The 57671-nt window shown below is 33.7% G+C and carries 51 protein-coding genes, 3 tRNA genes and 1 pseudogene (2 of these 55 cut by a window edge); 29 read left to right on the top strand and 26 right to left on the bottom strand.

The window, feature by feature from the left end:
- Positions 1-501: the 3' portion of an IS110 family transposase gene (locus ACQH1V_RS00515; RefSeq protein ID WP_425360470.1), read on the top strand. Its footprint begins 546 nt before the window's first position; 501 of the gene's 1047 nt are visible here — the last part of the coding sequence; its start codon lies off the left edge, out of view; the stop codon is at positions 499-501.
- 411 nt (positions 502-912) lie between these two features.
- Here ACQH1V_RS00515 and ACQH1V_RS00510 read toward each other — a convergent pair whose 3' ends face one another.
- From ACQH1V_RS00510 to rimP, 8 genes are all read right to left on the bottom strand, one after another.
- Positions 913-1473 (bottom strand): hypothetical protein, encoded by a 561-nt coding sequence (locus tag ACQH1V_RS00510; RefSeq protein WP_425360469.1) that lies wholly within the window; start codon positions 1471-1473, stop codon positions 913-915.
- A 263-nt stretch (positions 1474-1736) separates the two neighbouring features.
- Positions 1737-2276, bottom strand: a complete 540-nt coding sequence (locus tag ACQH1V_RS00505) for a hypothetical protein (protein ID WP_425360468.1) — start codon at positions 2274-2276, stop codon at positions 1737-1739.
- Between the two features lie 141 nt (positions 2277-2417).
- Positions 2418-2801, bottom strand: a complete 384-nt coding sequence (gene rbfA, locus ACQH1V_RS00500) for a 30S ribosome-binding factor RbfA (RefSeq protein ID WP_341748746.1) — start codon at positions 2799-2801, stop codon at positions 2418-2420.
- Positions 2802-5327 (bottom strand): translation initiation factor IF-2, encoded by a 2526-nt coding sequence (gene infB, locus ACQH1V_RS00495; protein WP_425360467.1) that lies wholly within the window; start codon positions 5325-5327, stop codon positions 2802-2804. It abuts the gene before it with no gap.
- Positions 5328-5398: 71 nt separating this feature from the next.
- Positions 5399-5491, bottom strand: a complete 93-nt coding sequence (locus ACQH1V_RS00490) for a palindromic element RPE2 domain-containing protein (protein ID WP_410520897.1) — start codon at positions 5489-5491, stop codon at positions 5399-5401.
- 50 nt (positions 5492-5541) lie between these two features.
- Positions 5542-5694 carry a hypothetical protein gene (locus ACQH1V_RS00485; protein WP_425360466.1) on the bottom strand — a complete coding sequence of 51 codons (153 nt, stop codon included), beginning with the start codon at positions 5692-5694 and terminating at the stop codon, positions 5542-5544.
- 517 nt (positions 5695-6211) lie between these two features.
- Positions 6212-7714 (bottom strand): transcription termination factor NusA, encoded by a 1503-nt coding sequence (gene nusA, locus ACQH1V_RS00480; protein WP_425360465.1) that lies wholly within the window; start codon positions 7712-7714, stop codon positions 6212-6214.
- A gap of 14 nt (positions 7715-7728) precedes the next feature.
- The gene (gene rimP, locus ACQH1V_RS00475; RefSeq protein WP_094648682.1) at positions 7729-8220 is read right to left on the bottom strand and encodes a ribosome maturation factor RimP; all 492 of its coding nucleotides are present in this window, start codon (positions 8218-8220) and stop codon (positions 7729-7731) included.
- A gap of 881 nt (positions 8221-9101) precedes the next feature.
- Here rimP and ACQH1V_RS00470 point away from each other — a divergent pair.
- The 6 genes from ACQH1V_RS00470 (at position 9102) to ACQH1V_RS00445 (ending at position 14662) form a co-directional block, all read left to right on the top strand.
- A complete protein-coding gene (locus ACQH1V_RS00470; protein WP_425360464.1) occupies positions 9102-10415 on the top strand; it encodes a porin in 1314 nt (437 codons plus the stop codon).
- Between the two features lie 398 nt (positions 10416-10813).
- A complete protein-coding gene (locus tag ACQH1V_RS00465) occupies positions 10814-10981 on the top strand; it encodes a palindromic element RPE2 domain-containing protein (RefSeq protein ID WP_425360463.1) in 168 nt (55 codons plus the stop codon).
- 290 nt (positions 10982-11271) lie between these two features.
- Positions 11272-11898, top strand: coding sequence for a BON domain-containing protein (locus ACQH1V_RS00460; RefSeq protein ID WP_425360462.1), 627 nt, complete (start codon positions 11272-11274; stop codon positions 11896-11898).
- A 28-nt stretch (positions 11899-11926) separates the two neighbouring features.
- Positions 11927-12523: a septal ring lytic transglycosylase RlpA family protein gene (locus ACQH1V_RS00455; protein ID WP_425360461.1), complete on the top strand. Its 597-nt coding sequence runs from the start codon at positions 11927-11929 to the stop codon at positions 12521-12523.
- Positions 12524-12693: 170 nt separating this feature from the next.
- Positions 12694-13680 (top strand): pyruvate dehydrogenase (acetyl-transferring) E1 component subunit alpha, encoded by a 987-nt coding sequence (gene pdhA / locus ACQH1V_RS00450; RefSeq protein WP_425360460.1) that lies wholly within the window; start codon positions 12694-12696, stop codon positions 13678-13680.
- A 4-nt stretch (positions 13681-13684) separates the two neighbouring features.
- Positions 13685-14662: a pyruvate dehydrogenase complex E1 component subunit beta gene (locus ACQH1V_RS00445; RefSeq protein ID WP_094648688.1), complete on the top strand. Its 978-nt coding sequence runs from the start codon at positions 13685-13687 to the stop codon at positions 14660-14662.
- A gap of 396 nt (positions 14663-15058) precedes the next feature.
- Here the strand turns inward: ACQH1V_RS00445 and ACQH1V_RS00440 are convergent, their stop codons facing one another.
- Both ACQH1V_RS00440 and ACQH1V_RS00435 read right to left on the bottom strand, forming a co-directional pair.
- The gene (locus ACQH1V_RS00440) at positions 15059-15409 is read right to left on the bottom strand and encodes an HIT domain-containing protein (protein ID WP_425360459.1); all 351 of its coding nucleotides are present in this window, start codon (positions 15407-15409) and stop codon (positions 15059-15061) included.
- Positions 15410-15435: 26 nt separating this feature from the next.
- Entirely contained in the window at positions 15436-15783 is a 348-nt protein-coding gene (locus ACQH1V_RS00435) for a DUF2628 domain-containing protein (RefSeq protein ID WP_341748752.1), read from the bottom strand.
- A gap of 104 nt (positions 15784-15887) precedes the next feature.
- On the opposite strand from ACQH1V_RS00435, the gene hslV reads away from it, so the two are divergent.
- The 3 genes from hslV to ACQH1V_RS00420 all read left to right on the top strand — a co-directional run bounded on the left by hslV (position 15888) and on the right by ACQH1V_RS00420 (position 19372).
- Entirely contained in the window at positions 15888-16433 is a 546-nt protein-coding gene (gene hslV, locus ACQH1V_RS00430; protein WP_094648690.1) for an ATP-dependent protease subunit HslV, read from the top strand.
- 107 nt (positions 16434-16540) lie between these two features.
- Complete coding sequence (gene hslU, locus ACQH1V_RS00425) at positions 16541-17851, top strand: ATP-dependent protease ATPase subunit HslU (protein ID WP_425360916.1); 1311 nt, start codon at positions 16541-16543, stop codon at positions 17849-17851.
- A complete protein-coding gene (locus tag ACQH1V_RS00420) occupies positions 17852-19372 on the top strand; it encodes a YifB family Mg chelatase-like AAA ATPase (RefSeq protein ID WP_425360458.1) in 1521 nt (506 codons plus the stop codon).
- Between the two features lie 93 nt (positions 19373-19465).
- Here the strand turns inward: ACQH1V_RS00420 and ACQH1V_RS00415 are convergent, their stop codons facing one another.
- Positions 19466-21013, bottom strand: coding sequence for a phosphomannomutase/phosphoglucomutase (locus tag ACQH1V_RS00415; RefSeq protein ID WP_425360457.1), 1548 nt, complete (start codon positions 21011-21013; stop codon positions 19466-19468).
- Between the two features lie 198 nt (positions 21014-21211).
- Between ACQH1V_RS00415 and tsaB the strand changes: the two genes are divergently transcribed.
- Positions 21212-21904 (top strand): tRNA (adenosine(37)-N6)-threonylcarbamoyltransferase complex dimerization subunit type 1 TsaB, encoded by a 693-nt coding sequence (tsaB, locus tag ACQH1V_RS00410; RefSeq protein WP_425360456.1) that lies wholly within the window; start codon positions 21212-21214, stop codon positions 21902-21904.
- A gap of 306 nt (positions 21905-22210) precedes the next feature.
- On the opposite strand, the gene ACQH1V_RS00405 is transcribed toward tsaB, so the two are convergent.
- Positions 22211-24025 (bottom strand): AAA family ATPase, encoded by a 1815-nt coding sequence (locus ACQH1V_RS00405; RefSeq protein ID WP_425360455.1) that lies wholly within the window; start codon positions 24023-24025, stop codon positions 22211-22213.
- A 792-nt stretch (positions 24026-24817) separates the two neighbouring features.
- On the opposite strand from ACQH1V_RS00405, the gene ACQH1V_RS00400 reads away from it, so the two are divergent.
- Together ACQH1V_RS00400 and ACQH1V_RS00395 are read left to right on the top strand one after the other, a co-directional pair.
- Positions 24818-26569 carry a hypothetical protein gene (locus tag ACQH1V_RS00400; RefSeq protein ID WP_425360454.1) on the top strand — a complete coding sequence of 584 codons (1752 nt, stop codon included), beginning with the start codon at positions 24818-24820 and terminating at the stop codon, positions 26567-26569.
- Positions 26570-26644: 75 nt separating this feature from the next.
- A complete protein-coding gene (locus tag ACQH1V_RS00395; protein ID WP_425360453.1) occupies positions 26645-27805 on the top strand; it encodes a tetratricopeptide repeat protein in 1161 nt (386 codons plus the stop codon).
- Positions 27806-27810: 5 nt separating this feature from the next.
- On the opposite strand, the gene ACQH1V_RS00390 is transcribed toward ACQH1V_RS00395, so the two are convergent.
- From ACQH1V_RS00390 to ACQH1V_RS00380, 3 genes are read right to left on the bottom strand one after another with little or no spacing between them, the layout of a single operon-like run.
- A complete protein-coding gene (locus tag ACQH1V_RS00390) occupies positions 27811-28164 on the bottom strand; it encodes a transposase (protein ID WP_425360915.1) in 354 nt (117 codons plus the stop codon).
- Positions 28164-28370: a hypothetical protein gene (locus tag ACQH1V_RS00385; RefSeq protein ID WP_425360452.1), complete on the bottom strand. Its 207-nt coding sequence runs from the start codon at positions 28368-28370 to the stop codon at positions 28164-28166. Before ACQH1V_RS00385 ends, ACQH1V_RS00390 begins: the two co-directional genes overlap by 1 nt.
- On the bottom strand, positions 28364-28867 hold the full coding sequence (locus ACQH1V_RS00380; protein ID WP_425360451.1) for a helix-turn-helix domain-containing protein: 504 nt from the start codon (positions 28865-28867) through the stop codon (positions 28364-28366). The genes ACQH1V_RS00385 and ACQH1V_RS00380 overlap by 7 nt, the downstream gene beginning before the upstream one ends.
- Before the next feature lie 219 nt (positions 28868-29086).
- Between ACQH1V_RS00380 and ACQH1V_RS00375 the strand changes: the two genes are divergently transcribed.
- The 4 genes and pseudogenes from ACQH1V_RS00375 to ACQH1V_RS00360 form a co-directional block, all read left to right on the top strand.
- Positions 29087-30520, top strand: a complete 1434-nt coding sequence (locus ACQH1V_RS00375; protein WP_425360450.1) for a sigma-54-dependent transcriptional regulator — start codon at positions 29087-29089, stop codon at positions 30518-30520.
- A complete protein-coding gene (locus ACQH1V_RS00370) occupies positions 30489-31085 on the top strand; it encodes a biotin transporter BioY (RefSeq protein ID WP_425360449.1) in 597 nt (198 codons plus the stop codon). The genes ACQH1V_RS00375 and ACQH1V_RS00370 overlap by 32 nt, the downstream gene beginning before the upstream one ends.
- 116 nt (positions 31086-31201) lie before the next feature.
- A complete protein-coding gene (locus tag ACQH1V_RS00365; RefSeq protein ID WP_425360448.1) occupies positions 31202-33001 on the top strand; it encodes a pentapeptide repeat-containing protein in 1800 nt (599 codons plus the stop codon).
- A gap of 320 nt (positions 33002-33321) precedes the next feature.
- Positions 33322-33507 (top strand): annotated as a pseudogene (locus ACQH1V_RS00360) (IS1634 family transposase); the annotation flags it as partial.
- Between the two features lie 193 nt (positions 33508-33700).
- Here the strand turns inward: ACQH1V_RS00360 and ACQH1V_RS00355 are convergent.
- Together ACQH1V_RS00355 and ACQH1V_RS00350 are read right to left on the bottom strand one after the other, a co-directional pair.
- Positions 33701-34972: an IS256 family transposase gene (locus tag ACQH1V_RS00355; RefSeq protein ID WP_425360447.1), complete on the bottom strand. Its 1272-nt coding sequence runs from the start codon at positions 34970-34972 to the stop codon at positions 33701-33703.
- A 267-nt stretch (positions 34973-35239) separates the two neighbouring features.
- Positions 35240-37819, bottom strand: coding sequence for an N-6 DNA methylase (locus tag ACQH1V_RS00350; RefSeq protein ID WP_425360446.1), 2580 nt, complete (start codon positions 37817-37819; stop codon positions 35240-35242).
- A 196-nt stretch (positions 37820-38015) separates the two neighbouring features.
- Between ACQH1V_RS00350 and ACQH1V_RS00345 the strand changes: the two genes are divergently transcribed.
- Both ACQH1V_RS00345 and ACQH1V_RS00340 read left to right on the top strand, forming a co-directional pair.
- Positions 38016-39872 carry an AAA family ATPase gene (locus ACQH1V_RS00345; protein WP_425360445.1) on the top strand — a complete coding sequence of 619 codons (1857 nt, stop codon included), beginning with the start codon at positions 38016-38018 and terminating at the stop codon, positions 39870-39872.
- Between the two features lie 504 nt (positions 39873-40376).
- Positions 40377-41612 (top strand): hypothetical protein, encoded by a 1236-nt coding sequence (locus ACQH1V_RS00340; protein WP_425360444.1) that lies wholly within the window; start codon positions 40377-40379, stop codon positions 41610-41612.
- Positions 41613-41977: 365 nt separating this feature from the next.
- On the opposite strand, the gene ACQH1V_RS00335 is transcribed toward ACQH1V_RS00340, so the two are convergent.
- The 6 genes from ACQH1V_RS00335 to ACQH1V_RS00310 form a co-directional block, all read right to left on the bottom strand.
- A complete protein-coding gene (locus ACQH1V_RS00335; protein ID WP_341748759.1) occupies positions 41978-42118 on the bottom strand; it encodes a hypothetical protein in 141 nt (46 codons plus the stop codon).
- A 156-nt stretch (positions 42119-42274) separates the two neighbouring features.
- Positions 42275-42351, bottom strand: a tRNA-Arg gene (locus tag ACQH1V_RS00330).
- A 41-nt stretch (positions 42352-42392) separates the two neighbouring features.
- On the bottom strand, positions 42393-43253 hold the full coding sequence (locus ACQH1V_RS00325; protein WP_425360443.1) for a M23 family metallopeptidase: 861 nt from the start codon (positions 43251-43253) through the stop codon (positions 42393-42395).
- 8 nt (positions 43254-43261) lie between these two features.
- Entirely contained in the window at positions 43262-44566 is a 1305-nt protein-coding gene (locus tag ACQH1V_RS00320; protein WP_425360442.1) for an APC family permease, read from the bottom strand.
- A gap of 146 nt (positions 44567-44712) precedes the next feature.
- Positions 44713-44787, bottom strand: a tRNA-Glu gene (locus ACQH1V_RS00315).
- A gap of 116 nt (positions 44788-44903) precedes the next feature.
- On the bottom strand, positions 44904-45365 hold the full coding sequence (locus ACQH1V_RS00310) for an outer membrane protein assembly factor BamE (protein ID WP_094649450.1): 462 nt from the start codon (positions 45363-45365) through the stop codon (positions 44904-44906).
- Positions 45366-45471: 106 nt separating this feature from the next.
- Here ACQH1V_RS00310 and rpmF point away from each other — a divergent pair, with 106 nt between their 5' ends.
- From rpmF to ACQH1V_RS00275, 7 genes are all read left to right on the top strand, one after another.
- Complete coding sequence (rpmF, locus tag ACQH1V_RS00305; protein ID WP_094649449.1) at positions 45472-45672, top strand: 50S ribosomal protein L32; 201 nt, start codon at positions 45472-45474, stop codon at positions 45670-45672.
- 6 nt (positions 45673-45678) lie between these two features.
- Entirely contained in the window at positions 45679-46632 is a 954-nt protein-coding gene (locus ACQH1V_RS00300; RefSeq protein WP_094649448.1) for a beta-ketoacyl-ACP synthase III, read from the top strand.
- Positions 46633-47180: 548 nt separating this feature from the next.
- A complete protein-coding gene (locus tag ACQH1V_RS00295) occupies positions 47181-48203 on the top strand; it encodes an IS110 family transposase (protein ID WP_425360441.1) in 1023 nt (340 codons plus the stop codon).
- Positions 48204-48245: 42 nt separating this feature from the next.
- Entirely contained in the window at positions 48246-48788 is a 543-nt protein-coding gene (locus tag ACQH1V_RS00290) for a helix-turn-helix domain-containing protein (RefSeq protein ID WP_425360100.1), read from the top strand.
- The gene (locus ACQH1V_RS00285; protein ID WP_425360101.1) at positions 48740-49297 is read left to right on the top strand and encodes an IS630 family transposase; all 558 of its coding nucleotides are present in this window, start codon (positions 48740-48742) and stop codon (positions 49295-49297) included. The genes ACQH1V_RS00290 and ACQH1V_RS00285 overlap by 49 nt, the downstream gene beginning before the upstream one ends.
- A gap of 548 nt (positions 49298-49845) precedes the next feature.
- The gene (gene metK, locus ACQH1V_RS00280; RefSeq protein WP_204839956.1) at positions 49846-51006 is read left to right on the top strand and encodes a methionine adenosyltransferase; all 1161 of its coding nucleotides are present in this window, start codon (positions 49846-49848) and stop codon (positions 51004-51006) included.
- A 49-nt stretch (positions 51007-51055) separates the two neighbouring features.
- Positions 51056-52843 (top strand): AAA family ATPase, encoded by a 1788-nt coding sequence (locus tag ACQH1V_RS00275; RefSeq protein WP_425360440.1) that lies wholly within the window; start codon positions 51056-51058, stop codon positions 52841-52843.
- A gap of 23 nt (positions 52844-52866) precedes the next feature.
- On the opposite strand, the gene ACQH1V_RS00270 is transcribed toward ACQH1V_RS00275, so the two are convergent.
- Both ACQH1V_RS00270 and ACQH1V_RS00265 read right to left on the bottom strand, forming a co-directional pair.
- Positions 52867-53817, bottom strand: a complete 951-nt coding sequence (locus ACQH1V_RS00270; RefSeq protein ID WP_425360439.1) for a hypothetical protein — start codon at positions 53815-53817, stop codon at positions 52867-52869.
- Between the two features lie 230 nt (positions 53818-54047).
- The gene (locus tag ACQH1V_RS00265; RefSeq protein ID WP_425360914.1) at positions 54048-54110 is read right to left on the bottom strand and encodes a hypothetical protein; all 63 of its coding nucleotides are present in this window, start codon (positions 54108-54110) and stop codon (positions 54048-54050) included.
- Positions 54111-54364: 254 nt separating this feature from the next.
- Here ACQH1V_RS00265 and ACQH1V_RS00260 point away from each other — a divergent pair.
- Both ACQH1V_RS00260 and ACQH1V_RS00255 read left to right on the top strand, forming a co-directional pair.
- A tRNA-Asp gene (locus ACQH1V_RS00260) sits at positions 54365-54441 on the top strand.
- Between the two features lie 139 nt (positions 54442-54580).
- Entirely contained in the window at positions 54581-56239 is a 1659-nt protein-coding gene (locus tag ACQH1V_RS00255) for a hypothetical protein (protein ID WP_425360438.1), read from the top strand.
- Here the strand turns inward: ACQH1V_RS00255 and ACQH1V_RS00250 are convergent, their stop codons facing one another.
- A complete protein-coding gene (locus ACQH1V_RS00250) occupies positions 56240-57034 on the bottom strand; it encodes a DNA adenine methylase (RefSeq protein WP_425360913.1) in 795 nt (264 codons plus the stop codon). It abuts the gene before it with no gap.
- 330 nt (positions 57035-57364) lie between these two features.
- Between ACQH1V_RS00250 and ACQH1V_RS00245 the strand changes: the two genes are divergently transcribed.
- Positions 57365-57671, top strand: the 5' portion of a protein-coding gene (locus ACQH1V_RS00245) for a histidine kinase dimerization/phospho-acceptor domain-containing protein (RefSeq protein ID WP_425360437.1). 182 nt of this gene lie beyond the right edge of the window; only the first 307 of its 489 coding nucleotides appear in the window; it begins with the start codon at positions 57365-57367; its stop codon lies beyond the right edge, outside the window.

The following is a 57671-nucleotide window of genomic DNA, read 5'->3' as shown; positions in this document are numbered from 1 at the left end:
TCTGGGATAAGGTCAATTTTACTTTTAGAATGTAAAGAAATTGAGGATTTATGTAACAAAGAAAAAACTTTAGAAAAGCTGATTATCAGCAATAATAAGCAAAGTGAGAAAGCTACTAGGTTGCAGACAATTTTTGGCATTGGAGCAATCAATGCTAGTTGTTTGAGTGTAGCCCCAATAGAAAGTTATCCAACCCCGAGGGATTTTGCTGCTTCGCTTGGTTTGGTACCAAAGCAACATAGCTCAGGAGATAAGATAGTTTTAGGAGGGATTACCAAACAAGGAGATAGATATGCCAGAACTATGTTGATTCAAGCCGCAAGGACAATAGCAATAAGAGCAAAAAGTGATAAGGAATCAAAAGATAAACTAGTGCAGTGGGCAGTGAAGAAATTTGCTGAAAATAAATCATATAATATTATATGTGTTGGTTTAGCAAATAAGTTAGCAAGGATTGCTTATGCAGTAGTCACCAATGGTAGCGAATATGTTGCAAATTAGTTTAGTTGGAAAAAAAGAAGAAACTATGTCAACTAAATAAAAATTGGTAATTGATAAATATTGTGAGTAAAGAATAGTAACAATAAAGAGAACGAAAGTTAAAGAGTTAATGAATAAGTATTCTGAATAAAATCCGTAATTATGTCGAGGCTCTAGAAGCCGTGGGAATGAGAGGTCACTCAAGGATATTTATAAGAATGCAGAAACCATTATGGCACTCGATGCCGAATATATGACCGCTTCCTTTGTGGCTCTATTTTTTTATTTTCTTTGTTGACAAATTCACTCGTCCATATATGACAAATTTGGCATTTAAAGATAGATGTTGTAACTCGGATACATTCAAGTTTCCTTCAAGCAACCTACTATTTATAAGCTCTACAAAAAACTTGATTATCGAGTTATATTAATTTAAACCCATTTTGCGTAAGCTAAAGTACCAATTCCTCCAGATTCACCACTACCAATACCAGAAACATAAAAAGTTCCAGTACCAGCAAACCACGTATCAGCAGCATTACTATGATAAAGATTAACATGGGCGGCACCAAATGGAGCAGCAAAAAAACCACATTCAAACCGAATAGCATTATGTTGATTCAGTAAAGACGTAATATCAATACTAGAGTTTAACCAAGCTTGACCACCAGCGGTACCAACATTGAGTCCACCTCCTGGTGCCGTATAATTCAAATAGTCACCGTCACTGTTCTGATAATCATAAAAAGATAAACTAACAGAAGTGTATCCAGCCCCAGCCAAGATAAAATGAACGTGATAAGAAAAATTAGCATCCCCTTTAACTAACTTTAAATCATCATCATAACCAGGATATTTTGGATAATCCAACTGAGCTAAGCTCTTTTTGTCACTATTAGCAGGATTGGAATAAAGAAGTTTAGCATTTCTGTGGGCATTAAGCCGTGCAATAGCTTGCATTTGGGCTGTTGTCCAGTTTGTATCTTTTGACATAATTGCTCCTAATAAAAAGCGTTGAGTAAAATTTTAAGACATATCTCTATTAAAGTAAATCATATTAATTTTTATATAGTCATGAACTCTCCCTAGTTGATAATCAAAAACTTGTCCATGTCTTTGAGGTTTTTTATATTTTCTATTGGCATAAATCAAATAATCCATAAGATTTTTAACAATACTATTATCATCCTCTAGGGAAAACTATATACTAAAGGCAGCGAAACTGCGTAGAATAACCAACTCCTGCAAATTCACCATCAAGCGTAAGATAGAGTACCAACTCCTCCAATTTCACCCCAACCAGTAGTAGTAACAAAAAAAGTTCCAGTACCAGCAAACCACGTATCAGCAGCATCAGTATGATAAAGATTAACATGGGCAGCACCAGCTCCAAGACCACCAAAACCACATTCAAACCGAATAGCATTAGATTGATCCACTAAAGATGTAATATCAATATCAGAGTTTAACCAAGTGTGACCAGCAGCACCACCAACTATATTACCTCCACCTCCTCCAGCATAGCTGAAAGCCTTACCATTAGCAGTGAAAGTTAAGTGAATTCCAGCGGCCCAAAAGCCACCTGCGACAAAATCAATGGAATAAGAAAAACTAGCATCCCCTTTAACTAACTTTAAATCATCATCATAACCAGGATATTTTGGATAATCCAACTGAGCTAAGCTCTTTTTGTCACTATTAGCAGGATTGGAATAAAGAAGTTTAGCATTTCTGTGGGCATTAAGCCGTGCAATAGCTTGCATTTGGGCTGTTGTCCAGTTTGTATTTTTTGACATAATTGCTCCTAATAAAAAGCGTTGAGTAAATAAATTTAAGATATATTCATATTAAAGTCAATCATTCTTTAAAAAAAGTTAATAATTGTTATTAAATCAGTAATTATTGCTTTGCGATCGGTAAGGTTTGAGTTCATTTTCCTAATCAGTTCGATTAATCTCAGCTTGCTTCAATAATTTATCAACTTTATCAGCATTATCAAATCCGTGATCATAATGAAAACGAATTTCTGGTGAATATTTTAAATTAATTTTAGCAGTTATAAAATTTCTTATAGCATATTTCGAATTATTTAAAGATTCAGTAAGTTGTATTTTATTAAAAACCGTATTGAACGGTAAAAAGTAACAATCTGCTACTTTTAAATCAGCCGTAACTAAGACTTTGGTAATAGTTACTGGACAATTAATCAACCGTTCATCTAACATTTTACCACGTCTTAGTACTTCCACTAATGCTGCATTTATTAATGATGCAACTTTTTTTTGTCTTGAAGATTTTTCTCTATCAGAAACTTTTTGCATTTACAATAATTGTTTTTTTTCTTCAATAATTTCAAAAACTTCTACAATATCAAATTGTTCGATATTTTCATAATTTTCAAAAGCGATACCACATTCAAAGCCCTCATGAACTTCTTTGACATCATCTTTAAAACGTTTGAGAGTTTTAAGTTTTCCCTCGTGAATAACGATATTGTCTCGTAATAAGCGAGCCCTAGCACCTCTTTTAATAGTACCTTTAGTAACATAACTCCCAGCAATTTTTCCAACTTTCGAGACAGTGAATATTTGCCTGATCTCGACTGTACCAATATATTGCTCACGAATAATTGGTGAAAGCATACCGCTGAGTATTGATTTAACATCGTCTAGTAAATTATAAATAAGAGAGTAGTATCTAATATCCACTTTTTCTTTTTCAGCCATAGCAAAAGCGTTATTATTAGCTCTAACATTAAAGCCAATAATAATAGCATTGGATGCTTTAGCTAAGGTAACATCTGACTCCAATATTCCACCTACTGCATGGTGTAAAATTCTTACACGAACTTCATCATTTGGTAGCTTTAATAGGCTAGTAACAATTGCTTCAATCGAACCTTGTACATCACCTTTAACAATTATTGGTAACTCTTTTATCATACCAGCACTGCCAGAAGCTTTTAGGAACAATTCTTCTAAGCTTGATCTTTGAGTAACAGAAATTTTCTTTTCTTTTGCCAATCGTTCACGATATTCTATAATATCCCGAGCCTGTTTTTCATTCTGTACTACATTAAACTGATCTCCTGCACGCGGAGCTTCATTTAAACCATAAATCTCTACTGGTAAACTTGGTTCTGCCTCGGTAATATCCACTCCCTTATCATTATTCATTCTCTTAATTTTACCGTATTTTGTTCCGGCAACTACTATATCTCCATTTCTTAGAGTACCACGTTGTACCAATATAGTAGCCACAGCTCCTTTACCTTTATCAACTTTTGCTTCTATAACTACACCAGCAGTGAGTCCGCTAAAGTTAGCCTTAAGATCCTGCATTTCTGCCACTAATAATATAGCATCTTCTAACTTATCTAAATTAGTTTTCTTCAAAGCAGAAACCGGTACAATTATAATATCGCCACCTAATTCTTCACTAACTAAATCGTACATTAACAGATCATTTTTAATTCGGTCAAGATTAATATCCGGCTTATCGATCTTATTTATTGCAACAATTATCGGGACATTTGCTGCTTTAGCATGATTAATTGCTTCAATCGTTTGCGGCTTGATTCCATCATCTGCTGCAACTACTATAACTACTATATCAGTTACCTTAGCACCTCTAGTCCTCATCTCTGAAAACGCTTCATGCCCTGGAGTATCAATGAAAGTAATAGCCCTACCATCAGGCAATGTTATCCGATAAGCACCAATATGTTGGGTGATGCCACCTGCCTCTTGACTTGCCAAATCAGTTGATTTTAAAGCGTCAAGTAACGAAGTTTTACCGTGATCGACATGTCCCATAATCGTTACAATAGGAGCTCTATGTTTTAAATCTTCTTCTTTATCAGCTTCACTAATCAATATATTCTCAACATCAGATTCTTGTACCCTTTTTACTGTATGCCCTAAGGTCGTAGCAATAAGTTCAGCTGTATCTGTATCGATTGTTTGGCTGGTCGTAGCAATGATGCCAAGCTTCATCAATTCTTTTATAACATCGGTTGCCCGCTCAGACATTCTATTGGCTAGATCTCCGACAGAAATGGCTTCAGGAATGATAACTTCTCTATACACTTTGTCGGGTGTTTGTTGATAAGCTTTACGTTTTTCTTTTTCCCTTGCTCTTCTTATTGAGGCAAGGCTTCTAGTCTTACCGGCATTATCACTTCCGTCTGCATCAAGCATATTGAAAATATCTGCCTTTTTTAATTTTTTAGGCTCCTCAATTTTAACCTTTGGTACTACTATTTTATTATCGCCAGCTTTATCTGTTGAAGAAATATCTTCAAGTGCAACACCAAAATGGCTCTGAGAACCAATCACTGGTGATCTAACAAATGGCTTAGATGGGTTTTTATCTTGTACAGATGGAGTTGCTAACGTAGGAAGTACCTCAGAATCCTTTTCAATATTTTGTGACTCATTTTGCGGAGTTTGGGAATGAATATTTTCTGGCTGGATATTTTCTATAGTATCTTCTAAATCGTCTTGTGACTTAGATTGATTGATACTTGCCAGTTTACTAAGAGTACTAATCTTAGTATCAATAATCTTAGATTTTGCATCTTCTGCTGCTTTTTTTAAAATAGTTAGCCGTCTATTAAATTCCTCCCCAGCAGCAGATTCTCCACTCTGAGCAGTAGAACTATTAGACCAAAGTTTGTTAAAAGATAAAGCACCAGTTGCAGTGCTACTCTTCCTGACTTCTACAATGGTTTTTGCAGAACTAACAAAGCCCCTAGTAACATTAGTAGGTTGAGAGGGCTTGTTAAGTGAGAGTTTTGAACCACCAAGTGTTAATTTCTTTGGTTTAGGTTCTTGGTCATACGTCATAAATATTAAACCTTTAAATAGCAATTATATATGCTAAAGTTTTGTAAATAGTTTTGCTATCTGAATAATCATCAGATATAGTCAATTGAGGAGAAGTTGGTAACGTCGTCGCTCAATGCTCGCCTATTACTTATAGGCGTCGCTCCATCGTTCCTGCTACCCAATTCCCCTGAATTGACTATATACCTTAATTCTGAATTAGCTAATCTTGTTGCTAATGCTTTACTGGTAGTATTTTAATTATATCAATAAAATCCTTAACACTAATACTTAATATTAAATTATTTGCAAAATTATTCATAATATAGTCAATTGAGGAGAAGTTGGTGACGTCGTCGCTCAATGCTCGCCTATTACTTATAGGCATCGCTCCATCGTTCCTAGCGCCAAATTCTCCTGAATTAACTATAGCAAAAATGTGTCGTTCTTACTTCGTACAGAACTTTATATCCGCCTACGCGGGAATGACAATTTATGGATTGCTTCATCGACCTATGGTCTCCTCGCAATGACGACTAAAGCTTACGCACTTCTCACAATTACATCTTTTGGGTAAAAGCACCTCTGTCATTGCGAGCCACCGTAGGTGGCGTGGCAATCCATTTCTAATCACTTTTCTGGATTACTTTGTCGACCTAAGATATTCTCGCAATAACGGTTTCTCAATTAGACCTCTTGCATAACCTAATCTAATTGGTAATTTTGTTGTCAAAACTCGTCTCCGTTCCTCGCGTACATCTTAGTACGCTGCGGTACTCGACTTCGTTTTTCCTAAAAATTCCTCAATTATCTTTAGGTTATGCAAGAGGTCTATTATTGTTTTCTTAAATTGACTCTTATGCGGTCTTACTCGCAATAACGCTGTTGGATATAATTTCCCAACTTCAAACAACTTGCTCATTATCAGCAATACGAGCCGTACGAATTAGTAATTCGATATCGTTATCTGCCATATTAGAATTAGGAACTAATGATTTAAACTCATTAACTGTTAATTCTCCCAAATCTTCTATAGTTTTTATACCATATTCAGCTAATTTTAATATAAATTCCGGTTGTAAATCCAATATATCAATTAATTCTTGTTCAACACCTAGATTCTCAAGCTTAATAATAATTTTTTCATTCTTAGCATTTACATAATTTATTGATCGTTCAATGATCTCAGCTGCTAATTCTTCTTCAAATCCTTCAATATTCATTAAAGTTTCAATTTTACTAGAAGCTAACTGTTCTAAAGAAGTAAAACCTTGAGCAGATAATAGTTGGGCTATAACTTCTTCAACATCCAATGATTCCATAAATAACTCGGTAGCAGAACGAAACTCATCACTTCTTCGTTTAGATTCTTGATCTTCGGTCATTATATTAATATTCCAGCCAGTAAGCTTAGATGCTAGACGAACATTTTGACCTCTTCTACCGATTGCCAGACTCAAATTATCTTGAGATACGACTACGTCAACCATATTCTTATCTTCATCGATGACGATTTTTGCAATTTCTGCAGGAGCCAGTGCATTCATAATAAATTGGGCAATATTCTTGCTCCATAATATTACATCTACCTTTTCACCATTAAGCTCATTAGTAATAGCCCTAATCCTATTACCTTTAATTCCTACACATGAACCTATAGGATCAATGCTGGAGTCAGAAGCGAAGACTGCAACTTTTGCCTTTGACCCAGGATCACGGGCTATAGCTCGCAACTCAATTACATTATCATAAATCTCTTGAATCTCTAATTCAAGTAATTTTATTAGCATTTGGTCATCGCTTCTAGATAGAAAAATTAGCGGACCTTTAGACACTAATCTTACATCTTGTACATAAGCTTTAATACGGTCATTAACCTTAAAATTTTCTCCTCTAATTAGCTGATCCTTTTTAATTATTGCCTCAGCACGACCAAGGTCAACTATAATATTATTAAACTCTATTCTCTTAACAATGCCGTTTAAAATCTCACCTTTCTTATCTTTGAAATCTTCATATTGTTTTTCTCTTTCCGTTTCACTAACACGTTGTATTATTATCTGCTTAGCTGTTTGAGCTGCAACACGTCCAAGATCAATAGGTGGTAAGAGTTCATAAATCTCATCGCCAATTTTAGCATCATCTTTCTTTTCGATAGCATCATTTAAAGAAATTTGAGTAAAATGATCCTCTACATTATCTACTACATTCAGGACTCTAAAAAGACTAATATTACCATTCTTTCGGTTAATTTCAGCTTTTATATTATGTTCATTGCCATATTTTTTACGTCCTGCAGCCTGTACAGCCTGTTCCATTGCCGAAAGTAAAGCTTCTTTAGGAAGGTTCTTTTCTCTAGCTACAGATTCTATAATCTGTAAAATTTCTATGTTACCAATATTGACCATAATGTCACTGCCTTTTAAGATTTTTTATTCATTAAATTTTTGAACATTTCATCTGTTAATACCAAAGAAGCCTTTTTTATCATATCAAATGAAAATACTATATCTTTACCGTTACTATTCAGATAAACTTTATTATTTTCAGCTTTAATTATCTTTCCCTGATATCGAGTTTGACCATTTAGTAATTCTTTTAATTTTATGGTAGCTTCTCTACCGATAAATCTAGTATAATCTTCAAATTTTATTAATGGGCGTTCGATACCTGCTGAACAAATTTCTAAAAAATATTTATCACTAATTATATCTTCAACATCTAAGAGTGCCGAGATATTTCTACTAACATTACGACAATCTATTATATTTACCTTATTGCCATCTAATCTATCTATTAATACTTCAAGTACTTTATGGCTTGAACCCTTTAAAGTTACTTTTACTAAATCAAAACCAAGGTCTTTTAAGTTATCCTGGATAGCATTAATAATTTGTTGCTCTATAGTTTTCATTACAAAATAAAAATATTTAAAGGCGTTAATAAAAAAGGTGGGTTAACCCCACCTTTGCTCTTCACAACAATCAACTTATTCATATAAATACAATATTTTTGTGATATTAGCAACAATTAAAAACTCACCTTACGTATGGCATTTAAAAGTCATATAGAAAATAGCTTAGCGTCATTGCGAGAAGCTACTTTAAGTAGCGACGAAGCAATCTAAAAAAACTATTAAATGGATTGCTTCGGAGGTTTACACCATAACTGTTGAAAGTTAGAAGAGGAAGCGGTTTTTAGATAGGTTTTCTGTCATTGCGAGACCACGTAGTGGTCGTGGCAATCCATCTTTGGTTACTTTTATGGATTGCTTCGTCGACCTGCGGTCTTTCTCGCTAATAGACGTTGACCACATACGACTTTTAAACTATCCGGTCTAAAACCGCTTCCTCTTCTAACTTTCAACAGTTGTAAGGTTTACACCTCCTCGCAATGACAGCACGATGGATGCTTATTCGGCATTAATTCAGGTTAATTGACTATATGCGTAAAGTGAGTTAAAAATTATCATTAGACCTCTTGCATAACCTAAAGATAATTGAGGAATTTTTAGGAAAAACGAAGTCGGGTACCGCAACGTACTAAGATGTACGTGAGGAACGGAGACGAGTTTTGACAACAAAATTACCAATTAGATTAGGTTATGCAAGAGGTCTAATGATAATGGTAATTTTGCCATGATAAGCTAGTATATTTAGGTAGCGATTGCAATTATTTGCAAGTTATTAGTTACATAAGGATTTATCTTATGCTATAATTCAATAATAAGAAAATAGGTCTGTACTTTAAGTATAACGACAAATGCAAATATAGAATTGAAATTTAGGTGTTACAATGAAGAAATTAATAATGTTACTGTGTTTTTCTTGTTTTTCAAGCATAGCATTTGCTAGTGGTTGCACTACTCCAGCTGATGCTGCTGCTTCAGATACGGAAATAAAATTAGAAGGTTTTTTTGGTTTCCAATCTGGTTATAGAAATCAAGGAAAATTGTCAGGAACAAGTAAAAATATTACTGATAATAGGAAAAATCTTGCATTTTATACGGAAGCTGCTTTTATGGCTACTGCCAAACAAGAATTGAATGATGTGACAGTTGGAGCCAAAATAGTTTTACTAACAACCACTAAACCAAAACTTTCTGCAGCTTATAATGGTTCTCATATTTTCTTAGAAACAGACTATGGTAAAGTAGAGTTAGGGACTCCTCATGATGCTAGTTCTAACATGGGTGTTGGTCCAGGTTCAATTGTGGCGGGGGCTGGTGGTTGGTCTAAGTTTGCCGTATTAAATGATGACAATATGAAGTATCAAGGTCAGCTACCAGATTTTATTACTTTTCCTGATACTTTTCAGATAAGTTCATACTCCAATAGTTTTGATGATATAAGCAAAGGAACTGAGGCATCTAGAAAAATTTCTTACTATACCCCGGAAATGAAAGGTTTTCAATTTGGTATTTCTTATATTCCTGATTCAGCAAATACTGGTGGTAATCGTAGTCTAAAAAACTTAGACGATAAGGGTTTGAGTAAATTAGGGGTTGGGGTAACTAAAGTAGATTTACAAGGCGTAAATGGTGCCAAAGGCAATCAGATAATTGTAAATCAGAATGTCAAAGATGCGATCTCTGCTGGGATATCCTATAAATATGAAATTATAGATGATGTATCAGTACAGGTGGCTGTTACAGGAGAGTATGCTAAACCAGCCGATAAGATTATAGTGTTAGATCCAGATAGCAATGTATTATCTAGAAATAAGCTATCAAATCTAACTGCTTACAATTTAGGGGCAGTCTTTACTTATGGTAATATTTCTTGTGCAGCTTCTTATGGTAGTTTAGGTAAAAGTTTGACTTCAAAAATTTATCATAAAGTTGGTCGTAACACACAATATTATAATGGAGCAATTGCTTATGGGCAGGGTCCTATGAAAACAAGTGTTTCTTATTTTAGATCGTTGAAATATAAAAATACTGTCGATTCAGTAAGTGTTGGTACTCAATATTTAGTAACACCAGGGTTATTGCCTTATGCTGAAATATCTTATTTCCAAGCTAAAGGTCGACCAGTTTATTTTGTTGAAGCTCCTAAGAAAAAGACTAGAGGTACTGTTGCTCTTATTGGTGCAAGGCTTAAATTCTAGTTTTGTCCTTAAGATCATTAACATATACTTGCAGTAAAACTGCAAGTATATGTCACCATCCTCTTTGCTTAAGATATATATTGAATAGCTATCTGACAGTCAAAAATTAACTAACAAAATGAGACAAGGAAGATTTTTATAAAATCTTCAATCTTAAATGCTCAAATTCTACAGAAATATATCTAAAATAAGCAAATAATGTTGTGCCTAAAAATCTGTAACCCTTATAAATTAAGGCTTACAGGACTCTTTGTTAATAAAAACTGCGGAAATCGGAATGAAGCAATCCAATAAGTGTGGATTGCCGCGACCACTATGTGGTCTCGCAATGACAGATAACGTCACTGCGAGGAGACCGTAAGGTCGACGAAGCAATCCAGAAAAGTGATTAGAAAGGATTGCCACGCTACCTATGGTGGCTTGCTAATATAGTCAATTCAGGGGAATTGGGTAGCAGGAACGATGGAGCGACGCCTATAAATAATAGGCGAGCATTGAGCTACGACGTCACCAACTTCCCATCAATTGACTATAGACGACTTTTCTACTTTATTTCCTTAAACTAACGCTTATGTGTCTATGTGGGCATGGCAATTAGAATTTCGGGCAAAAATTAGTTGTGCTTACTATTATATTTACTATAATAAATTCTTTAGAAAGCTTTGTAGCTAATCCGAATAAGTTTTAGATATCCCATCATTGCGAGGAGGCGTGAGCCGACGAAGCAATCCAAACATTGATTAAAAATGGATTGCCACGATCACTACGTGGTCTTGCAATGACGAAGATGTTATCTAGAACATTAAAGGGTTAGATTTATCTTAAAGGGCAGATATTACGTAAATTAAGGAGGGTTATGTATAGAATTAACTTTATTATTATAATCTTATCTTTCATACTTACAGGTTGTCTTCCAGCTATTTTTACTGCAGCCACTAGTTCTACTATCGCTGCTGCAAAAGATCAGTCCATTACTGAAACAATTGATGACGTAAAAATATCGGCAAAGATCAAAGCTTCTTTTATAAAAAATAGTTTCAGGGAATTATATACTAAGATTAAGGTTGAGGTAGAACAGGGTAGGGTGCTACTGACTGGAATCATAGATAAAAAAGAAGATGCATTAAAAGCTGTAGAACTTGTCTGGGATATAACAGGAGTTAGTGAAGTTATTAATGAACTGATAATAGATAAAAAAAGTGATCATTTTGACTTAGTGCAATACACTAAAGATGCTATGATTACTAGTCAGATTAAAGCTCGGCTTTTTATTAAGAGAGATATAAAGTGGGTAAATTACACCATTATTACAGTTAATAATATAGTATATATATTTGGTATAGCAAGGTCTGAAGAAGAGCTAGAAATGGTCACTTCTATTGCTTCTCAGATTAATGGAGTGGAAAGAGTAATCTGTCACGTTAAAATGAAGGAAACTAAAAAGATTAATAATGAACATGATATAAATGAAAATGAAGTTTAGATATATTCTTTTGTTGATAGTTTGTTGTATGGGGCTTAGTTCTTGTTCTACTTCATCAAAGACTAGCGTATATAAAAAATTATCTCAGGAAGATCCTAAAAATACTCATTACAAGGGACATTATAAGATAGGCAAAAAATATACTATCAAAGGTAAAACTTATCAGCCTAAGGAAGATGTTAATTGTGATCAAATAGGTATGGCATCTTGGTATGGTTTCAAGGATAATACTCATGGGAAAAAAACAGCCAATGGTGATATCTATAATAAACATATGCTAAGTGCAGCTCATCGTAGTTTACCGATGCCTAGTTTGGTCAAAGTTACTAACTTAAGTAATAATAAGTCCCTGATTGTGATGGTTAATGATCGTGGACCTTTTAAAAAGAACCGTATTATAGATGTTTCAGAAAAATCTGCTGAGATTTTAGGATTTAAAAGACGTGGTATAACAAAGGTTAGAGTGCAATATATGCCTAAAGATACTAAAGAATTTTTGCATAATATTGCTTTAAGACCTAAGGAAAATTGTATCGCCCAAAGAAAAGTAGCCAATCCTAAATGTAGCGTTAATTGTCATATAAAATTAGTAAATCTAAAACATAAATTGACAGTTAATCCTTGATTTACTGTCATTCCTGTGTAGGATGTCATTCCTACTTGACTTAGTGTTACCCCTGCGAAAGCAGGGGTCTAAGATTCCCGCCTACGTGGGAATGACAAAAAAGTTAGGATAACGTTTTTTAGGGGATGGCATAAAGTTTGTAAATAGTTGAGAATATAGAGGAGTCATAGATGATTGTTCCTGGGAAATATAAACTAAATAGTACTCAATATCTCGAATCTTATAAAAAGATATTGTTGCTTAGAAGATTTGAAGAAAAATGTGGACAATTATACGGTATGGGTCTAATAGGTGGGTTTTGTCACTTATATATTGGACAAGAAGCGATAATTACTGGTATAGATTTAGTAAAACAGGCTGGTGATAATACTATTACCAGTTATAGGGATCATGCTCATATTATTTCAGCCGGGACTGAAGCAAAATATGTGTTAGCAGAGCTAATGGGTAAGGAAACTGGTTGCTCGAAAGGCAAGGGTGGTTCAATGCATATGTTTGACGTACAAAACAAATTTTACGGTGGACATGGCATTGTAGGAGCCCAGGTGCCGATAGGTACTGGTCTGGCTTTTGCTGAAAAATATCGAAATACTGATAATGTGTGTTTTACCTTTTTAGGAGATGGGGCAGTTAATCAGGGGCAAGTATATGAAGCTTTTAATATAGCGGCATTATGGCATTTACCGATAATTTATATTATTGAAAATAATCAATATTCAATGGGTACCTCAGTAGCCCGTTCGACCTTTATGACTGACCTTTACAAAAAAGGGGAGTCGTGTGGTATTACCGGCTTTAAAGTAAATGCTATGTCATTAGAATTGGTTTATGATTATGCTCGGCAAGCTGCAGAGTTTACAAGAAATGGTGGCGGACCAATAATATTAGAAATGGATTGTTATCGTTATCGAGGACACTCAATGTCTGATCCAGCTAAATATCGTAGTAAGGAAGAAGTTGATATCTATAAAGAACAAGACCCCTTATCGCGAGTGAAGGATATAATCCTGGATAACAAATATGCTAGTGAGCAGCAGTTGAAAGAAATTGACAAAGAGGTCAAAGATATTATTGCAGAAGCAGTTGAGTTTTCAGAAAGCTCAGCCTTACCGGATGAGAAAGAACTATATACTAATATTTATGTTGTGAATGAGTAGGAAGATGTTACAAATAACAGTACGGGAAGCTTTGCGTCAGGCAATGCAGGAAGAAATGTTGAAGGATGATAGCATCTTTATTATGGGAGAGGAAGTTGCCGAGTATCAAGGAGCATATAAGGTAACCCAAGGATTGTTAGAGCAATTCGGGGCAAAAAGAGTAATTGATACACCAATAACAGAACATGGCTTTGCTGGGGTGGCTATTGGTGCAGCTTTTTCGGGGTTGCGTCCAATTGTTGAATTTATGACATTTAATTTTGCTATGCAAGCAATGGATCAAATAGTTAATTCTGCAGCTAAGACTCATTATATGTCTGGTGGAATTATTAAATGTCCAATAGTATTTCGTGGACCAAATGGAGCAGCAAGTCGAGTTGCTGCACAACATAGTCAAAATTATACAGCTTGTTATAGTCATATTCCGGGGTTAAAAGTAGTAGCTCCCTATAGTGCAGAAGATCACAAAGGGTTGTTAATGACGGCTATTCGTGATGATGGTCCAGTGATTTTTCTAGAGAATGAAATTCTCTATGGGCATAGTTTTGAAGTTCCAGAAATAATCGAGCCTATTCCTTTTGGGCAAGCTAAGAAACTTATTGAAGGTGATGATGCTACCATAGTAACATTTTCCTTGCAAGTTAAGTTGGCTTTAGATGCGGCAAATAGTTTGCAGGATAATGGCATTAACTGTGAGGTGATTGACCTTAGAACGATCAAGCCTTTGGATATAGAAACTATATTACAATCAGTCAAAAAGACTAACCGATTGGTTATTATAGAAGAAGGTTGGTTTTTTGCCGGGGTTGGGGCAACTATAGCTAGCATGGTGATGAGTCAGGCATTTGATTATCTAGATGCTCCCATAGAAATTATCTCGGGTAAGGATGTTCCTCTACCATATGCTGTTAATTTAGAGAAATTAGCCTTACCAACTATCGAAGATGTTATTAGTGCTGTGAAGAAAGTGTGTTATAGTTAAGAGGAGTAATTATAGCACCATTTGTTGCTTTTCTGGATTGCTTCGTTGGCTTCCGCCCCCTCGCAATGACGTTTGGGTTGTATATACGTCATTGCGAGACCATGTAATGGTCGAAGCAATCTTATTTTTAATTATTTTCCTGGATTGCTTCGTCGGCTTATGCCTTCTTCTAATAGACAGCATGATGGGTGCTTACTCGGCTATAGATATAGCTTTTACTCGATAATCAAGTTTTTTTGTAGATTTGAATAAAATATAGAATAATGGTTGTCATCCTTACGAAGGCAGGGATCTAAAAATGCCATGAGATATTATAGATTCCGCACCGAAGCGGGAATGACAATTTACTTCTACTATTTATAAGCTCTGCAAAAAACTTGATTATCGAGTTTTAAGCTATATCAACTTAGAAATAGTTTTTCCACCAATAATATGGAAGTGAAAATGAAACACACTTTGTCCGGATATCACACCTTTATTGGTAATTAAACGGTAGCCATCTTGCTCTAAACCTACTAGAGATGCAATATAAGATAGTTTGGTAAAATAATCTTTAATTTCATCACCAGAAGCTTTGAGGATAAAGTCGCTATAGTCAATATACTCTTTTTTCGGTATAACTATTACATGTACCGGAGCTACAGGATTTATATCTTTAAACGCTATTAGATTCTCATCTTCATATATTATTTCTGCTGGCAGATACTTGCCAATAATTTTTGCAAAAACATTATTTTTGTCATACATATTCATTATACTCTAATTCTTATTACCTACATTAAGTGTTTTAAAAATTTTAATTCAGCTTCTATCTCAGATTTTGCTAATATTATTTCTGTTAGTCGGTATTTTTTTTGTTTCAAATCATATTCTCTCATGTCAGCAGCAAAAAAACCAAATATTAACATAATAGCTATTCGACTGGCAAAGGTAAGATAAGTAAAACCTAAGCTTGATATAGCTACACTTATTATTAAAGTAATTATTAGTGCTAACCACATTCTGTGATATAATGCCCAAAATATATTAAAAAATGCAGCAAATAACGAAAAACCCTGTTTGATAATAATAAAATCATTATCTTTTTTTTGAGGATTAACATATATTGAATAAATATTCATAGGAGAGTCTTGTAATTATGATACTGAATGATTACTTAAACATCATAATAATAAACAAACAACTAAACATCAATAGCTAAACATCAATATTTAGAAGATTATTTATGTCAGACAACTCATTACACGGGACTACTATACTGTGCTTAAGAAAAGGCGGAGAAGTCGTGATTACCGCTGATGGTCAGGTTTCCCTTGGTAATACAATTTTAAAATCGACAGCCAAAAAATTAAGAACTATGTTCAATAATAGTATTATTGCAGGCTTTGCTGGCTCTACTGCCGATGCTTTAACTTTATTTGAAAAACTAGAATTAAAGCTAGAAAAACATTCATACCAGTTACTGAGAAGTGCAGTAGAATTGGCAAAAGAGTGGCGTAGCGATAAATATTTACGTAAACTTGAAGCAATGATGATTGTTGCAGATAAAAAAAATATATTAATTCTAACTGGTAATGGTGATGTAGTTGAACCTGACGGGGATGCTGCTGCCATTGGTTCTGGTGGATTATATGCCCTGGCAAGTGCTAGGGGATTAATGTCTTTTGATAATAACCTAACTGCAGAAGAGATTGCTTTAAAATCAATGCATATTGCAGCTGACATTTGTGTTTTCTCTAATCATAACATTATTTTAGAAAAAGTTATATGAGTACTAGTATTAAGAAAAAATCCGCGGGAACTCCTGCTAAATCTGTTAAAACTTCGGTTAAACCTGTAAGAACTCCACCTAAATCAGTGGAAATTCCTGCTAAATCTATGGGATTAACTCCTTCTAAAATCGTAGCTGAGCTTGATAGATTCATTGTTGGACAATATAAGGCCAAAAAAGCTGTGGCGATCGCTTTACGCAATCGCTGTAGGCGTAGAAATGTAGCCGAGCCACTTCGTCAAGAAATCGTTCCAAAAAATATTTTAATGATTGGACCAACTGGCGTAGGTAAGACTGAAATCGCTAGAAGGCTTGCTAAGCTTAGCGGCTCACCTTTTCTTAAAATAGAAGCCACTAAATTTACTGAAGTAGGATATGTTGGACGAGACGTTGAGTCAATAATACGAGATTTAGTGGAGATAGCTGTTAATACCCAAAAAGCTAATGCTAAAAAAGAAGTTATTGCTAATGCAACTTTAAAAACTGTAGAAAGAGTATTGGACGCTTTAGTAGGCAAATCGGCATCAGTTGAGACTAGAGAGAAATTTCGTCTTAAGCTTGAAAAAGGTGAACTCGATGATAATGAAATTGAGATCAATATAGCAGATTCAGGTAGCATATTTGGTAGTAATTTTGAAATTCCTGGTATGCCAGGAGCGGCTATGGGTGTGTTAAATGTTTCTGATATGATCAGCAAAGTCATCGGTACTAGTAAAACAAAAAACAAAAAAATGCTAGTTAAAGATGCTATGTTAACTATCTTGGCTGAAGAGTCAGATAAATTGATTGATCAAGAAAAAATTACTCAAGATGCATTAGTGCTAGTACAAAATGATGGTATAGTATTTTTGGATGAGATTGATAAAATCACTTCAAGACCTGAGGGAAAAAGCTCAGAGATTAGTAGAGAAGGAGTACAGAGGGATTTATTACCTATTATTGAGGGTACAACAGTTAATACTAAGTATGGTCCTGTAGAAACTGCTCATATATTATTTATAGCATCAGGGGCTTTTCATTTATCAAAACCATCTGATTTATTGCCCGAGTTGCAAGGAAGGCTACCTATTAGAGTAGAGTTAAACTCACTCACTAAGGAAGATATGGTGAAAATCTTGGTTGAACCAGAATCAAGTTTAATAAAACAATATTCAGCCTTAATTGGCACCGAAGGGGTAGAATTACAATTTACTGATAAGGCAATAGATAAGATTGCTACTTATGCAGCAAAAGTTAACTTAGAAATTGAAGATATTGGAGCAAGAAGATTGCATACTATTTTAGAAAATTTATTGGAGGATATAAGTTTTAATGCAAGTGACATGAAAGAAAAAAAGGTAGTTATGGAGGAGCATTTTGTCGACCAGCAATTATCAAAAATTATCAAAAATCTGGATTTAGTAAAATTTATTTTGTAAATGATAGTTCATCTTGGCAGTTTAACCTTTAGTGGTATAGACATTATTGATGTCGATGTGCAAGTACAGATATCGCCAGGTATACCTAATTTTACTATAGTAGGGCTAGCGGATAAAACCATTGGTGAGTCTAAAGAAAGGGTTAGGGCAGCTCTGTCTTCCATAGGTCTTGCCCTACCTGCCAAGAAAATACTTATAAATTTAGCTCCAGCCGATTTGGTTAAAGAGGGTAGTCATTTTGACCTTGCTATTGCTTGTGCTATACTTAGCAGTATGAAAATTTTACCAGCTGGAGAAATGCAAGAATATCTAGTAATAGGGGAATTATCTCTAGATGGTTCTATATTACCTGTCAGTGGAGCTTTGCCTGCTGCTATTGGTGCTGCAGCTAGAAATAAAGGGCTAATTTGTTCAAAACAGAATGGTCAGGAAGCTGCCTGGTCTGGCAATAATAATATTTTGGTAGCAAGTAATTTAATAGAGTTAGTTAATCATTTTAAAGGTCTGCAAATATTATCATCACCAGAATTGGAAATTGACACTAGCATCATAAATTACCCTGACTTTAAAGAGATCAAAGGGCAGAAAACAGCCAAGCGAGCTTTAGAAATAGCAGCTTCAGGTAGCCATAATCTATTAATGTTTGGTCCACCTGGTACTGGGAAATCGATGCTGGCACAATGTATACCTGGGATATTACCCAAAATGCGACCCGAAGAAATATTAGAGTGCAGTACTATAGCAAGTGTTGCTGGCAAGTTAGCAAATGGCAAACTATCAAGGGTTAGACCCTTTCGTGCTCCTCACCATTCCTGCTCGATAGCAGCAATGGTCGGTGGTGGTGTGGGTAAAAGAGTAAAGCCAGGTGAGATTTCATTAGCCCATAATGGGGTATTATTTTTAGACGAATTACCAGACTTTCCACCTAATGTTATCGAATCTCTAAGGCAACCAATTGAAACTGGGGAAATACTAATTGCTAGATCAAATTCGCATATTAAATATCCAGCTAACTTTCAGCTAATAGCCGCAATGAATCCTTGTAAATGCGGTTATTTAAGCGATCCGCATAAAGCATGTTCAAGGGCTCCAAAATGTGGTAGTGATTATCAGATGCGTATTTCTGGTCCAATCATGGATCGATTTGATCTACATATAAATGTAGGCTCTATCGATTCATATAATTATAATTTAATAGGAGATGATACAGAAGAAGGGTCTGAACAAATAGCCAATAGGGTCGAAATAGCTCGCAATATTCAACAAACTAGATATGAAGGATATAATATCAAAACAAATAACCGTTTGGATGGGCAACTGCTTATTGAATATGCACTACCAGTTGATGATGGAAAAGATTTACTTAACGAAGCCGCTACAAAATTTCGTATATCAATGCGGGCATATAATAGAATCTTACGAGTTGCAAGAACTATAGCTGACCTAGAAGGTTCTCGCAATGTCTATAAGATACATATTGCCGAAGCACTAAACTATAGAAAAATGGATAATAACCTATAGTTAACTCGAGAGGGGCAGGTGTCATCTCTGCTAGAATTAGTGTCACCCCTGTGAAGGTAGAGGTCTAGATTCCCGCCTACGCTGGTGGGTTAATTATATGTTCAAACCATATTTAGCTAGTAAAGAGGAAAGTTCAGATTTTATACTATTCATTCCTTCCAAACTATCTGATTCATATCTAGCAATAATTTTGGCTTCAGTGTTAGAGGCTCGGAGTAACCACCATGCATTAGAGTCAATTGATGAGTCAATCCTTATACCATCAATGTCATTGAAAGCGATATTTTGGCTAATTAAATCATCTTTTATTTGCTGAATAATATCAAATTTGAGATCATCTGGTACCGGGATGCTAATTTCAGGAGTGCTGTAACATTTAGGTAGCTCATCTATCATATCGTCCAAGGTTTTTTCTGATCTTGATAATAAATCAAGAAACCGTAGAGCAGCGTAAATTGCATCATCGTATCCATAATATTTATCAGCAAAAAATATGTGACCACTAGTTTCGCCGCCCAGTAATGCCTTAGTTGTTTGCATCTTGTCTTTAATAAAGGAATGACCTGTTTTCCACATTATCGGTCTTCCACCATATGACTTAATCTGATTAAATATGGCGCTACTTGATTTAATATCCATGATAATAGTTGCTTGTGGATTTTGGTCAATTATATCTTTTGCTAATATACAAAGAATCTGGTCGCCTAAAATTATTCGTCCTTTCTTACTTATAATGGCTATACGATCGGCATCTCCATCAAATGCAATACCAATATCGCAATCTTGGGTTTTCACTACTTCTATTAGTTGTTCTAGATTTTTAGCAATAGTGGGATCTGGGTGGTGATTAGGAAAATTACCATCAATTTCCGAATTGATAACGATATTTTTGTTGGGTAACCTTAATGCTAATAGATCAGTAATATTTCCAGCCGCACCGTTAGCTGGATCCCATGCTACTTTTATTTTAGGTTCTATAGTTATTTCTTGTAAAATCCGATCTATGTATTGAGCTGTGATATTTAACTTTTGCACATTAGCTGGGGCTATAAACTTATCAGCCATACTATAGCTAATCCGATTAGCATTTAGCCATAGTAAACTGGCGTCATTGCGAGGAGGCGTAAGCCGACGAAGCAATCCATTTTTAATCGTTCTTTTGGATTGCTTCGTCGCTACTACAGTAGCTTCTCGCAATGACGGCGTAATGTTAATTGAGTTAGCTATAGACCAATCAGTATTTAGAATGCTATTTAGTAAATGTTGTATTTGTTGGTCAAAAAAAGACTTGCCTTGCGATAACATCTTAAAACCATTATCATCTTTGGGATTATGTGAACCTGTGATCATTATACTAGCTTGTGGTTTAAATATCTTATCAGCAAAATATAGCATAGGAGAGGGGGCGACTCCTATTGAGATAGCCTGTCCACCAGCTGAGATAATGCCATTAACCAAAGCATGGTAAAGGGCAGGGGAGCTTAATCTACCATCTCGCCCTATCAATATTTTGTTCCCTTGTTTAGATATATTTAGTTTGGTAAAACAAAATCCAATTTTATAAGCAATAGTTGTATTAATATCCAGCAGACTGCTTCCACGAATATCGTACAATCTAAAAATTGTTCTATTTATTTCCATTGTCATTACTATTTTAGTATAATAGACCTCTTGCATAACCTAAAGATAATTGAGGAATTTTTAGGAAAAACGAAGTCGAGTACCGCAGCGTACTAAGATGTACGTGAGGAACGGAGACGAGTTTTGACAACAAAATTACCAATTAGATTAGGTTATGCAATAGGTCTAATTAAGTGATTTAAAGAGTTGATAGTATAAATGAAAATTTTAGCATTGGATACGGTAAATAATAGTGCATCTGTTGCGATTTCTGAAGATAAAGTTATTTTGGCCTATATCGAGGATTTAAGACCCTCTATGCAGGCTGAAACAATAGTACCAATGATTGAAGAAGCTCTGAGAATAGCAAAGCTTTCTTACCATGACTTAAATTACCTAGCCGTTACAAATGGTCCAGGTAGTTTTACCGGTATTAGGGTAGGGTTGTCAGTAGCAAAAGGCATTTTGCTAAGTACCAATATCATAGGTACTACTATATCTAATTTTGAGTATTCCTGGCGGAGAGCCACTAGGCAAGTAAATAACCATAATAAAAAGGTTAATTTTAAGTTTTTTATTTTTCTTAATGCATATAGAGAGCAATTATATAGCCAGGTTTTTGATCAAGATGGACAGTCATCTATTCCTTTATTGATAAATTATGACCAAGTTGGGCAGTTATTAAATACAGAAGATAATATTATTAAAGTCTGTGCTGGTAGTGGGTTAGAGATGATATACGACAAGATTAAGGATTTAGAAAATGTAATAATCTTACCGCGTTTCACTAAAATTAAGGCATGGCATATATGTCAATATATAGCTGATAAAATAGCTGAAAAATGTAATTTTTCTAACTCTATCGAGCCATTATATATTAGAATGGCTGATGTGAAGATTAAACAGAGTTAGCTATAGCTTTAGCCTCAGCGTCATTGCGAGGAGACCGTAGGTCGACGAAGCAATATAGTCTTGATGTATCTATACTAATTCTCATGGATTGCTTTGTCGCTGCTAAAGTAGCTCTAAGCCATGACTCTTAGCAGTCAGCTTTTTTACTGATCATAAGGAAATAAATAAAAAATTGTAGAGTACTATTCTCTAGTAAAATTACAAAATCCCTGAAAGAGTAATAAGTAACTGGCGGGGCGTAGTGAACAATTTCCGAACCCAACCAGATACCAAATTGCTTATTATACAAGTGCTTACGCTCTATTATTAGAGCTTCGTTACTTCATATTCTAACTCCATATTTTTTCCACAAAATGCCATCGAAATTTTGAGTATTTGTTTTACATGCTGATATTCTTTTATCCTAGTATCATATTTCTTATCTATAATTTGTTGTAAGCCAGATTTAGCTATATCTGCTAAATCTTCTGAGGATTTAGCGATTTTATACTCGATAATCATCGCTTTATCACCTTTGCCCACTTTCGGGATCATCATCATATCTGGACGACCATCGCCTGATTCTTGTTCACTTGATATTATATAACGAAAAGATAGAGTATTGATCAGTCCTAACATAAAGCCACTATAAAACAATTCTGCCTTCTTCTCGCCAGTTTGATGAAAACTAGTAGAGTTAAGTAGTAACTCTTGCATATTCTCTTTAAACTCCTCAATTTTACCATCTGGCAGTAAGCTAACTAATGAATAATATAACGAACTATCCATTTGTATTTGTTTACTAACCCATTGTAGCAATCGTGCATTATATATATTTTTTACTTCTCTATTAGGCACAGATAATTTATAGATACTTTCTTCTTGGTCAATAGTTGTTGGGTTTAAATAGCCGCTAAATAATAATAAGCTAAACAAACCTCCGCGTGAACTGATATCAGCAAAACTTATATATTTGGTAATAGGAGAAGTAATAGCTTTTCCTGCGGCTAAAGCCTGAATATCTGTTTGCATCTCATCTGAGAGCAATACATGATCAATCCAATCAGTCCCACCACTATCAATCCAATAATGATCCAACTTACCTTTATTTGCCAAACATTGCATAATTGACCATGGATTATAAATGACTTCTCCACCAAAATTATAGCCATTATACCAATTTTTAATCTTTTCTGGATCTGTATTAGTTGGGACGATGGTCAATAATTCATCAACTTCTGCTTGGGTAAAGCCGTAACTGCTAGCAAATTTTTTGTCTAATAGACTACATTCAGTTAAATTATTCAAATCTGAAAACAAATTAGCCTTAGCAATCCGTAATATGCCGGTAATAACGCCTTTTTGTAATGAATCATTGGTTTTAAGACTATTGCCAAATATTGCCCGGAATAGTTTAAGTACCTGATTAAATTCTTCTTTATGACCAAATTCCATATAGGAACTATTAATTGGCGTATCATACTCGTCAATTAGTATGTAAACTTTCTGATTAAAATGTTTATAAAGTAAATCGCTTAAAAATTTCAAACTATTCTCAAGCTCTACTTTGTTAAATTCTCCAGAAAAATATCTAGTTAATTGTTTCTTTTGTGCATCATTTAATAAATTTTCCTTATCTGTTAAATAAGTCTCCAAATAACGATAATTACTAAATAACTGTATTACTTGATAATTGATTTTACTTTCAATTTCCTCATAACTACTTCCCCTAACACCCTTAAAACTTATAAGAATAACTGGAAATTGACCTTGACGTTTCATAGAGTTTGCTACACTAGCAATTTTTAATGGCTTTAGTTCTTTAGTCTCATCAAATCCTAAATCCACTTCTCCTCCGCTAAACAGCTTATGATTAACTCTTTGTTCTTGCGGCAATTGTATCCCATACTCATCCACTTCTATTTCTAGAAATCTTCGCACCATATCCATATTCAAGCTCTTCCCCCAACGCCTTGGGCGAGTAATGAGTGTGACTGCCCCACTATCTTCTAATAATTCTTTGATCATTAGACTCTTATCAACAAATACATCACTATTTAGCAATAATGTCTTGAAGTCATCAGTACCAACTAACATGGTTGGTTGATCATCAACATTATTTTTATTTTTTTCTTCTATCATTGTTCTCATCTGTTCCTTCCAACTATAATATCCATTATACTACTTTTTTATTGTCCACTAATAGCTAATTAGCAAAATTTTTATAATTTTTTGTTTTTTTATAGTGAATTAACCTGAATTAACACCCAGACGATATAATTATGCAGCCTTAGAAAATGTTATAATTTCAGTGCCGTTTTTGTGATATTTTTACCTCGTGTTTTTAATTGTATAATTACCACTAAATTTGATATTCCACAAATTTCTTTAAAAATCACTTTACATGTTAAAATATATTAATATTATATAAAGTATATTAGACTTTAATAGTAAAGATTATTTTATTATGCCATAGAATAGAACTCGTGTGAGTCTAAAGAATGTCATTGCGAGGAGATGCTTTGTAACACTACGTCATTGCGAGAAGGCATAAGCCGACGAAGCAATCCATTTTTATGTCATCCCTGCGAAGGCAGGTATCTATAATAATATTCAGGGTTTTTTGGACATTATTTTAGATCCCGCACCGAAGCAGGTATTACACAAAACAGGCTTGCTTCGTCACCGCTAAGCAGCCCCTTACAATGACGTCATACCAATCTAGTTAACTATAAATAAAAGAGAGAAAAACAATGCCGTTAGAAGAAAAAATTGTACAACAAATAACAAATAACAAGTAACTCTATTACTACTCTTTACCTTGGGGATAACGAGATAGGAGAGGATGGAGCAAAGGATTTAGCAAAAGCCTTAAAGATTAATAAATCTATTACTAATCTTAACCTTTTGCGTAACAAGATAGGAGATGCTGGAATGAGAGATTTAGCAAAAGCCTTAAAGAATAATCGCTCTATTACTAAGCTTACGCTTACTGATAACCAGATAGAAGATGATGGAGTACAGGCTCTAGCAGAAGCCTTAAAGGTTAATTATTCTATTACTTATCTTGAGCTTCGTTATAACAAGATAGGAGATGATGGAGTACAGGCTCTAGCAAAAACCTTAAAGATTAATCACTCTCTTACTACTCTTGACCTTTATAATAGCCAAATAGGAGATGCTGGAGCACAGGCTATAGCAGAAGCCTTAAAGGATAATCACTCTATTACTACTCTTTACCTTCATACTAACCAGATAGGAGATGCTGGAGCACAGGCTGTAGCAGAAGCCTTAAAGGTTAATTACACTATTAATTATCTTCACATTCGTAGTAACCAGATAGGAGATGCTGGAGCACAGGCTATAGCAGAAGCCTTAAAAGTTAATAAATCTATTACTAGTTTTTACATTGATCGTGGTAATCCGATAGGATCTGTGGGAGTGAAGTATCTAGCAGATGCCTTAAAGATCAATAAATCTATTGTTACTTTTGGCACTGCTTTTAACAATATAGGAAATATTGTAAAGAAAGAGATAGAAACAGCCTTACAGATTAATAACGAACTTGCTGCAAAGACCAAACAAGAAACTTTAGCAAAACAAGCAGCTGAACAGGCAAGGCAAAAAGAGGCTGAAAGACTTGAAAAGGAGGCAAAGCTTAGAGAGCAAGAGGCAGCTGAACAAGCTAGACAAGAGGCTCTAGCAAAACAAATAGCCGAACAGACAAGACAAAAAGAGGCTGAGAGACTTGAGAAGGAAGCAAAGCTTAGAGAGCAAGAGGCAGCTGAACAAGCTAGACAAGAGGCTCTAGTAAAAAAATACATAGCTGAACAAGTTAGGCAGCAAGAAGCTGAAAGAGTTAAGCAACAGGCAAAGCTTAGAGAGCAAGAGGAAGCCAAGGCGGCAAAAGAAGCAGCTGAATTAAAGGCTATAGAGGAAGCAAAAATAAAAGAATATATCCCCAATATACCGGCTGTAAAATTATTTGAGGTAGCAGGTAGGGATAATCAGTTTGATAATGATGATCAGGCTACTATCCAGCAAGTATCAGATTTAATGCGAGATGGTAACGACCACCTACAGGAGAATGTTAAAAAAGCGGTACTGGTGGTTGGTAAGACTGGGGCTGGCAAGAGTACGCTGGTTCACGTTCTTAGTGGTAATGAACTGCAAGCTATTAGGGATGATGCAACTAGCGAGCTGGTTATTGACGCAATACAACCACTTAGTGATATTGTCATTGGTCATAAAATGTCTTCCGAAACCAAAATTCCTAATAAATGTTTGGCTAAAGACCTAACCATTTGGGATTGCCCTGGCTTTAATGATACTGATCTTGTTCAGGAAATTGCTAACATCTTTTATATTAAAAGGCTTTTTGAGATTACAGATCAACTAAAATTTGTGCTGGTGGTAGATGAATCAGATTTAAGGAGTAATAGAGGCAGTGATTTCCTTGAAACTTTATCTAATTTTATAAAAAGTTTTAAGGATATTAAGTCTATAGAGGGTGGTAGCATATTTTTAGTAGTTACTCATGTACCACCAAACAAGAACATTCAGAATATCCAAAAATCTATAGATAACATATTAACATATAACCAAGGAGCAACAAAGAAATGTAAGGAACTGATTAGTAAGCTCAAAGATGGTAATTCAATACATCTATTCTATAAACCAACTTAAGAAGGTGAGTTAACTGTACCTGACTTACTTGCAGAAATAGACAAATCATCCACATATTCTGACGCTAATAGTGAGATGGTCGACATAGCTATTTCAAAGAAAGCTATGGAGTGTTCATCGCATCTGTTAAATACTGCGAGTAATAATTTTAACCAACTATTAGAGGTGATAGTGAAGGCTATTGCTGATGCCACTAACTGCTTAAATGTTAATCCACTCAATGCATTTTCCGAAAATTATGCGATTGTCAAAGATTTGGTTCCGTCATCAATTAATTACAATGAATTAAAGCAACATAGTGAAGGTGAATATTTTCCAGAGTTGGAGTTATTATCAAGATTGCAAAAAGTGCTTAACTATAATCAAATAGATAAGATACCAGATGCCTTAATGATTTTCCAGATAGCAGTAGAACTTTTTGCTGAATATGCTGACTTTGATAATTCTCAGCTTCAGCATCAGATACAAGATTACGGTTATTGCTTACAGCAGCAATATGAATATGTGAAATTCTTCGCTAATGTCTGTGGAGCTAATTTGCCTGATCATGCAAAAATTGCAGAGTTAATAACAGCTTGCCATGCTAAGGTAACAGAAAATCTTGAGTATCAAGTTAGTAGTTTGAATATTGATGAAAACCAATCTGACCCAGAATATTATCATAAAGCTATAAAATATCTAGAAAATTATCAAGACTCTCCTGCTTGCAAGAATCTTAAGGCTATAGCCTATAGTTGCTTAGCTAGTATTGCTGAGCATGATGGTGCCAATGAATCTGCATTGGCTTACTATGCAAAAGCTATAGATGCCAATAGCCATCTACCAAAAATATATGAAGAATTGGGGCAACTATTTTTTAACAAGGGTGAATATGCTAAGGCGATTGACTGCTATAAAGTAGTTAATAATGAGTTTAAGATAAAAGCCTGTTTTAAAGCATGGTTAAAACAAGATCAAGAGAATCCCGATATAATGCTAAAACAAGCTGAGTATTTTGAGTCTATAGGTTTATTTGAAAAAGCTAAAACATATTATCACCATGCATTCAGCCTAAGTCATGATAAGAATTTTAAGGTTGCGGCTTACAATAAAATTGCTAATATTATGCTTAATGCCGCTGCTCAAGGGCAAGATTTTGCCACCAAAGCACAGGAGCAGGATTTTTACAATTATTACTTGGTAGATGAAGAATTCACCAAAAATTTACTTGGCGAGGTAGTATGTGATATCAATTGAAATAATTAACGCGGTATATTAATCCACTCTCTATACATAATTGATTTTACTAAAGTTACATTTTTACTAAGTTGATTCCAGGCATAGCAAGCATTAGCAACGATATCTTCGTATACACCGTAACATTGATTAGATAGGAAGTGATTTTTGATCCACTGCCAAATTTGTTCCATCGCATTTAATTCCGGTGCGTATGGCTGAAGCGGTACCAAGGTAATGTTACTTGGAATAATTAATTTTTTCGCTGCATGCCACCCGGCATTATCTGTTAATAATGCAACATGCCTACCAGAATCAATAGTCAAAGAAAATTCATCTAAGAACTTATTCATTGAATCAGTATTGGTATATGGTAAAATTAACGCAAAAGATTCGCCCGTATCATGGCAAGCAGCTCCATAGATGTATGTTGAGATAAATTGTTGTTGCTTACTTTCCTAGGTCTGCTCCCACGTTTAGCCCATATGCGACTTAAACTACCTTGCTGCCCAATTCTAGTTTCATCCTGTGACCAAATGTCAACCTTACTCCAATCAATATCTTTTGGTAATAATACTTTTAGCATATTGGCGAAGTTTTTTTATATGTATTTTGAGTTGCTTGATTAGATTTTGGGTGTACTGAACGAGAAGTAATCCAGCTAAAACCAAGTCGATGTATAGTGTTATAAACTGTTTTTAAACTACATTTAATACCATATGTTTCAAATAACATATTATGTAATTCCTTTCCTGTTATATAACCACCTGTCTTACTTTCACTCAACATATTTATTTTATCAGACAAAAAAGATTCTTGTAAGCTATTGAATTTTTTAAACGCACCACTCCTATGCGATTCAAATAATCCATCAAAGCTAGAGTTTCTAAATCTTCTAAGCCAAGATTGTACTGTTTTCCAGTGCGATCCAACTATTATCGATACAGTTTTCAATGACTTGCCTGATTGCAGGTGATGCATTGCTAATAAGCGTATGCGATTTCTTCCGTGCGACTCGTTTTTCATTAGGTATATGAAATCATGCTCATGAAAACCTTTTGGTAATATTAATGTTCTTGCCATTTTACTACCTGCTCAAGTTTATATTCCCATATTATAATATACCTCCTTAACTATTTCAATTGGTATAAGCTCGGTTCTTAGAGGACTTGCTCTCAGCAATGGGAGTGGGTTACTCGCCTATATAGTTTTGGTTATGTGGCAAAAATGTTATAAAAATTAGTTGATTTCTTTTTTATTAGCTATTAACCTATAATTTCAATAATTAGTTTTTAGGAAAATTTGATGTCTATAGATGTTCTTGTTGTTGATGATGAAGCAGATATTAGAGATTTAGTCTCAGATATTTTAAAAGAAGAAGGATTTACTACCAAGACTGCTGCTAATAGTATTCAGGCTTTTAAAATACTCCAAGAAAGAACACCAGCAGCAATTATTTTAGATATTTGGTTACAGGGTAGTGAGCTTGATGGGCTTGGAATTTTGGAGATAGTAAAAAAACGTTATCCTCTAATGCCTGTGATAGTTATTAGCGGGCATGGTAATATTGAAACTGCAGTAAATGCTATCAAAATGGGTGCCTATGATTATCTAGAAAAACCATTTAGTCATGATAAGCTATTGATCTTATTAAAAAGAGCCTGTGAAACAACTAAGTTAAAGCGTGAGAATCTTGATCTAAAATCAAAAGTTATTGATAAAACTGAACTTATAGGTAACTCTCATATTACAGGCAAACTTAAGTCTGATATTGAAAAAGCCGCTTTGGCGACTAGTAGAGTATTTATTCAAGGGCAAATTGGCAGCGGTAAAGAACTAGCTGCTCGATTAATTCATAAAAAATCAAAAAGGGCTAATACACCTTTCGTAACCTTTAGTCCAGTAGGTATGGAGCCTGACCGTGTTCATCAAGAATTATTTAAAGGAATAGATAACCAGGATATTAGACGTCCTTCGATATTAGAAATAGCAAATAATGGCACTCTGTACATAGATGAAATTAGTGGTTTACCAATTTCGGCACAAGTACAATTACTTAAATTTTTGCAAGACCAAATGTTTCATAAGCCAGGAAGTAAAGCAATAAAACTAGATATACGGGTTATTGCTGCAACTTCTAAGATTGTACAAGAAGAGATAAGTAAAGGTGAACTCCTGGAGGATTTATATCATCGATTAAATGTTATTTCCCTAAAAATTCCATCTTTATATGATAGAAAAGATGATATGTCTGCATTAGTGAAGTATTTTGTTAAACAACTTTCTAAGTTTTCTGGTTTAAAAACACGTGAATTTTCTGATGAAACAATTGCAGCTTTTCAAGTTTATAGTTGGCCAGGTAATATAAGGCAATTACGTAATGTAATAGAGTGGACTTTAATTATGAATCCGCTATCTTCAAATAGTAATCAAACGATCAAACCAACAACGATCAAACCAACTATGATACCACCAGAAATTTTAGTTACTGATTCTAGTTCTGCAAAGCAGGAAGATAATGTTGATATAATGATCATGCCGCTCCGAGAGGCAAGAGAGATTTTTGAAAGGCAGTATTTAGCTGCTCAGATGAATCGATTTAATAATAACATTTCTAAAACCTCAGCCTTTGTAGGTATGGAACGTTCAGCATTACATCGTAAATTGAAATTGCTCAATTTACATATTCCTAGTAATAAATTTAATGACGAGGATTTTTATGACAATTATGAATAAAACAACTTTACCAACTATCATAGCTAATAACTATCTTGTAATTGCTAAAGTAATGCTGGGGGTAGCCGCTCTATTTGCTGGCTCACAAATCGTTATTCCTCTTAAACCAGTGCCGATATCCATGCAAACTGTGGTGATTTGTATTATTGCTGTTACTTATAGCCCAAGACTTAGTTTTGCTACGGTTTTAGCTTATATTACAATTGGCGTGGCAGGGCTACCAATGTTTGCAAAGCTATCAAGTGGTTTACATATTTTGTTTGGTGCAACAGGTGGTTATCTGATAGGATATTTAATCGCTACTCCTGTGATGAGTATACTTAACAGTAAGTTTTCTGAAAGATTTACTGGAACATACTCACGTTATTTGAGTATATTTTGTACTTGTCTTATAGGACACCTTATAATTTACTTTTGGGGAGTTAGTTGGTTAGCAACATTTATAGGAATTAAACAAGCTATTTATAGTGGATTTATAATATTTATACCGAGTGGCTTAGTAAAGATGCTAATATTTTCTTCTACATATTCTTATGTAAAAGGCAGAAAGAATACTATTTTATGATTCAAATAACAAGGTCATTGCGAGGAGGCACTTTAGTAACGACAAAGCAATCTAGGACAACTTGTAGCACAATAAATAACCTGGATTGCTTCGTCGCAGTTTTGCTACTTCTCGCAATGACGGTTACCTCTATATCACGTAGGCAGGAACCTGTAATATCGCATGGTGGTGTAAAATTCTTTATTGTAACTTTGCTTTTAGTTCTTACCGGATGTTCAGATTCTTCAAGAGATGCAGATGGTTTGTTATCTAATAGTCAAAGTCTCATTATTAGAAATTATATAGCAGAGCAAAATAAAAATAAGGTACCAGTAAATATTAAAAATAAATTTGGCTCAAACCTTAGGGGGTTAAAGTTAGTAGGTGTTAAACTAACAAATGAGGATCTTTCTGGTGTTGACTTAAGTTTTTGTGAAATATCACGAGTAGATTTTTCAGGAACAAATTTTGAGAATGCAATTTTAACAAAATCTATAATTCAAGAAAGTGATCTTTCTAATACTATATTAAAAAATATATCAGCTTATGGTGCAGATTTTCAAGCATCGATGTTTGAGAATACTCATTTGAGAAATAGTAATCTTATTCAATCAAATCTTGAGGACACTGACTTTGTCAAAGCTAATTTAGAAAATATTAATTTTGAAAATGCAAATCTTACTAGAGCTGTATTTGATGAGGCTATGATCAGTAATTCTAATTTTCAAAAAAGTAATTTAGCAAAAGGTAGTTTTAAAAAAGCAGTTATCTCAAATTCTATTTTTTATGGTACAGATTTACGGCAAATATTAGCTAATTACCTAAATATGACTAATTGTTATTGTGAATCTGTGGATCTAACTGGGGTGGACTTTACTGGAGCGGTGATTAGCAATTCAGATTTTACTCATGCTATTATTAATCAAGCTCAATTAAAAAATATAAAGCTTACTAACTCGTTATTTTCTTTCTCTTCCTTTCAATCTGCAGATTTTGCCAATGCAATTATTGAGAATTGTAATTTAAAAAATACCAATTTGAATAATGTGCAATTGAATCAAGTACAAATTCAAAATAGTGTGATGGATAATGCTCATTTTAATGATGCTATTATAAAGGAGCTATCAATAAAGAACTGCCATAGCATTTTGCTCAAGTTAAATAAAATTAATATCACTAATGCTGATATTGAGAATAGCAATTTTACCAGCGTATCATTGAATAATAGCTATGTCAAGCAAGCAACTATTATTAACTCTGATTTGACCAATAGTGAATTAATAAACTCTAATTTCTCTGCTACTAAATTTAATACGGTAAATTTTACTAAAGCACTGATACAAAATACTGTATTAAATGGGATAAAATTTATTGATAGCCATTTTTATCAGATAGCTATCATAAATTCAGATTTATCAGAAGTCATTTTTGATAATTCGCCAATCATAAATTCTCAATTAAATAATGTGAGATATAAAGATAATAATTTCATTAATTCAGATTTTAACAGAAATATTGTATTAAATGGTCAGGACTTTTATAAATTTAAATCAGTAAATACTATCTACTCTGTAAAAGATTTAGAACAGGTGAAAGACTTATCAAATATCAATTTACAAGGTTTAAATTTGTCAGGTTTGGCATTTAACCAAACTATTTTCTCAGGCTCCGTTCTTAAAGGTATCGATTTATCTAATGCTATAATTCATAGCTGTATATTACAGAATACTGATCTAACTATGGCCAATCTAAGTAATGCAGATTTTAGCAAATCATCTCTTATTGGGAGCAATTTAGAATCTGCTAAACTTTATAATACAAATTTTAATGATACTGATTTAACAAATGTTAATTTTATTAGAGCTTTTGTTAGTAAAATATCTTTAATTAATGCAAAGCTTGAAGGTACTAAAGGGCTTGAGGATAAAGAACCGTAGCAAAAATATATAATAACTACAAACTTAAGAAGGTTTGTCATTATCAGAAGAAGTGGTAGGATCAATTCTGCCAACCATTTCATCTAGTGATACTTGGAAATAGTCTGCTAAGGCTACTACGATTTGGCTATTTAAAGTTTTTTGCTCCCGGCTTCCGCAAGAAAATGTTGAAAGATGGGAAGAGAGGATATGGAGGAACCATAAAGCTGGGAAATGATTTTTTCAGGAGGTCTGTTGTGCCTAGTGAATAATTTGTTATTAGCTTTGGTTTTTGTTATGCTATAACTATATTATTACATATTAATTCTACAATTATCTACATGTACATACGTCGTAAAAAAACACCAAATAGTCCAAGGCAATCAATACAAGTGGTTGAAGGATACCAAGATAGCAAAGGTAATATCAAACAACGTATTGTCCGGCATTTAGGGGTATTCTTCGATGATGTAGAAGAAGCCAAATTAGTTGCATTAGCAGAGGATTTAATTGTAAAAATTAAAGCTATAGTCAATTGATGAAAAGTTGGTGACGTCGTCACTCGTCGCCCGCCTATTACTTATAGGCGTCGCTCCATCGTTCTTAGTGCCAAATTCCCCTGAATTGACTATAGTATATGGTCAACATCATTGCGAGTAAGACCGTAGGTAGACTAGGTAATCCACAAAAGTAGAGTCAATCATTTATTTTGTGTAAGTTCTATTTTTTACATTCCAATAAATCATATTTAAAATCACCACAAAGTATTTCAAATTGATTCAAAGCTAATGACCAATCTTTTATGGGCATAGTCCATTTTTTAGATGCATTTTGCAGAGCTAAAAATATTATTTTCTGAATTGATTTATCATCTGGAAACACCCCCTTATTTTTGATGATTTTTCTAATTTGACGGTTGACAGATTCAATGGTATTTGTTGTATAAATTACCTTTCTTATTTCCTCAGGAAAAGCAAAAAATGGGATTATCCCAGACCAATTACGTTGCCAAATATCAGAAATTACTGGATATTTTTTGTCCCATTTTGAACTAAATTGTTGAAGTTTTAGACTTGCCATTTCTTCATTATTTGCTGTATAAATTTGCTTCAAATCTGTGGTCACCTCCTTTAAATCCTTATATGAGACATACTTCACTGAATTGCGAACCATATGAACTATACATAACTGTACTATAGTCGCAGAAAATATGCTACTTATCGCTTCCGGAAAACCTTTTAGACCATCAACACAAGCAACATAAATTTGTTCTACTCCTCGATTTTTTAACTCAGTAACTACTTGCATCCAGAATTTAGCACCTTCATTTTTTCCTACCCAAATACCCAGCAACTCCTTCTTTCCTTCTATATTAACAGCAATCGCTAAATATACTGCTTTATTTATCACTACCTGGTTATCCCTAGACTTAACATGAATACAGTCTAAGTATAATATTGGATAAACCTTATCTAAACCTCGATTTTGCCACCTAGTTACTTCGTCTATTACTCCATCGGTTATTGTCGATATTAAATCACCGGAAACCTCAGTTTGATATATTTCTTCCAAATGACCTCGAATTTCACTGACTGTCATTCCTCGACCATAAAGTGAGATAACTTTATCGTCAAATCCACTGAATCTTCTCAGCCCTTTAGGTATTAATTTGGGAACAAACTCTCCTTCTCGATCTCTTGGTACTTCCAGAGTAACCTTCCTACCATCATCATCAATTATTGTCTTTTCATAGCTACCATTACGACGATTATTATCTACTTTCGGCATTTTACTATGCTTTGAATAACCTAATTCATGCTCTAGTTCACTTTCTAATATTTTTTCAACTATTTGCTTTTTTAGTTGTTGAAATAATCCTTCTTTGCCAAACAACTTAGATGGATCGGCTTTTGATAATAATTCTTCTACTAAATTATTACTTATATTATTATCTTTTAGTTCTAGTATCTTCTTTTTTATTTTTTCTGACATATTTTACCTTGTTATAAGTTGTTTTCTTACAGTACTTCTTACTGCTTACTTTTGCAACTTACACAAAGTATATTATAGACTCCAAAAGTAACCAAAAATCTCTTCGTCGACTCACGTCTCCTCACAATGACACCGGTTATTTTTTGCAACTTTTAAACTGCCATGATGACCTTTAAAACCTTTTCCTTTTCTAACTTTCAACAGTTGTGGAGGCTTATCCCCGACAGTCTCCTAGCCTTAACGAATTGATAAGGGCGGAGATTAAGATTATAAACCAATATCAACTTTTATAGTTTCTATTTTTTCAAGTTCTCTTTTTATATTAGTCTTTATTTCTTCGATTTTACGATATTTTTTTGCTATCTCCTGTTGTTTTGGTAAATCAAATTCACCTGCTGTAGTAATTGGAATTTTGACTTCAATATTTCTTGTTCTTTCTATGGTTGGCTTATATTCCCAATTAAAGTTATTTTTATCTAATGCTTTTTGTAATTCAAACGATAGATATAAACAATCAAGATTATCACATTTTGGGATATACAATCTTGCATCTCCATTTATGCTAAATTTATGTTTTGACCTATAAAAAACTGTGCCAGCATATCCATTAGTAGTAATCTGGATAGATTCCACCTCATGATCAAAATGATTTATATAACCTAAAACACCATCTTGTTTGGTGTTTGCTGAGTAGACAGGATACGAACCTTCATGTTCTTTAATATAAGTCTTAGTGTATTTTGCTATTCCCTTTTTTATATTAAAAATATCCTCTATTTTGATACTTTGGCAACGTCCGATTTCATTATCAAATTTATAAAGAACGCTATCTTGCAATGATTTACTAAATTCATTACAGATCATTCCTAAATCCCTAATTATATCGCTAAATTCACCAATTGAAACCATTTGGTTTGTTTCTCCAATAGCTAATTCAATTTTTTCTTCTTTACTCCACCATCTTTCTACAGACCAATTTTTACCACTGTCAAATTCATTTATCAAAACTATCTTACATCTCTTATCATGATTAAGATTTGCAAAATACTTCTTATTACCCTTAAAAGCGTTATACAAATTAACAGCTTCTTTTAAGTCATCTTGCTCAATATCAAATCTATTTACATCTCTGCTTTCACCAATTTCACTAACTAAATAGGTGAATACTGGATCAGTCTGAATATCAGAAATATCGAATTTTTTTGTAATCGCTAAAATATAAGTCTTTTTGGTTGTTGTAAAAAATGTCTTTAATGGCAAAGAAATAATTGCATCAATATAGCAACTATCTAAAATATATTGCCTCAAATTTTTATCGTTCTGTCTATTAAAAATTCCATCAGGAATAACTATAAAAGCCTTACCACCTTTCTTAAGAGCTTTTATAATCCACTCCATGAAAAGCCCCTCAATACCCATGGCATTTATCTTATAATAATTTTTTAACGTAGTATTTTTAGCTATCTCTTCTTTTAAATTACTACTACCACTTGTTACATAAGGTGGGTTTGTTAAAATTAAGTCATATTTTTCTTCTTCTGCTTCTGAAAGCGTACCAAGTATCGAGTTTGTTTTTAAAATAAAACTCTCATTAAATATTTTGGCAAATTCCCTAGTTAATCCAATATTATCTTTTATCAGTTCACAAAAATAAATAAGCATATTGGCTTTTGCTAAAATGATGGTTTTCTGCTCATCTTTATCAAAACCCTTATCAAAACCAACTATTTTAACTTTTTGTATTATTTTATTGTTTTCAACTTTAAAGAGCTTATCAAGATCGTTCTTTATAAATTCTAATGGAAATTTTCCCACTCCGCAGGCTGGATCACAAATAGTCATTCCTTCTTTTAGCTCCCCTTCTGCCATTTCATTGATAGCACGGACAACTTTAATCGGAGTAAAGAACTGCCCCCAATTCTTTTTACTGATACTTTCTTTTAAAAAACTCTCGAATAACTTACTTTTAAAATCATGGTCAATATGTTCAAGTTTTCCATAATTTTTAAATTTTTGTAGAACTTTTTTAAAGACTATTCCGTAACCATCAACAGCTTTTTGTTCTTTGCTGATAAATATGCTACCATTTATTATGGTGGTCTTGTCTAAAGCATTTTCAGGAAACAGCTCTTTTATTTGTGGTCTGATAATATTTGCATAATGTTGTAAAACTGTATTAGTTTCATTGCCTTCTTCATACATCCCAAGTAAAGTGTAAAAATTATAAGTACCTTGCAATATTTTTAAATCACTTAAATATTTGAATATAAATAATTCAACAAATGTGTATAAGCAATTATCAGGGGTTGCACCGCTAACACTCCAAACATCTTGCCATATTTGTTTTGCTAAATCTGTTGGATTGACTAGTTCTTTTGGTAAAATTCTATCATTTTTCTCATTTATTGATTGTATTGTTTCATTGATAACTTTTGGTAAGTTTATATCTTTAGAATCAAAAGGATATTTAAAATCATTAGCTTCTTCGGTTTTCACGGTATTACCAGTAGCAACATTAAACCATACCGTCTCTTTGGTATCAGTTGCAATAATTAATTTTGTTTTTAGTTTTTTGGCAACCTCAATTTCTTGCAGAATGGCATTATTTTTTTTATCCTTGGTATTAAAATGTTCAGGTGATTTAAATTCCACAATAGCAATAACTTCTTTTTGTTTGGTGATAATGGCATCAACTCTCTTGTTTGATACATTCCCATAGTCTATACTTCTTATTATATCAGATTTTTTTAAAGCACTAATAGTTGTTGAACCAATATTATAAAAATTCCAAGTCCCTATTTTTTCAGGATTCTTGATTAAATCTCGTTGCAGAAGTTCTTCGCTCATAATTAAATCATCCAATTATTCAATAACAATTTAAAAGCCGCGTTATTGTTCCTTTAATTATATCCAAAACAAAACCCATCAACAATAGATACTTAAGATATTTGTCAAAAAGATAATTGCTGGTGCTGTTAGCTTATTTATGCTACACTTTCTTAAAGCAAATATTTATAGTAATTCTCAAATATAATATAATAATATGACCTTTAAACTTTCTGATCTTAATACAACAGTTAAAGATATTAGTACCATTCAAGGTAAAAATAAGCCGCCAAGAATGCTAGTAGGTACGGATGAGTTCTATGACTTGGTTGTTAATAGTGATGTATTTGTTGATAAAAGTCTAATGATTCAAGAATTACTAGAGGACAATGGTAAGGTTATCCTAATCACCAGACCAAGACGTTGGGGTAAGAGCTTGAATATGAACATGCTCCAGAAATTTTTTGAGATAGAGGTGGATAAGAGAGGTACGCCTTTACCTGAAGAAGATAGAGTTAATCGCATTCTCTTTACCGGTGGGGAAATCAATTTAGGTATTAAAGGAAAAAGGACTTTAGAGCCTTTAAAGATTAACGGCAATGAATATGCCATGACTCAACAAGGTCAATTTCCGGTGATTTTGCTCAATCTTAAAGATGTAAAAGGTAGTAGTTATCAAGAAATAGAACTAGGTATAAAGGATCAAATTATAGAATTATTTGCAAGTCATCATTACTTAAATCATCATGTAACAGAAGATACAGGACTATTAAATAATGCCCAAAAAGAAAAACTAAGGAGATATTTTGATGGGAAACTTGAGAGAAATGACTTAAAAGATAGTTTACGGGTTTTGAGTGAAGTGCTGTACAAACATTTTGGTCAAAAAGTTTACATATTGATCGATGAATACGACACGCCGATCAATAGTTCATACATTAAGTTTGGTAACAAGCCAGAAGAATTTGAACAGGTACTTGAAATGTTTCGCGGGATGTTTGGCAGTAGTTTAAAAACTAATCCTTACTTAGAAAAAGGCGTAATAACCGGCATATTACGGGTTGCTAAGGCTAATTTATTTTCGGATTTGAATAATGTTCGTGAATATACTCTGCTAGATGAAAAATTTGCTAAATTTTATGGTTTCACTCAAGCAGAGGTTGATGAGTTATTAACCAAAGTACCACTTGACACAAGTCCTGAACAAATTAAAGCTTGGTATAATGGCTATAGTTTTGGCGGAGAAATCATCTATAATCCATGGTCAATTATGTTATGCCTAGATACTAGAGGTAAGCTTGATCATTATTGGCTTGATAGCGGTGGCACTGGGCTTGTTGATAAAGCATTGTTATCAGATGAAATACAAATTGATATCCAACAATTAGCTAGCGGTAAAAGTATCATCGCACCTATTACCAAACAAATCAGTTTCAGCGATATTAATACGCGAAGTGGGTTATTTAGTTTGTTATTATTTAGTGGTTATTTAAACCCAACAGCTATCGAACCTGCAAAAGATATCTACGAATTATCAGTGCCTAATAAGGAAGTAGAATATATATATGAAACCAGGCTATTACAATGGGTGAGTAGCAAGTTACAAATGGATAGTTCTTTATATTATTCTTTTGCTAGTTTATTGCCGGCAGGCAAAATAGAAGAATTTAAAGAGAAATTACAAGAGTTATTACTAAATGCTACTAGTTTTCATCAAACTGGCGAGAAAAAAGCCGAGCTATTTTATAGCGGCTTTATGCTAGGTTTAATTAACACTTTATCTCCTGGCTATGTCATAGATAGTGAGAGAGAAACAGGCAGTGGTAGAGCTGATATTATATTGCTACCTAAGGCTGGGAAGCAGAATAATGCTATTATTATTGAATATAAAATATGCAAATCTCCTGATATTTTAGAATCTGTTGCCAGAGAAGGGCTAGAGCAAATAGCGAAAAAACGATATGAGGCTAAAATAAAAGAGTACTCCCATGTTCAAAAAATCATCAAAATTGCTATGGCTTTTTGTGGCAAGGAAGTAGCACTAGAATATCAGATTGATGTGGTGAATCTTTAAACTATTTAATATATAAATACAAGAATCCTAAATAATAACAATAAATTAATATTTCTTTAGGTTTTTGTAATATATACGGTGATATTAAATCTTCCAGGAGGAGTCAATAATGCTTTCTAAGCAAAATTCCTATATATTACAAAAATCTGAGGAAATAAGTTATACTTTATTGTACTAAAATTGTTGTGATTATTTTGTTATTTTATTAAAAAATTAACAATTTTCTTAACTTTTTTATTTGCACAAGTTATAACTTTCATTCATCGTATTAAAAATAGCTGTCAAAATGGTTTGTCATTTATTGATTTAATATTTTGGTCTGTTTCCTATATCTTTAGCCTTACATATAAGGTTTATTTGTAAAGATTATAGGTTTTTACTTTACAAGTTTATAAAATATCGCTATGAAGTTAGCAATTATATCCAGAGTAAGAAAATTGGATTAAACTACTAGAAATTATTTAGAATAATTTAATATTAATTAAATTTATGAGGTAAATGATTATGGCTACACTTAAAGAAATTATCGAAGCCCTGCAAGTAGGCGATGATCTTAAAGAAATAGATTTGAGATTCAGCCAGATAGGAGATGAGGAGGCGAAGGCATTAGCCCAAGCCTTAAAAAATAATAAAACTGTGATAATAGATTTGGGTGCCAACCAGATAGGTGATGAGGGGGTGAAGGCACTAGCACAAGCCTTACAAAACAATAATACTGTGACGACAATAAATTTGGATAACAACCAGATAGGCAATGAGGGGGCGAAAGAACTAGCACAAGCCTTAAATCATAATAAAACTGTGACAACAATAAGGTTGGGTGACAACAAAATAGGCGATGAGGGCGCGAAGGCACTAGTCCTCGCCTTAGAGAAAAATGATACTGTAATGCAACTAAGTTTAAATAACAACAATATAAGCGATAATTTAGTTAACCAAATATATGATATTATATATGTAAACAACATGTATGCTACTATAGATGTAAACGAAAATGTAAGTAATCTTGACCATTCAGTGACAAGCATAAAATTTAAGCACAACAAGAATCAGATAGGAGATAAGGAAGCAAATGTAATAGCCAAAGTCTTAGATAAAAATAAAACTGTGACGACAATATATTCGGAAAATCAGATAGGCGATGCGGGGGTGAAGACGATAGCACAAGCCTTACAAAACAATAGCACTGTGACGATACTAGCGTTACGATGCCAGATAGGCGATGAGGGGGCGATAGCACTAGCACAAGCCTTACAAAATAATAAAACTTTGGAAACGCTAGATTTGTGGGACAACAATATAGGCAATGAGGGGGCGAAGGCACTAGCACAAGCCTTACAAAATAATAAAACTTTGAAAAAGCTAAATTTGGGGTGGAACCGGGTAAGCGATGAGTTATTAGAGGATATAAATAAACTATTAGAGAGAAACAAATTACAAGCAGAAGAATTATCTAAGAAGATCGAACAAGGAGTAGATTTTGAAGATAATATAAAAGCAGAAGAGAAACAAGAAAATTTCGAAAAAATACAACAGCGTGAAAAACTAGAGACTGTTATGCTACTAAAATTACAGAAAATGCAACAATCACAACAAATAGAACATAGTTCAGGAACAAAAATTATTAGTAATCATAATCTTAAGTTGTTATTGTCTAACGTAAGTAATTCCGCTGAATTGTATGAAGCATTAGAGAGTTTGTTAATTGGAGATATTGAACCTCTATCAGAAGGGGTTTAGGAATTTATTACAAAAACCTAAAGAAATATTAAACTGATTGTTATTATTTAGGTTTTTGTATTTATTAGAGATTAGTGTTAAACCATAGACAATTTGCCCAATTTTTTGTTGTGGATATCTAGTACTACAGTTGTAGATTGAATGTGAGTGTTCACGGAAAAAAGGTTAAAGTATAAGATGTCATTGCGAGGAGGTTGCCAGACCGACGAAGCAATCCAGGAAAGTGATTAGAAATGGATTGCTTCGTTGACCTTACGGTCTCCTCGCAATGACGCTTGGTGATAAGGTTTTTATTCATCACAAAAAAATCGTGAATGCTCACATCTAAACTACAACTGTAGTACTAGGTTCTGTTGACAAAATTTTTAACGTAACCATATTAAAGCTCCAACGAAATTTAGAAAAGCTAAAAAAGTGGTTGGGGCTTTATCAGACCTAGAAAATAACCCCTTATTTTCTAAGCTTTCTACAAACGCACTACTATCATATCCTTTATCGCCTATCACCGTCGTATTCTGAACATCTTTAGTAAGATTTTCAGCCTGAGTGATATCATTTCTTTAACCAGTAGCTAGTATAAACTTCAGTGGCATCAACGAGGGCATAAATTTTAGTACTAAAACCACCTTTACTTCTATGCAAAATATAGCAAAATTGAAGAATGGTGAAACCGAAGGGATTCGAACCCCCGACCTAGTGATTAGGAATCACTCGCTCTATCCTGCTGAGCTACGGCTTCTCTTGTTACTATTTTAAAGAATAAGTATTATATCAAAATTTTTAACAGTTGCAAGCATGCGATATGAAATCGAATGGATTGACAGGCTTATTATTAAGCCAAATTTCAAAATGCAAATGCTCTCCCGTACTGTTACCACTATTACCTTGCACTCCGATAATCTGACCTTTGGTAACAATATCTCCTTCTTTTACGTGCATTTTTTTTAAGTGAGCATATTTGGTAATAAATTTATCTGAATGTTTTATTTCTATTAAATTTCCATAAGAACTTTTTCGCTTTACGGTAATAATTGTTCCATTAGCAGAGGCATAAATGGAAAAGTCTTGGTATCCTTTTAAGTCTATTCCGCAATGAAATTTTTTTTGTTTCTTCCTAGGATGTTTACGCATGCCATAGTGACTAGTAACCTTTACATTATATTGTGGTAACATTATAGGAATAGCAGTAGTTAGCTTATCTAATTGTGCCAGCTCTTTAAGATTATAAGAACTATTTTTATTACTAGCTTTTTGAACAAGTTGTAATTGTTCTGGGGATAAAAACTTATACTTACAATTTAATTTTATCAGCAAATCTTTGATCTTAGTTGATTTAATCATTGCCTGGTTATTAATTGCTTGGCTATTAATATTCTTAGAGCCAATAGCTTTAAATTTTTGCAAAAAAGCCTTGTTATATTTGTCATTATTAATAACAAGACCAAAATTTTTTGCATAAATGCAGTCATTTTTACTTAGTGCTGCTAAATTATATTGTATAATTAAAGTGCCGTGATTCAGTTTGTAATCTTTTTGTAATTGCTGTGCCGTGACGTTTAAAAATGTCTTATTGACAGATGAGGTGCTACATCCTTGTAGGAATAATATTATAGTTAATAATAATATACAGGACTTAAGCATCTATATCCTTATAAGATTTGTTTACATAACCTAAGAAACGATTGCTTTTTATACCAAAGATAAACAGGTATTCCGCTTAATACAAATGAGATAGCTTTTATTGTAACATTTAATGGTGTTTCATAAATAATCCATAGGCAAAAGGCAATTGATCCTAGGGCAATTAACCATTGATATGTTGAAGATTTTTCTGATTTTGTTAGTAGTAATTTTAAAAAAGCTACGCTACAGGCTAGATATACAAATAAAAAAGAGATAACGGAAAAATCAATTATTTCGGTAATTTGTTCTGATAAATCTTCATTGGTTGTACTAATCAATAATAATAATATTCCAATACAACTTATGATTAAACTCCAAATTGGAGCACCATTTTTATTTTGTTTAGCAAAAAAAGATGGCATTAAACCGTCTTGGGCAAGTCCCAAAGCAATTTGTCCACTGATTAGTACCCAAGCATTTAACGTTCCAATACAAATAATTGAAGCAATCAAAGAAATAAGTAGATGCCACTGACCACCAAAAATTATTTGGGTGGCATCTACATAAGGAGCTTTAGAATGTATTAAGTCTTCTGGTGGGATTAAACCAATTATTCCAACACTATTAATGAGATATAAAATAGCAACACAAAGCGTACCTATTACTACAGCTCTTGGTATTGTTTTTGATGGATTCATTACCGAACCAGCTTGAGCAGTTGCTGATTCTAAACCAATGAAGCCCCAGAATGTTAATAATGTTACCTTACCAAGAATTTGAGAAAAAGTTAAATTAGTTATTTGCTTATCCATAACAAAATTATTACTATCAAACTGATATAATGCCGCAATTGGTACTACTATTAATGGAATGAATTTTAGAATTGCTAGTATAAACTCAGCTCGCCCTGCTACTTCCACACCTTTAAGGTTTAGCAACATAATAGCAAATAACAATAATATCTGCAAAATTAAGATCACAAAACTATTATTCACCCCAATTAAAGGTGTTAAATATGTAATAGCTGAAATAACAACTACAGCCGTACTAACCCATGAAATAACCCAATAAGTCCAGCCGGTAAAAAATGCTACATCATTACCAAAAGCCTTTTTTAAATAAACATGGGGTCCACCTGTTTGTGGGAATCGGCAACAAAGTATAGCAAATAACAGTGCTAAAATTATAGCACCGCAGGAGGATACTACTCCTCCAACTAAACTAAAAATACCGTATGGTGCTAAACTTGCTGGTAATATTAAGACACTGGTGCCAATTTGACTACCAATAACTAAAGCAAAAACTGACCAAAAACCGAGCTTTTGTGACATATAATCCTGAACTGTATGTATAAACCCTGAACTGATTTCATGGGGTAATAATCACAAATTGTACATAAAAAAATAAAAACTTGAAAATTGATAAATCAATTACTCAAGTTTTTGTAAGCTATATACTAAATAACACTATTGAGTACTGGTGACCCCTACGGGACTCGAACCCGTGTTTTCACCGTGAAAGGGTAACGTCCTAACCACTAGACGAAGGGGCCATAAACTCTTTAAGCTCGTCTATTAACTCTTTAATTTGCAAGGAGTATATTCGAATGATTTAAGAACTAGTATCGTTCAGTTTATACAGTATTCACGAAATATTGCAAGTATGATTTTATCGTTTCTTTGTCTTTTTTCCCTCAGTAGGTTTATTGAACCTACCAATATTCTTTACAAATTTCTGTAGCCCGTTTAATTCTGTACCGTAAGTTTTCGTATATTCTCCCATTATATTTATATCATCTTTATGCGAATCATTAAGTACTAAAACCTCCTCAATTACATCTTTTTTATTAAAAGCAATTTTTATTATTTTTTGTTCAATTACTTTTGGCTCAAACCAGGCTCTCCTAGCTAAAGAACGTTGAACATAATACCAAGTATTAGGAGTATAATCGGGTATAATTGTTGGCGTACCAACTAAATCTTCTACTTCCGATTTGTTAAGCTTTTTTTCTTCAAGTGTAGTTAATAAATTATCATCAATATACTGCCCCCTTGATTCTATAGTTTTACAACTACACAATGTGAGTAATATAGATGAAATAAGAAAAGTTTGAATTATAATGAATTTCATAAATTTTATGTTTAAAATACCTAGATTTTGTAATGGAAGTATAATATACTGCTATATCGATTTGACAAATACTTTTTATTCTAAAGTGTAATTTTTAAGAGGCTATATGGCAGTTCCAAAAAAGAAGACATCAAAATCAAGACGCAATATGAGGCGTTCTCACCTTGCACTTGGTAAAATTAATGTAGTAATAGATTCTCAAACAGGAGAATATAAGCTTCCTCATCACATATCTTTAGCTGATGGCACATATAATGGTCGTCAGGTTATTGTCCAGAAGCGAGAAAAAGATGAAGAAGTAGCATAAACCACAATGACTTGTAAAATTCTGGGGTGTGGTGCCTATTTGCCGAAGCGTATTCTCAGTAATGCAGAATTATCGCTATCAGTTGATACTAACGATGAATGGATTCATTCAAGAACCGGTATATTACAAAGACATATCGCGGCTGATGATGAATATACATCACATTTAGCTATTAAAGCTAGCCAAAATGCTATAGATGATGCTGGATTAAATCCAGCATCTATAGATTTGATAATTACCTGTACCACTACTCCGGATAATAGCTTTCCTTCTACCGCCTCTAAGTTACAAGGTTATCTAGGGCTTGGTAATGTACCTTCATTTGACCTACAGGCGGTATGCTCGGGGTTTATATATGGTTTACATGTTGCCGACTCTTTGATCAAATCTAGAAAATATAAAACCATATTATTAGTTGGTGCTGAAAAAATGTCATCTCTAATGGACTGGAGCGATAGAGCTACTTGTATTTTATTTGGTGATGGTGCCGGTGCGGTAATTTTGCAATATAGTGATGATAACTCCGGTATAATAGATAGTAATATCTATTCGGATGGTCGTTATCACGATATTCTTTACACTGATGGTGGTGTAAGTAGTAATGGCAAAACCGGTAAAATAAAAATGAAAGGACAGGAAGTTTTTAGACATGCAGTAGAAAAGATGAGTAAGATAGCTGAAGAAATATTGCATAATAATAATTTTACCATAGATGATGTTAATCATTTTATTCCACATCAGGCAAATGTAAGAATTATAGATGCCGTTGTAGATCGACTAAAAATCGATCCGAGTAAAGTAGTAAAAACGGTTGCAAAACATGCTAATTGTTCGGCTGCTTCAATTCCTTTAGCTCTTGCTTCTCTAAAATCTTATGGCAATATTAAAAAAGGCGATCTATTGCTTTTTACGGCTATTGGTGCTGGAGTAACTTGGGGTTCGGCTCTAATCAGATGGTAAAAACAACAATCTTCTGGTTATCGCAGGCATCCTTCTAGGCTCTGTGAACAAAATTTAAATTGTTTAGATTTTGACTCTTTTTAGCTGCAAATTATAAGATTTTTTTAAAATAGAACTAACTATTCCGGCAAAAATCTTATTAATTTTCGCTTAAAAACACTCAAAATCTAAACAATTAAAGTTTTGTTCACAGAGCCTAGGAACCTACTTGTTATTTTTCTCTACGATTTTTAAGCTTCGGTGCGGAATCTAAGACCCCTACTTTCGCAAGGGTGACATCTAACTTTTTCGTCATTCCCGCTTCGGTGCGGAATCTATAACTCGATAATCAAGTTTTTTTGCAGATTTGAATAAAATATAGGATAATGGTTGTCATCCCTGCGAAAGTAGGTATCTAAAAATGCCCTGAGGTATTATAGATTCCCGCTTACGCGGGAATGATGGTATGGACGAGTGAAGCGAAATATGCTTTACTTGTACGGAGTCAGCTGAAAAATAGTTTTCAGCTGCTCCAAATTAAATAATAATTTAATTAATAGGTCCATACCATGATAAATAATAGCATAAAAAATACTATAATAGGAATAGATTTAGCAAAAAATAGTATGCACTTGGTGCAAGTCGATCAAAATGGCAAAAAAATAGGTTACCAAAAAGTTACAAGAGATGAGTTAATAGCCTATTTAAGCAATCTCGATAAAAGTTCATTGGTAGCTATGGAAGCATGTGGAGGAGCTAATTATTGGTCACAGGAAATTGCTAAGCTTGGTTTGCAAGTCAAACTAATGAAAACAAAAGATGTAAAAGTTTATGCTACATCGAAACAGAAAAATGATTATAACGATGCGTTAGCAATATGCAAAGCGGCTCGTGATCCAGAATTAAAAACTGTGCTACTAAAAAGCAAGGAGGAACAAGATATAAAATTCTTGCATAAAATTAGAAGTAATACGATCAGAGATCGTGTGCAAAAAACTAATTCTACAATATCAAGTTTATGTGAATATGGCTATAATACAAAATTAAGTAAAAATAAATTTTGCAAATCATGTATGCTGGAGGTAGAGTTAGCGTATAGTAAAGGTTATATAAATTCTGGGATAAGGTCAATTTTACTTTTAGAATGTAAAGAAATTGAGGATTTATGTGACAAAGAAAAAACTTTAGAAAAGCTGATTATCAGCAATAATAAGCAAAGTGAGAAAGCTACTAGGTTGCAGACAATTTTTGGCATTGGAGCAATCAATGCTAGTTGTTTGAGTGTAGCCCCAATGGAAAGTTACCCAACCCCGAGGGATTTTGCTGCTTCGCTTGGTTTGGTACCAAAGCAACATAGCTCAGGAGATAAGATAGTTTTAGGAGGGATTACCAAACAAGGAGATAGATATGCCAGAACTATGTTGATTCAAGCCGCAAGGACAATAGCAATAAGAGCAAAAAGTGATAAGGAATCAAAAGATAAACTAGTGCAGTGGGCAGTGAAGAAATTTGCTGAAAATAAATCATATAATATTATATGTGTTGGTTTAGCAAATAAGTTATACCAAATCACTATCTATTTAATAATATAGATGCTATAGTGTGTTATTTAAGATAGTATAGTGTTAATTAAGATGTCTAGAGGGTATAAGGTATTAGAAGTTAATGTAGAAGAAGTGAAACAATTAATGAATGAAGCAAAGACTAAAGAAGAATTTAGACGTTATCAATCAATCTATCTAAGAGTGAGTGAAAAAATGCCGACATCATTGATTGCTAAAGTTACAGGATTATCAGAAAGTCATGTTCACAGAACCCATAGTCAATGTCGGAAAAAAGGCTTAAAGGCACTATGTAGCAGGAAGAAAGGTGGGAGATACAGAAGTTATCTAACTCAAGAGCAAGAACGTGAGATGCTTAAAAAGATAGAACAGAATGCCGTTAATGGTGGGATAGTAGAAATTAGCAAGGTGCATAAGATTTTTGAGGAAACGGTTGGTAGTAAAATAGCACGTTACACAGCTTATAGGCTGCTTCATAGGCATGGGTGGCGTAAAATTGCACCAAGACCATACCATCCTAAACAAAAGAAGGATGCGGTAGAAACTTTTAAAAAAAGTGGCCTGATATGGTTAAAGAAGCAAGAGTATCAGCAGCAACTGAAGGCAAGGAATTAAAGATATTCTTCCAAGATGAGGCACGTTTTGGTCGTATAGATTCATTAAGGCGTTGCTGGGTTCCGGCTGGAATCAGGCCTTTACTTAAGAAACAAATTATTCGTGAATATACTTATACTTATGGGGCAATTTGTCCATTTGACGGTGCTAGTTGTTTCCTTATTTTGCCTTTAATGAACCAAGATTGGATGATGTTAATGCTACAAGAAATGGCAAAGCGTTATAAGGATAATTTTCTTTTAGTAGTATGCGATGGAGCTGCTGCACATAAACTCGATAAAGAATTATTACCTAATAATATTAAACTAGCTTACTTGCCACCATATAGCCCACAATTAAACCCACAAGAAAATATATGGGATGATATGAGGGAAAAATTCTTTTATAACCTAGCTTTTGATTCAATGAATGCTATAGAAAATCAACTAATCACAGCATGTAATTATTATGAAAATAATCCTGCAATTGTCAAATCTATATGTGCTTGGAATTGGATAGTATCTTGTTAATTAGATAGTGATTTGGTATTAGCAAGGATTGCTTATGCAGTAGTCACCAATGGTAGCGAATATGTTGCAAATTAGTTTAGTGGGAAAAAAAGAAGAAACTATGTCAACTAAATAAAAATTGGTAATTGAAAATATTGTGAGTAAAGAATAGTAACAATAAAGAGAACGAAAGTTAAAGAGTTAATGAATAAGTATTCTGAATAAAATCCGTAATTATGTCGAGGCTCTAGAAGCCGTGGGAATGAGAGGTCACTCAAGGATATTTATAAGAATGCAGAAACCATTATGGCATTCGATGCCGAATATATGACCGCTTCCTTTGTGGCTCTATTTTTTTATTTTCTTTCTTGACAAATTCACTCGTCCATATATGACAAAAAAGTGTAGTTGTCACCCCTGCTTTGGTGCGGGGTCTAGATTCCGCACCGAAGCGGAAATGACAAGAGGAAATGGGAATGAAAAAATAATGAAAACAGCTATTAGTGGATGATAAAAATCTGTTATATTTATAGCTATAAATGAAAATGTTAATAAAAGAGTATTTTATGATAATGAATAAAATCTTTACCTCTGAATCGGTGTCTGAAGGACACCCAGATAAAATTGCTGACCAAATTTCTGATGCTATTTTAGATGCAATTATCACTCAAGATCCTAAATGCCGTGTTGCATGTGAGACTTTAGTGAAAACTGGTATGATTTTAGTAAGTGGAGAGATTACTACAAATTCTTGGGTTGATATAGAGCAAATAGCACGTGATACAGTAAGAGAGATTGGTTATAACGATCCAAGTCTTGGGTTCGACGCGGATTCTTGTGCTGTTATATCCGGTATTACCAAACAATCAGTAGATATAGCTATTGGTGTGGATAACCAAGATGAGGATATGATTGGTGCTGGTGATCAAGGGATGGTATTTGGTTACGCTTGTAATGAAACAGAAGTTCTGATGCCAGCTCCAATATATTATGCTCATAAATTAGTTAAGAGGCAAGCTAAATTACGTAAGCAAGGAATTTTGCCATGGCTTGGTCCAGATGCAAAATCACAAATTACTTTACGATATCAAGGCAATAAGCCGATTGGTGTTGATACGGTTGTATTATCAACTCAGCATTATAGCCATGTAACTCATAGCCAGCTAGTAGAAGCAGTAATGGATGAAATTATTAAACCAGAACTACCAGCAGAATGGATTACTAAAGACACAAAATATTTAATTAACCCTACTGGTAGATTCGTTATTGGTGGACCTGTAGGAGATTGTGGGCTTACTGGTAGAAAAATTATAGTAGATACTTATGGGGGAATGGCTAGGCATGGTGGTGGTTGTTTTTCTGGCAAAGATCCAACAAAAATAGATCGCTCTGCTGCTTACATGGCTCGCTATATTGCGAAGAATATTGTAGGAGCTGAGATAGCAGATCGTTGTGAAATACAAATATCCTACGCAATTGGAGTGGCAGCTCCTGTATCTATTTTTGTTAACACTTTTGGTACTGGTAAACTAACTGATAACGAAATAGCAGAATTAGTAAATGAGCATTTTGATCTAAGACCAGGTAGAATTATAAAACAACTCAAATTGCAAACTGCTTGTTATCAAAAAACAGCGGTATATGGGCATTTTGGTAGAGAAGATCAGAATTTTGCTTGGGAACAACTGGACAAAGTAGCGTTACTACGTACTGTTTCACTAAAAAAATGACACCCATGAAAGCTGATTTAATCATAATACAACCGATCGAGATATTTATATGGAAAATAATAAACCACCAAGAATGAGGGTAGGTACCGATGAATTCTATGACCTGCTAGTTAATAGTGATGTATTTGTTGATAAAAGTCTAATGATAAAGGAATTGCTAGAAGATAGTGGTAAAGTTATCCTAATTACTAGACCAAGACGGTGGGGTAAGAGCTTGAATATGAACATGCTGCAGAAATTTTTTGAGATAGAGGTGGATGAGAGAGGTACGCCTTTACCTGAAGAGGATAGAGTAAATAGCAAGCTATTTACTGGTGGTACAGTAGATTTAGGATTTGACGAAACTAAAGAGCTCAAATCTTTAAAGATTGTTCATGACGCAAGTAACATGAAACGTCAAGGTCAATTTCCGGTGATTTCCATAAATTTTAAGGATGTTAAAGGCAGTAATTACCAAGAAATTGAAAGTGGGATAAAAAATCAAGTAACTAATTTATTTACAAACCATCGATACTTAAAGCGTTATATAACAACAGATGAAAAATTACTAGATGAGGCACAAAAGGAAAAGTTAAATCGATATTTTACAGGAAAGCTTGATAAAGAAGACTTAAAAGATAGTTTACGGGTTTTGAGTGAAGTATTGTACAAACATTTTGGTCAAAAAGTTTATATATTGATCGATGAATATGACACACCGATCAATAGTTCATACATTAAGTTTGGTAACAAGCCAGAAGAATTTGAACAGGTACTTGAAATATTCCGCGGGATGTTTGGCAGTAGTTTAAAAACTAATCCTTATTTAGAAAAAGGCGTAATAACTGGCATATTACGAGTTGCTAAGGCTAATTTATTTTCGGATTTGAATAATGTTAGTGAATATAGCTTGCTTGATGAAGAATTTTCTAAGTTCTATGGTTTTACTCAAGCAGAAGTTGATGAATTGTTAGCAAAAGTACCAACAGCAACTAATCCTGAACAAATTAAAGCTTGGTATAATGGCTATAGTTTTGGTGGGGAGATCATCTATAATCCATGGTCGATTATGCAATGTTTAGCTCATAAAGGCAAGCTTGATCATTATTGGCTTGATAGTGGGGGGACGGCTCTTGTTGATAAAGCATTATTGTCAGATGGAATGCAGGAAGATTTACAGAGCTTAGCTGCCGGAAAGGCTATTATCTCACCGATTGTCAAACAAATTAGTTTTGCTGATATCAACAAGCCAGTAGGATTATTTAGCTTGTTGTTATTTAGCGGTTATTTAAACCCTGTTGCTAAAAAACCAGAAGAAGATATTTACGAATTGTCGGTACCAAATAAAGAGGTACGATATATATATAATGCCAGAATGCTCCAATGGGTAACTGATCAGTTACAAATTGATCATTTTCGATATTATTCTTTTGCTACTTTGTTGCCGGCAGGTAAAATAGAACAGTTTAAAGAAAGGTTGCAAGAATTATTACTAAACGCTACTAGTTTTCATCAAACTGGCGAGAAAAAAGCCGAGCTATTTTATAGTGGCTTTATGCTAGGTTTGATTAATACCTTAGCTTCCGACTACATAATAGACAGTGAAAGAGAAACCGGTAGCGGTAGGGCGGATATTGTGCTACTACCCAAGATAGGTAAAAGTGACAATGCTATTATTATTGAATATAAAATATGTAAATCTCCTGATATTTTAGAATCTGTTGCCAGAGAAGGGCTAGAGCAAATAGCAAAAAAACGATATGAGGCTAAAATAAAAGAATACTCCCATGTTCAAAAAATCATCAAAATATCTATGGCTTTTTGCGGTAAGGAAGTGGCTCTAGAATATCAGCTATAGTTTAATATTCCAAGGAAGTAGTTTTATCTATTATTACTAGGTTTTTGCCTAATTACTGGTGGTTTCGTTGGTGCCTTTGTTGGTGAGATTGTGGATAATTTTGAAGTGCTAGAAGGGGTTTTTCCTTGCCTAACCTTTTGTAGACTTTGTCTTAATCTATCTGTCCTTAATTCTTGTCTCTTTTTAAATGCTACTAATGGTTCATTTAGCTTCTTAACATCTGCTTGCACTTTCTCTAACGGCATTTGTTGACTCTGCTGTTTAGTAGTATCTTGAATTTGTGGTTTACCAAGGAGTCCTTTAATATTATCAACAATAACCTCTATAATAGCGTTTATAATTTTTGCAAACCAACCTGTTGTTTGTTCAGGTTTGGTCATTGATGGTGGCAAAGTGTCTTTATCTCTCTTATCGGATTCAGACGGTTCCCTAATTACCGGTTCTGGCAATGCTGCAGGAGCGTTAGTCTGTAACTTATTATCCTTTGAGCTGGTAGCTGCTTTATTAACTGCTTTTTTTATTGGTTTTATCGACTGAGACTGTTTAATCTCATTATCTTTTAATTTTTCATTTAATTTTCTAATTTTCTTTTGCGGTTTTTCGGCAGTTTGCTTTTCAACAATTTTTGTTGAATCTTTTAACTTTTTCAGTCTATCCTCTAATTCTTTGACAGTTGGTATTGGTGCAGGATTTTTTAACGCTTCTTCCGTAGGTCTTGGATCTCTTATAGCCTTAAGCCTATCTGCTAATTCTTGATCTTTTTGTTTGCCTAATGCTGCACTTTTCTTATCTAAATTCACTTCAGATTGCATTTGTTCTAGCAATTTATCTACTTCCTGATCGGAAACGGAACCAGCCATCCTATCTAATGAATCATTGAAGATATCTCCCACTTTTTCAAATTTAGATAATTCTTTATCTAAATCATTAGATACTTTTTCAAATTCTTCATTAATATCACGTTTCTCAGACATATTATAACCAGTTAGTTATTGAATATACTTGCGTATATTATAATATATTCTGTTGGTTCCTACTAGCAATTTTACTAAATACATATTTTTTTAAGTTCTTATGCTTGTAATGTTGTTGCTTTTGTGATATACATATTATGCTATAATGGGTGGTTTTTAATGCCCATACAACAAGTTCTTCCTTCTCTCCCATTATCCAGCAGTTATAGTCAATTATTTTAAACTCTGCACTATAACTTTGCTTCTTTACCTCGAAAAACACAACCACAAATCTTGCATTTATATCTTTGCACCCCATCTTGTAAACCATTCTTCACTATGTTTTCAAATTTGTATGTTTTACATTCTTTCCATTCCCCTGAGATTTGTTCTCCTTATTGCTATTCACTTATCATACTCTAGCAATATTTTATTTCATATACTCAAATGATTTGAAGAGTATACCAACTGTTTCTAGGCAACGCCTGACAAGTTACTGATGAGTTCTTGACAAAAGGGTTGACTTTATATATATTACGACTTGCCTATATGTTATAGATATTGAAAAGGGGGTGTAGCTCAGTTGGTTAGAGCGTCTGCCTGTCACGCAGAAGGTCGCGGGTTCGAGTCCCGTCACTCCCGCCAGTTACTTATTACCCTTTCAGGGATTTTGTAATTTTATAAAGCAATCCATATGCTCCCTATATGCTCCTTACGGATTGGAAAATAAGGAGTACATTTGCCCTCAACCCCTCTTTAGTACTGCTGTTCAGTTGGAGGGATTATGCAGCAAATAGTCAACTCTTCCTCTACCCCTACTGCCGATATTGGTGCTAATAATACTGACAATGATACTATTTTCTATAATTTTGTTGGTAATTTTGTGCCACCTGAGTGGTTTGATCTTAGAACTAGTGGTGGTAAGATTTTAAGTAAAACTGCCCGTCAACTGCTGTCTTTAATAGTGTTTCGTTTGCAAGTTTATCATGATAACAACATCGATGAACTACAAGAAAGTTATTATTTTTTCGAACAAGAACTTAAACTATGTCAAAGACGTATTAGGCAATGTATGCTTGAATTACAAGATGGTGGTTTTATTCATCTTCATCTAGCCACAATAGTCAAACATAAAATCAAATGTCGTAATACCCCCTGTATAAAATTGGCAAAAAATTTTCAGCATTACACAAAAAAATTTTTTGGTAAAAGCGAAGATAATTTCGGATCAACTCGAAAAAATTTTCAACCAGACAATATTATAGATAATAATAAATATAATAAATCTAGATCTAGCGAATCAGTTGTTTTAAAAAATGTTGTTGATAAAGATGATCCAGGGTTGGATTACACCCAAAACCAGCTGCAAGAAAAAAACTTGCAGCCTGAAGAGGTGAGAATAGACGAGAGAATAGATGAAGCTAAGGATATTGTTGAAGGTGCTGTACTAGGGGCAGTACCGCTCTGCACAGCCTTAACAAGACTTACAGAAAAATTTTTTCTAACAACTGAACTGGTAGCATCAAGTTCCTCCAATGTGAAAGTATCAGATAACAGTAAGCCTGATAATAATAAGGGCTGGTTCAAGAAAAAGAAATTAGTTGATTTTTATCCACTAATAGAGGAAGACGCTGATTTACTGCAGTTGAGATCAAACCGAGAATTTAACTTAGCTTTTATTAATAAATTATTGCTAAAACTAGCGGAGCAATATCCTAATCATCATTTTTGTAACAAAAAAGTAGTATTGAACTATATGGCTAAAACTTTAGCATATGAATTGCGGGAGAGTAGCAGAGCTAATCAGGACAATTTTCAGTTTAAATCTAGCAATGAAGATACACTTAAAGAGCGATATTTGAAGAAGATTAAAAATAGTACAAATACTGATAGGCATGCCAAATTAAAGAGTAAGTTAGCAGGAGTTTTTGACTGTGATACTGCCTATGAGTTATTAACTAGTTGTGCATTTGGTTCAGTAATGCAAGATGAACAATATCAGATAAAGCTGTTAAAAGATATTTCTTTGTTAGAACATATTAAAGCTAAGATATTAGAGCAAGTACAAGCAGTATATGGTCATAAGGTAAAGCAGTTACAAATCATACCATTTACCCCCTTTATGATGGTAAAACAACAAGCCAAAAGTGAAAAAGTGCTTGCAGATGGGGAGAAACCTTACATGTCAGAGCTAAGTCCTGACTTAGTATGGGACAGGATCAGACGATCCATAATAGCAAGTTACGGGGTTACTATGGATCAAGTAATATTTAGTAAACTGACAGTAATAGAGGAAGATCGCATCAACAAGAGAGTAATTCTTAAACCACAGACAGATTTTATTAGTTATATGATAACTCGCAGTTATAGAAATATCCTAGAATCAGCTTTTCAAGCAGAAGGCTTCACTTATGAGCTACTTGCGGTAGATAAAAGTAATTAGTCAATAATTAGTAATAATCACTTCATAAGAGACTTTTCTTTGTTGCGATATGGAATATTTAATGTCTACAGTACGGATATTAAAGTCTTTGTATATATCTCTTATAAAATCAGTATCGCTATTAGAAATCATCGTCTTTACACCTTTACTACCTAGTTCTTTAACAAAGTCCCTAAGTCTGATTTGTTCACTTTGGTCAAATGGTAACATAGTATAGAATTTCTCGCCTGATTGATGATATGGTGGATCGAAATAAACAAAATCATTTTTCTGTGGTTCAATAAAGGAAAAATCCATGGCGTAAATGGATGTATCCATTAAAAAACTGCTACATTGTTTTAGCTTTTCATCAATGTCAGATGTGCCATATTTTTTAGTAGAAAAACATAGTGCCAACTTCCCGTCTTTCTTTAGTCGATATATGCTTTTAAAAGCGTACCTAGTGAGATATATGAACCTTGCGGTAATTTTGTTGGGATCGTTGGTATTATTATTTCTAACTTGGTAGTAATATTCTTTTGAATGATTTTCTTTATGTTCCTTCAGTAATTTACTCACTGTAGTTGGATCTTTTTTAACGCTATTATAGCTAGTAACTAAATCAAGATTAATATCAGACAAAAAGCATTTGTTGAACATGGGTCTTACTTGAAAAAATAGTGCACCTCCACCAAGGAATGGCTCGTAATAATTATTTAATCCTGAGGGGATATGTTCAATTAATTTATCAGTAATTTTTCTTTTACCACCGACCCAGTGTAAAAATGGTTGTGGTTTATTGGTAACGGATAACATAGCATTAATAGTTAAATATCTTAATGATAAATTATACCATAAAATAAACTGCAATGCCAGGTGAAAGTGCTATATTTAAAAGGTTTGTTCTATTTTTTATGACACGATTGATATTCTTGATGTCTCTTTTATACAGTTTTTTAGATATATTGGCAGAAATTTGTGCAAAATAGTGAAAAATGCTCTGTACTCCTCAGAAAAAGGGTGATAAATGTGATGGTGATCCTATATCAATCTAGGATCAAGCACAGAGGTTAAGTCATTAAGTTCAGCCTTACAGTTTAACCTCTATGCCTCCATTTTTGTAATCAAAAACAGTACAGATATAGTATGACAAATAATGTTAAGAATCAACAAGAAGATGTAAATGAAATCGATAATATTAAGCAAAATCTTACAGGACAGGGCTGGTATGTTACATTAGCTCCAACATTTGCTACATTAATACCAACATCTGACCAAAGCACAAATATAATGAACTCAGTAGGAAATTATGTTGATATTACTAAATTCAAAATTTTGGAACTAGAATTACAACAAGTAAAGAACAAACTTAAAGAATCAGAATTAATCAGGTTAGACTTAATCAACAATATAGGACATAGTATCAATACTCCTTGTAACGGGATTTTTTCAC

The sequence above is a fragment of the Candidatus Tisiphia endosymbiont of Ceraclea dissimilis genome, assembly GCF_964030735.1.
Lineage (GTDB): Bacteria > Pseudomonadota > Alphaproteobacteria > Rickettsiales > Rickettsiaceae > Tisiphia.
This window is presented reverse-complemented; position numbering and strand designations above follow the sequence as displayed.

What these genes read in the sequence shown, in the direction of transcription:
- ACQH1V_RS00510 (WP_425360469.1), bottom strand. Translation starts at nt 1,473, where the DNA reads ATGTCAAAAGATACAAACTGGACAACAGCCCAAATGCAAGCTATTGCA.
- ACQH1V_RS00505 (WP_425360468.1), bottom strand. Translation starts at nt 2,276, where the DNA reads ATGTCAAAAAATACAAACTGGACAACAGCCCAAATGCAAGCTATTGCA.
- rbfA (WP_341748746.1), bottom strand. Translation starts at nt 2,801, where the DNA reads ATGCAAAAAGTTTCTGATAGAGAAAAATCTTCAAGACAAAAAAAAGTT.
- infB (WP_425360467.1), bottom strand. Translation starts at nt 5,327, where the DNA reads ATGACGTATGACCAAGAACCTAAACCAAAGAAATTAACACTTGGTGGT.
- ACQH1V_RS00485 (WP_425360466.1), bottom strand. Translation starts at nt 5,694, where the DNA reads ATGCCTATAAGTAATAGGCGAGCATTGAGCGACGACGTCACCAACTTC.
- nusA (WP_425360465.1), bottom strand. Translation starts at nt 7,714, where the DNA reads ATGGTCAATATTGGTAACATAGAAATTTTACAGATTATAGAATCTGTA.
- rimP (WP_094648682.1), bottom strand. Translation starts at nt 8,220, where the DNA reads ATGAAAACTATAGAGCAACAAATTATTAATGCTATCCAGGATAACTTA.
- ACQH1V_RS00470 (WP_425360464.1), top strand. Translation starts at nt 9,102, where the DNA reads ATGAAGAAATTAATAATGTTACTGTGTTTTTCTTGTTTTTCAAGCATA.
- ACQH1V_RS00460 (WP_425360462.1), top strand. Translation starts at nt 11,272, where the DNA reads ATGTATAGAATTAACTTTATTATTATAATCTTATCTTTCATACTTACA.
- ACQH1V_RS00455 (WP_425360461.1), top strand. Translation starts at nt 11,927, where the DNA reads ATGGGGCTTAGTTCTTGTTCTACTTCATCAAAGACTAGCGTATATAAA.
- pdhA (WP_425360460.1), top strand. Translation starts at nt 12,694, where the DNA reads ATGATTGTTCCTGGGAAATATAAACTAAATAGTACTCAATATCTCGAA.
- ACQH1V_RS00445 (WP_094648688.1), top strand. Translation starts at nt 13,685, where the DNA reads ATGTTACAAATAACAGTACGGGAAGCTTTGCGTCAGGCAATGCAGGAA.
- ACQH1V_RS00440 (WP_425360459.1), bottom strand. Translation starts at nt 15,409, where the DNA reads ATGTATGACAAAAATAATGTTTTTGCAAAAATTATTGGCAAGTATCTG.
- ACQH1V_RS00435 (WP_341748752.1), bottom strand. Translation starts at nt 15,783, where the DNA reads ATGAATATTTATTCAATATATGTTAATCCTCAAAAAAAAGATAATGAT.
- hslV (WP_094648690.1), top strand. Translation starts at nt 15,888, where the DNA reads ATGTCAGACAACTCATTACACGGGACTACTATACTGTGCTTAAGAAAA.
- hslU (WP_425360916.1), top strand. Translation starts at nt 16,541, where the DNA reads ATGGGATTAACTCCTTCTAAAATCGTAGCTGAGCTTGATAGATTCATT.
- ACQH1V_RS00420 (WP_425360458.1), top strand. Translation starts at nt 17,852, where the DNA reads ATGATAGTTCATCTTGGCAGTTTAACCTTTAGTGGTATAGACATTATT.
- ACQH1V_RS00415 (WP_425360457.1), bottom strand. Translation starts at nt 21,013, where the DNA reads ATGGAAATAAATAGAACAATTTTTAGATTGTACGATATTCGTGGAAGC.
- tsaB (WP_425360456.1), top strand. Translation starts at nt 21,212, where the DNA reads ATGAAAATTTTAGCATTGGATACGGTAAATAATAGTGCATCTGTTGCG.
- ACQH1V_RS00405 (WP_425360455.1), bottom strand. Translation starts at nt 24,025, where the DNA reads ATGATAGAAGAAAAAAATAAAAATAATGTTGATGATCAACCAACCATG.
- ACQH1V_RS00400 (WP_425360454.1), top strand. Translation starts at nt 24,818, where the DNA reads ATGAGAGATTTAGCAAAAGCCTTAAAGAATAATCGCTCTATTACTAAG.
- ACQH1V_RS00395 (WP_425360453.1), top strand. Translation starts at nt 26,645, where the DNA reads ATGGTCGACATAGCTATTTCAAAGAAAGCTATGGAGTGTTCATCGCAT.
- ACQH1V_RS00385 (WP_425360452.1), bottom strand. Translation starts at nt 28,370, where the DNA reads ATGCTAAAAGTATTATTACCAAAAGATATTGATTGGAGTAAGGTTGAC.
- ACQH1V_RS00380 (WP_425360451.1), bottom strand. Translation starts at nt 28,867, where the DNA reads ATGGCAAGAACATTAATATTACCAAAAGGTTTTCATGAGCATGATTTC.
- ACQH1V_RS00370 (WP_425360449.1), top strand. Translation starts at nt 30,489, where the DNA reads ATGACGAGGATTTTTATGACAATTATGAATAAAACAACTTTACCAACT.
- ACQH1V_RS00365 (WP_425360448.1), top strand. Translation starts at nt 31,202, where the DNA reads ATGACGGTTACCTCTATATCACGTAGGCAGGAACCTGTAATATCGCAT.
- ACQH1V_RS00355 (WP_425360447.1), bottom strand. Translation starts at nt 34,972, where the DNA reads ATGTCAGAAAAAATAAAAAAGAAGATACTAGAACTAAAAGATAATAAT.
- ACQH1V_RS00350 (WP_425360446.1), bottom strand. Translation starts at nt 37,819, where the DNA reads ATGAGCGAAGAACTTCTGCAACGAGATTTAATCAAGAATCCTGAAAAA.
- ACQH1V_RS00345 (WP_425360445.1), top strand. Translation starts at nt 38,016, where the DNA reads ATGACCTTTAAACTTTCTGATCTTAATACAACAGTTAAAGATATTAGT.
- ACQH1V_RS00340 (WP_425360444.1), top strand. Translation starts at nt 40,377, where the DNA reads ATGGCTACACTTAAAGAAATTATCGAAGCCCTGCAAGTAGGCGATGAT.
- ACQH1V_RS00325 (WP_425360443.1), bottom strand. Translation starts at nt 43,253, where the DNA reads ATGCTTAAGTCCTGTATATTATTATTAACTATAATATTATTCCTACAA.
- ACQH1V_RS00320 (WP_425360442.1), bottom strand. Translation starts at nt 44,566, where the DNA reads ATGTCACAAAAGCTCGGTTTTTGGTCAGTTTTTGCTTTAGTTATTGGT.
- ACQH1V_RS00310 (WP_094649450.1), bottom strand. Translation starts at nt 45,365, where the DNA reads ATGAAATTCATTATAATTCAAACTTTTCTTATTTCATCTATATTACTC.
- rpmF (WP_094649449.1), top strand. Translation starts at nt 45,472, where the DNA reads ATGGCAGTTCCAAAAAAGAAGACATCAAAATCAAGACGCAATATGAGG.
- ACQH1V_RS00300 (WP_094649448.1), top strand. Translation starts at nt 45,679, where the DNA reads ATGACTTGTAAAATTCTGGGGTGTGGTGCCTATTTGCCGAAGCGTATT.
- ACQH1V_RS00295 (WP_425360441.1), top strand. Translation starts at nt 47,181, where the DNA reads ATGATAAATAATAGCATAAAAAATACTATAATAGGAATAGATTTAGCA.
- ACQH1V_RS00290 (WP_425360100.1), top strand. Translation starts at nt 48,246, where the DNA reads ATGTCTAGAGGGTATAAGGTATTAGAAGTTAATGTAGAAGAAGTGAAA.
- ACQH1V_RS00285 (WP_425360101.1), top strand. Translation starts at nt 48,740, where the DNA reads ATGGTTAAAGAAGCAAGAGTATCAGCAGCAACTGAAGGCAAGGAATTA.
- ACQH1V_RS00275 (WP_425360440.1), top strand. Translation starts at nt 51,056, where the DNA reads ATGGAAAATAATAAACCACCAAGAATGAGGGTAGGTACCGATGAATTC.
- ACQH1V_RS00270 (WP_425360439.1), bottom strand. Translation starts at nt 53,817, where the DNA reads ATGTCTGAGAAACGTGATATTAATGAAGAATTTGAAAAAGTATCTAAT.
- ACQH1V_RS00255 (WP_425360438.1), top strand. Translation starts at nt 54,581, where the DNA reads ATGCAGCAAATAGTCAACTCTTCCTCTACCCCTACTGCCGATATTGGT.
- ACQH1V_RS00250 (WP_425360913.1), bottom strand. Translation starts at nt 57,034, where the DNA reads ATGTTATCCGTTACCAATAAACCACAACCATTTTTACACTGGGTCGGT.